General features: G+C 43.5%; 57 protein-coding genes and 2 other annotated features (1 of these 59 running past the window's edge). All 57 genes read left to right on the top strand.

Annotation, left to right across the window (positions count from 1 at the left end):
* Window positions 1–495 precede the first annotated feature (495 nt).
* Window positions 496–957 carry a CtsR family transcriptional regulator gene (locus QUF73_17190; protein ID MDM5227888.1) on the top strand — a complete coding sequence of 154 codons (462 nt, stop codon included), beginning with the start codon at window positions 496–498 and terminating at the stop codon, window positions 955–957.
* Between the two features lie 27 nt (window positions 958–984).
* Window positions 985–1,533: a UvrB/UvrC motif-containing protein gene (locus tag QUF73_17185; protein ID MDM5227887.1), complete on the top strand. Its 549-nt coding sequence runs from the start codon at window positions 985–987 to the stop codon at window positions 1,531–1,533.
* Window positions 1,534–1,535: 2 nt separating this feature from the next.
* Entirely contained in the window at window positions 1,536–2,615 is a 1,080-nt protein-coding gene (locus QUF73_17180; GenBank protein ID MDM5227886.1) for a protein arginine kinase, read from the top strand.
* A 4-nt stretch (window positions 2,616–2,619) separates the two neighbouring features.
* Window positions 2,620–5,070, top strand: coding sequence for an ATP-dependent protease ATP-binding subunit ClpC (gene clpC, locus QUF73_17175; GenBank protein MDM5227885.1), 2,451 nt, complete (start codon window positions 2,620–2,622; stop codon window positions 5,068–5,070).
* Between the two features lie 396 nt (window positions 5,071–5,466).
* On the top strand, window positions 5,467–6,846 hold the full coding sequence (radA, locus tag QUF73_17170) for a DNA repair protein RadA (GenBank protein MDM5227884.1): 1,380 nt from the start codon (window positions 5,467–5,469) through the stop codon (window positions 6,844–6,846).
* Between the two features lie 2 nt (window positions 6,847–6,848).
* Entirely contained in the window at window positions 6,849–7,922 is a 1,074-nt protein-coding gene (disA, locus tag QUF73_17165) for a DNA integrity scanning diadenylate cyclase DisA (GenBank protein MDM5227883.1), read from the top strand.
* 228 nt (window positions 7,923–8,150) lie between these two features.
* Complete coding sequence (locus QUF73_17160) at window positions 8,151–9,239, top strand: PIN/TRAM domain-containing protein (GenBank protein MDM5227882.1); 1,089 nt, start codon at window positions 8,151–8,153, stop codon at window positions 9,237–9,239.
* Window positions 9,240–9,324: 85 nt separating this feature from the next.
* Entirely contained in the window at window positions 9,325–10,011 is a 687-nt protein-coding gene (ispD, locus tag QUF73_17155) for a 2-C-methyl-D-erythritol 4-phosphate cytidylyltransferase (GenBank protein MDM5227881.1), read from the top strand.
* Between the two features lie 13 nt (window positions 10,012–10,024).
* Complete coding sequence (gene ispF / locus QUF73_17150) at window positions 10,025–10,510, top strand: 2-C-methyl-D-erythritol 2,4-cyclodiphosphate synthase (protein MDM5227880.1); 486 nt, start codon at window positions 10,025–10,027, stop codon at window positions 10,508–10,510.
* Between the two features lie 103 nt (window positions 10,511–10,613).
* Window positions 10,614–12,071, top strand: a complete 1,458-nt coding sequence (gltX, locus tag QUF73_17145; GenBank protein ID MDM5227879.1) for a glutamate--tRNA ligase — start codon at window positions 10,614–10,616, stop codon at window positions 12,069–12,071.
* Window positions 12,072–12,117: 46 nt separating this feature from the next.
* Window positions 12,118–12,347, top strand: a binding site (T-box leader).
* A 126-nt stretch (window positions 12,348–12,473) separates the two neighbouring features.
* Window positions 12,474–13,142, top strand: coding sequence for a serine O-acetyltransferase (gene cysE, locus QUF73_17140; protein ID MDM5227878.1), 669 nt, complete (start codon window positions 12,474–12,476; stop codon window positions 13,140–13,142).
* Entirely contained in the window at window positions 13,123–14,526 is a 1,404-nt protein-coding gene (gene cysS, locus QUF73_17135) for a cysteine--tRNA ligase (GenBank protein ID MDM5227877.1), read from the top strand. The genes cysE and cysS overlap by 20 nt, the downstream gene beginning before the upstream one ends.
* Before the next feature lie 3 nt (window positions 14,527–14,529).
* Window positions 14,530–14,955, top strand: coding sequence for a Mini-ribonuclease 3 (locus QUF73_17130; protein ID MDM5227876.1), 426 nt, complete (start codon window positions 14,530–14,532; stop codon window positions 14,953–14,955).
* Entirely contained in the window at window positions 14,952–15,695 is a 744-nt protein-coding gene (rlmB, locus tag QUF73_17125; protein ID MDM5227875.1) for a 23S rRNA (guanosine(2251)-2'-O)-methyltransferase RlmB, read from the top strand. The genes QUF73_17130 and rlmB overlap by 4 nt, the downstream gene beginning before the upstream one ends.
* A 2-nt stretch (window positions 15,696–15,697) precedes the next feature.
* Window positions 15,698–16,207 (top strand): NYN domain-containing protein, encoded by a 510-nt coding sequence (locus QUF73_17120; GenBank protein ID MDM5227874.1) that lies wholly within the window; start codon window positions 15,698–15,700, stop codon window positions 16,205–16,207.
* Window positions 16,208–16,211: 4 nt separating this feature from the next.
* Window positions 16,212–16,934 carry an RNA polymerase sporulation sigma factor SigH gene (gene sigH / locus QUF73_17115; protein ID MDM5227873.1) on the top strand — a complete coding sequence of 241 codons (723 nt, stop codon included), beginning with the start codon at window positions 16,212–16,214 and terminating at the stop codon, window positions 16,932–16,934.
* 99 nt (window positions 16,935–17,033) lie between these two features.
* Complete coding sequence (gene rpmG / locus QUF73_17110; GenBank protein ID MDM5227872.1) at window positions 17,034–17,177, top strand: 50S ribosomal protein L33; 144 nt, start codon at window positions 17,034–17,036, stop codon at window positions 17,175–17,177.
* 136 nt (window positions 17,178–17,313) lie between these two features.
* Window positions 17,314–17,496, top strand: coding sequence for a preprotein translocase subunit SecE (gene secE, locus QUF73_17105; protein MDM5227871.1), 183 nt, complete (start codon window positions 17,314–17,316; stop codon window positions 17,494–17,496).
* A gap of 132 nt (window positions 17,497–17,628) precedes the next feature.
* Window positions 17,629–18,162 (top strand): transcription termination/antitermination protein NusG, encoded by a 534-nt coding sequence (nusG, locus tag QUF73_17100; protein MDM5227870.1) that lies wholly within the window; start codon window positions 17,629–17,631, stop codon window positions 18,160–18,162.
* Window positions 18,163–18,373: 211 nt separating this feature from the next.
* Window positions 18,374–18,799, top strand: coding sequence for a 50S ribosomal protein L11 (rplK, locus tag QUF73_17095; GenBank protein ID MDM5227869.1), 426 nt, complete (start codon window positions 18,374–18,376; stop codon window positions 18,797–18,799).
* Window positions 18,800–18,997: 198 nt separating this feature from the next.
* On the top strand, window positions 18,998–19,696 hold the full coding sequence (rplA, locus tag QUF73_17090; protein ID MDM5227868.1) for a 50S ribosomal protein L1: 699 nt from the start codon (window positions 18,998–19,000) through the stop codon (window positions 19,694–19,696).
* A gap of 51 nt (window positions 19,697–19,747) precedes the next feature.
* Window positions 19,748–19,888: a sequence feature (ribosomal protein L10 leader region), on the top strand.
* 33 nt (window positions 19,889–19,921) lie between these two features.
* Window positions 19,922–20,422, top strand: coding sequence for a 50S ribosomal protein L10 (gene rplJ / locus QUF73_17085; GenBank protein ID MDM5227867.1), 501 nt, complete (start codon window positions 19,922–19,924; stop codon window positions 20,420–20,422).
* Between the two features lie 57 nt (window positions 20,423–20,479).
* On the top strand, window positions 20,480–20,845 hold the full coding sequence (gene rplL / locus QUF73_17080) for a 50S ribosomal protein L7/L12 (GenBank protein ID MDM5227866.1): 366 nt from the start codon (window positions 20,480–20,482) through the stop codon (window positions 20,843–20,845).
* 171 nt (window positions 20,846–21,016) lie between these two features.
* Window positions 21,017–21,619 (top strand): class I SAM-dependent methyltransferase, encoded by a 603-nt coding sequence (locus QUF73_17075; GenBank protein MDM5227865.1) that lies wholly within the window; start codon window positions 21,017–21,019, stop codon window positions 21,617–21,619.
* Window positions 21,620–21,992: 373 nt separating this feature from the next.
* Window positions 21,993–25,547, top strand: coding sequence for a DNA-directed RNA polymerase subunit beta (gene rpoB, locus QUF73_17070; GenBank protein ID MDM5227864.1), 3,555 nt, complete (start codon window positions 21,993–21,995; stop codon window positions 25,545–25,547).
* 126 nt (window positions 25,548–25,673) lie between these two features.
* A complete protein-coding gene (rpoC, locus tag QUF73_17065) occupies window positions 25,674–29,273 on the top strand; it encodes a DNA-directed RNA polymerase subunit beta' (protein MDM5227863.1) in 3,600 nt (1,199 codons plus the stop codon).
* A gap of 156 nt (window positions 29,274–29,429) precedes the next feature.
* Window positions 29,430–29,678, top strand: coding sequence for a 50S ribosomal protein L7ae-like protein (locus QUF73_17060; GenBank protein ID MDM5227862.1), 249 nt, complete (start codon window positions 29,430–29,432; stop codon window positions 29,676–29,678).
* Window positions 29,679–29,781: 103 nt separating this feature from the next.
* On the top strand, window positions 29,782–30,204 hold the full coding sequence (gene rpsL / locus QUF73_17055; protein ID MDM5227861.1) for a 30S ribosomal protein S12: 423 nt from the start codon (window positions 29,782–29,784) through the stop codon (window positions 30,202–30,204).
* Window positions 30,205–30,246: 42 nt separating this feature from the next.
* Window positions 30,247–30,717, top strand: a complete 471-nt coding sequence (rpsG, locus tag QUF73_17050) for a 30S ribosomal protein S7 (GenBank protein ID MDM5227860.1) — start codon at window positions 30,247–30,249, stop codon at window positions 30,715–30,717.
* 51 nt (window positions 30,718–30,768) lie between these two features.
* The gene (gene fusA, locus QUF73_17045; protein MDM5227859.1) at window positions 30,769–32,847 is read left to right on the top strand and encodes an elongation factor G; all 2,079 of its coding nucleotides are present in this window, start codon (window positions 30,769–30,771) and stop codon (window positions 32,845–32,847) included.
* A 119-nt stretch (window positions 32,848–32,966) separates the two neighbouring features.
* The gene (gene tuf, locus QUF73_17040) at window positions 32,967–34,154 is read left to right on the top strand and encodes an elongation factor Tu (GenBank protein ID MDM5227858.1); all 1,188 of its coding nucleotides are present in this window, start codon (window positions 32,967–32,969) and stop codon (window positions 34,152–34,154) included.
* Window positions 34,155–34,706: 552 nt separating this feature from the next.
* Window positions 34,707–35,015, top strand: a complete 309-nt coding sequence (gene rpsJ, locus QUF73_17035; GenBank protein MDM5227857.1) for a 30S ribosomal protein S10 — start codon at window positions 34,707–34,709, stop codon at window positions 35,013–35,015.
* A gap of 40 nt (window positions 35,016–35,055) precedes the next feature.
* On the top strand, window positions 35,056–35,682 hold the full coding sequence (gene rplC / locus QUF73_17030; GenBank protein ID MDM5227856.1) for a 50S ribosomal protein L3: 627 nt from the start codon (window positions 35,056–35,058) through the stop codon (window positions 35,680–35,682).
* Between the two features lie 28 nt (window positions 35,683–35,710).
* The gene (gene rplD, locus QUF73_17025; GenBank protein ID MDM5227855.1) at window positions 35,711–36,334 is read left to right on the top strand and encodes a 50S ribosomal protein L4; all 624 of its coding nucleotides are present in this window, start codon (window positions 35,711–35,713) and stop codon (window positions 36,332–36,334) included.
* Window positions 36,334–36,618 (top strand): 50S ribosomal protein L23, encoded by a 285-nt coding sequence (gene rplW / locus QUF73_17020; GenBank protein ID MDM5227854.1) that lies wholly within the window; start codon window positions 36,334–36,336, stop codon window positions 36,616–36,618. Before rplD ends, rplW begins: the two co-directional genes overlap by 1 nt.
* Before the next feature lie 32 nt (window positions 36,619–36,650).
* Window positions 36,651–37,481 carry a 50S ribosomal protein L2 gene (gene rplB, locus QUF73_17015; protein MDM5227853.1) on the top strand — a complete coding sequence of 277 codons (831 nt, stop codon included), beginning with the start codon at window positions 36,651–36,653 and terminating at the stop codon, window positions 37,479–37,481.
* Window positions 37,482–37,541: 60 nt separating this feature from the next.
* Complete coding sequence (rpsS, locus tag QUF73_17010; protein ID MDM5227852.1) at window positions 37,542–37,820, top strand: 30S ribosomal protein S19; 279 nt, start codon at window positions 37,542–37,544, stop codon at window positions 37,818–37,820.
* Between the two features lie 18 nt (window positions 37,821–37,838).
* Entirely contained in the window at window positions 37,839–38,180 is a 342-nt protein-coding gene (rplV, locus tag QUF73_17005; protein ID MDM5227851.1) for a 50S ribosomal protein L22, read from the top strand.
* A gap of 3 nt (window positions 38,181–38,183) precedes the next feature.
* A complete protein-coding gene (rpsC, locus tag QUF73_17000; GenBank protein MDM5227850.1) occupies window positions 38,184–38,840 on the top strand; it encodes a 30S ribosomal protein S3 in 657 nt (218 codons plus the stop codon).
* A 1-nt stretch (window position 38,841) separates the two neighbouring features.
* On the top strand, window positions 38,842–39,276 hold the full coding sequence (rplP, locus tag QUF73_16995; protein MDM5227849.1) for a 50S ribosomal protein L16: 435 nt from the start codon (window positions 38,842–38,844) through the stop codon (window positions 39,274–39,276).
* The gene (gene rpmC, locus QUF73_16990) at window positions 39,266–39,466 is read left to right on the top strand and encodes a 50S ribosomal protein L29 (protein MDM5227848.1); all 201 of its coding nucleotides are present in this window, start codon (window positions 39,266–39,268) and stop codon (window positions 39,464–39,466) included. Before rplP ends, rpmC begins: the two co-directional genes overlap by 11 nt.
* Before the next feature lie 21 nt (window positions 39,467–39,487).
* On the top strand, window positions 39,488–39,751 hold the full coding sequence (gene rpsQ, locus QUF73_16985; GenBank protein ID MDM5227847.1) for a 30S ribosomal protein S17: 264 nt from the start codon (window positions 39,488–39,490) through the stop codon (window positions 39,749–39,751).
* A 41-nt stretch (window positions 39,752–39,792) separates the two neighbouring features.
* Window positions 39,793–40,161 carry a 50S ribosomal protein L14 gene (rplN, locus tag QUF73_16980; protein MDM5227846.1) on the top strand — a complete coding sequence of 123 codons (369 nt, stop codon included), beginning with the start codon at window positions 39,793–39,795 and terminating at the stop codon, window positions 40,159–40,161.
* A 37-nt stretch (window positions 40,162–40,198) separates the two neighbouring features.
* Window positions 40,199–40,510 carry a 50S ribosomal protein L24 gene (gene rplX / locus QUF73_16975; GenBank protein ID MDM5227845.1) on the top strand — a complete coding sequence of 104 codons (312 nt, stop codon included), beginning with the start codon at window positions 40,199–40,201 and terminating at the stop codon, window positions 40,508–40,510.
* Between the two features lie 26 nt (window positions 40,511–40,536).
* The gene (gene rplE, locus QUF73_16970; protein MDM5227844.1) at window positions 40,537–41,076 is read left to right on the top strand and encodes a 50S ribosomal protein L5; all 540 of its coding nucleotides are present in this window, start codon (window positions 40,537–40,539) and stop codon (window positions 41,074–41,076) included.
* Between the two features lie 25 nt (window positions 41,077–41,101).
* The gene (rpsN, locus tag QUF73_16965; protein MDM5227843.1) at window positions 41,102–41,287 is read left to right on the top strand and encodes a 30S ribosomal protein S14; all 186 of its coding nucleotides are present in this window, start codon (window positions 41,102–41,104) and stop codon (window positions 41,285–41,287) included.
* Between the two features lie 29 nt (window positions 41,288–41,316).
* Entirely contained in the window at window positions 41,317–41,715 is a 399-nt protein-coding gene (gene rpsH / locus QUF73_16960) for a 30S ribosomal protein S8 (GenBank protein ID MDM5227842.1), read from the top strand.
* Between the two features lie 31 nt (window positions 41,716–41,746).
* On the top strand, window positions 41,747–42,283 hold the full coding sequence (gene rplF / locus QUF73_16955; GenBank protein MDM5227841.1) for a 50S ribosomal protein L6: 537 nt from the start codon (window positions 41,747–41,749) through the stop codon (window positions 42,281–42,283).
* Window positions 42,284–42,315: 32 nt separating this feature from the next.
* Complete coding sequence (gene rplR / locus QUF73_16950) at window positions 42,316–42,678, top strand: 50S ribosomal protein L18 (protein MDM5227840.1); 363 nt, start codon at window positions 42,316–42,318, stop codon at window positions 42,676–42,678.
* A gap of 24 nt (window positions 42,679–42,702) precedes the next feature.
* Window positions 42,703–43,203 (top strand): 30S ribosomal protein S5, encoded by a 501-nt coding sequence (rpsE, locus tag QUF73_16945; protein MDM5227839.1) that lies wholly within the window; start codon window positions 42,703–42,705, stop codon window positions 43,201–43,203.
* 13 nt (window positions 43,204–43,216) lie between these two features.
* A complete protein-coding gene (gene rpmD / locus QUF73_16940; protein ID MDM5227838.1) occupies window positions 43,217–43,399 on the top strand; it encodes a 50S ribosomal protein L30 in 183 nt (60 codons plus the stop codon).
* A 32-nt stretch (window positions 43,400–43,431) separates the two neighbouring features.
* On the top strand, window positions 43,432–43,872 hold the full coding sequence (gene rplO / locus QUF73_16935) for a 50S ribosomal protein L15 (GenBank protein ID MDM5227837.1): 441 nt from the start codon (window positions 43,432–43,434) through the stop codon (window positions 43,870–43,872).
* Window positions 43,872–45,167: a preprotein translocase subunit SecY gene (gene secY / locus QUF73_16930; GenBank protein ID MDM5227836.1), complete on the top strand. Its 1,296-nt coding sequence runs from the start codon at window positions 43,872–43,874 to the stop codon at window positions 45,165–45,167. Before rplO ends, secY begins: the two co-directional genes overlap by 1 nt.
* Before the next feature lie 59 nt (window positions 45,168–45,226).
* Entirely contained in the window at window positions 45,227–45,877 is a 651-nt protein-coding gene (locus QUF73_16925) for an adenylate kinase (GenBank protein ID MDM5227835.1), read from the top strand.
* A complete protein-coding gene (gene map, locus QUF73_16920; protein ID MDM5227834.1) occupies window positions 45,874–46,620 on the top strand; it encodes a type I methionyl aminopeptidase in 747 nt (248 codons plus the stop codon). Before QUF73_16925 ends, map begins: the two co-directional genes overlap by 4 nt.
* Before the next feature lie 16 nt (window positions 46,621–46,636).
* A complete protein-coding gene (locus tag QUF73_16915; protein MDM5227833.1) occupies window positions 46,637–46,972 on the top strand; it encodes a KOW domain-containing RNA-binding protein in 336 nt (111 codons plus the stop codon).
* Window positions 46,950–47,158, top strand: partial view of a translation initiation factor IF-1 gene (infA, locus tag QUF73_16910; GenBank protein ID MDM5227832.1) — the 5' portion only. It continues 10 nt past the right edge of the window; only the first 209 of its 219 coding nucleotides appear in the window; the start codon lies at window positions 46,950–46,952; the stop codon falls past the right edge of the window. The genes QUF73_16915 and infA overlap by 23 nt, the downstream gene beginning before the upstream one ends.

The raw sequence follows: 47,158 nt of genomic DNA, 5'->3' as shown, positions 1-47,158 counted from the left end.
GGAATATAATATATGCGCCACTCTTTATTCCGCCGTCTGTTTTAAAAGTCAAATCCATTCTCAGCAAAGAAGAATTGTGCCAAATGTGGGATATACTCCAAAACATGCGAGATAAAATGGGAAACATGTTAGATAAAATCAAAAATCTTTTTTATAAATCTCATTAATGCTAGATAAATCACCAAATATGCTGCATTCTCCAAGGATATCATCTCTCTACTCCGACCGAACATCAAGTCAGGAAAGCTAACCCATATCATCTGTCCATCTGGTTATCAAGCACACACACACCATACCCACCTTCAAAAAACTTCCCCCATCCAAGCACAAACCCGCCCAATCAAAAATATATTGTTATCGACATTAACTTCCATTTTCAGGTTTGGGAAGTCAAAAAATGGGGGAAAATTATTAATACCCGCCAATTGCAAGAAATTACATAAATCATGTATAATTAATGTCAAATATAGTCAAAGTCAGATAGGGGGAGGCCTGGTGAGGAATATATCCGACATAATTGAACATTATCTAAAACAGGTTTTAGAGAAGAGCGAAAGGGAAATCGTGGAAATTAAAAGAAGTGAGATTGCTGATAAGTTCCAGTGTGTTCCTTCTCAGATCAATTATGTGATCAACACCCGTTTCACGATTGAGAAAGGCTATGCAGTAGAAAGTAAGCGGGGAGGCGGGGGCTTCATTCGGATTATGAAAGTCCAGTCCTATGACCATGCTGATTTAATTGACCAGTTAATTTCATTGGTGCATAGCAGGATTGCCCAGAGCAGTGCAGAGAATGTCATTTACCGTCTGGTAGAAGAAGAGATTATAACACGCAGGGAAGCTAAAATAATGCTTAGTGTTATAGACCGTTCTGTCCTGTATATTGATCTTCCATTCAGGGATGAGCTGAGGGCAAGAATGCTTAAGGCAATGTTAACCACATTGAAATATAAATAAATAGTAGGGAGCTGGAGAGGTGAAGTCATGATTTGTCAGGAATGTAATCAAAGGCCGGCCACGCTGCACTTTACAAAAGTTGTAAATGGCGAGAAAGCAGAGTTTCATCTTTGCGAGAAATGTGCACAGGAAAAAGGTGAAATGTTTATGCTGGGCAGCGGGTCTGGTTTTTCAATCAATAACTTGCTTGCTGGCCTTCTGAATATTCAGCCTGCCTTTCAGGAATCTGGCCAGGATCCTTTTCAGCAGGAGAAAGTCCTGCAGTGTGAGCAATGTTCCTTAACCTTTCAGCAGTTTATTAAAGTAGGCCGCTTTGGATGCGCCAACTGCTATGAGACTTTTAAAGATCAATTGAACCCTGTTCTCAGAAGGCTTCACAGCGGGAATTCCTCACACAGCGGAAAAATTCCTGCACGGATCGGGGGAACCATTCACTTGCGAAGGAATATTGATGATTTAAAAAATAATTTAAAAGAAATGATTGTCAAAGAAGAGTTTGAAAGAGCGGCAGAATTGAGGGACGAAATTAGGGAACTGGAAAAGCAGCTCAATGCCGATCAAAAGGGAGGGGAGTAAGCTTGTCGCTGGAACGTTTCATGAATCAAGCTATTAGCTCCTGGATGAGTGCGGAAGGCCCTGATTCCGATATTGTATTAAGTTCACGAATCAGGCTCGCCCGCAATATAAAGCAATATAAATTCCCTACTGTATTTTCAAATGAAGAAGCAGAAGCGGTCATTGAAAAAATAAAGGCGAGGGTGGAGCATTCTTCTTTTTCAAAACTTGGGGAAATAGAGCTTTTATTAATGGATCGCCTTCAGCCTCTTCAAAAAAGAGTGCTGATGGAAAAGCATCTGATCAGTCCCCATCTTGCTGAGAATTCAACTCATGGTGCCTGCCTTCTTTCTGAAAATGAAGAAGTCAGCATCATGATTAATGAAGAAGACCATATAAGAATTCAATGCCTGTTTCCAGGGTTTCAGCTTTCTGAAGCCTTAAGTATGGCGAATGAAATTGATGATTGGCTGGAGGAAGAAGCCGATTATGCATTTGATGAAAATATTGGCTTTTTAACAAGCTGTCCCACAAATGTAGGAACAGGGCTCAGGGCATCCGTTATGATGCATTTGCCGGGCCTCGTTCTCACACAGCAAATGAACCGGATTATTCCGGCAATTAGCCAGCTTGGTTTAGTTGTTAGAGGAATTTACGGGGAAGGCAGCGAAGCTTTAGGTAACATCTTTCAAGTTTCAAACCAGATCACTCTCGGAAAATCAGAAGAGGATATCGCTGAGGATCTGAAAAGTGTTGTCAGTCAGCTGATTTCTCAGGAAAGATCGGCAAGGGAAGCATTAGCAAAGACTTCTAACATACAATTAGAAGACAGAGTCTTCCGCTCTTTTGGCATTTTATCAAATAGCCGGATCATTGAATCAAAGGAAGCAGCACAATGCTTGTCTGATGTTCGCCTGGGGATTGATATGCAGTACATCAAAAACATATCAAAAAATATTTTGAATGAGCTGATGATCCTGACACAGCCCGGATTCCTGCAGCAATATGCAGGCGGGCCGCTCAGGCCGCATGAACGCGATATCCGCAGGGCTTCATTAATTAGGGAAAGATTAAAAATGGAAGATCAAGAGTTGGGAGGATGAAAATATGATGTTCGGACGATTTACGGAAAGGGCTCAAAAAGTATTGGCTTTAGCACAGGAGGAAGCAATCCGTTTAGGACATAACAACATCGGAACAGAGCATATTCTGCTGGGACTTGTACGCGAAGGTGAAGGCATTGCAGCAAAAGCTCTCTATGCTTTAGGCCTCGGCTCTGATAAGATCCAAAAAGAGGTTGAGAATTTAATCGGCAGGGGGCAGGATGCTTCCCAGACCATTCATTATACACCACGTGCCAAGAAAGTCATTGAACTTTCCATGGACGAAGCAAGAAAGCTTGGCCATTCCTATGTGGGAACAGAGCATATCCTGCTTGGCCTGATCCGTGAGGGTGAAGGAGTTGCAGCGAGAGTCCTGAATAACCTTGGAGTCAGCCTCAATAAAGCTCGCCAGCAAGTGCTTCAGCTATTAGGCAGCAATGAGTCCGGCAGTCATCAGGGTGGCTCCGCAGCCAATGCGAACACACCGACACTGGATGGATTGGCGCGTGACTTGACTGCTATTGCCAGAGAAGGAAGCCTGGATCCGGTTATTGGACGAAGCAAAGAAATCCAGCGTGTAATCGAAGTATTAAGCCGCAGGACGAAAAACAACCCGGTTCTTATCGGTGAGCCTGGGGTAGGTAAAACAGCCATCGCAGAGGGCTTGGCACAGCAGATCATTAATAATGAAGTGCCGGAGACTCTTCGTGATAAAAGGGTTATGACGCTTGATATGGGTACAGTAGTTGCCGGAACAAAGTATCGCGGTGAATTTGAAGACCGCTTGAAGAAGGTAATGGATGAAATCAGGCAGGCCGGAAACATCATTTTATTTATTGACGAGCTTCATACATTAATAGGCGCAGGCGGAGCAGAAGGTGCGATCGATGCTTCCAACATCTTAAAGCCTTCTCTTGCTCGCGGTGAACTTCAGTGTATTGGTGCAACAACTCTTGATGAGTACAGAAAATACATTGAAAAGGATGCGGCACTTGAAAGAAGATTCCAGCCTATTACGGTTGATGAGCCGACTGCGGAAGAATCGGTACAGATTCTTGAAGGTCTTCGTGACCGTTATGAGGCACACCATCGCGTGACGATTACGGATGCAGCCATTCAAGCGGCTGTAAAACTGTCAGACCGCTACATCTCAGACCGCTTCCTGCCGGATAAAGCAATTGATTTAATTGACGAAGCTGGTTCAAAGGTAAGACTTCGTTCTTACACTACGCCTCCAAACCTGAAAGAACTGGAGGTTAAGCTGGAGGATGTAAGGAAAGAAAAAGACGCTGCCGTTCAAAGCCAGGAGTTTGAAAAAGCGGCTTCCTTAAGAGATACAGAGCAGCGCCTGCGCGAACAGCTCGAAGAAACGAAGAAAACATGGAAAGAAAAACAGGGCAAAGAGAACAGTGAAGTGACGGTTGAAGACATCGCCAATGTGGTGGCCAGCTGGACTGGAATCCCTGTATCGAAGCTGGCCCAAACAGAAACAGAAAAGCTTCTTAACCTGGAAGAAATTCTTCATTCCCGTGTAATCGGTCAGGAAGAAGCGGTTAAAGCCATTTCGAAGGCTGTCCGCCGTGCCCGTGCAGGTCTTAAAGATCCGAAGCGCCCGATTGGCTCATTTGTATTCCTTGGGCCGACTGGGGTAGGTAAAACTGAGCTAGCCCGTGCATTAGCAGAAGCGATGTTCGGTGACGAAGATGCGATGATCCGCATCGATATGTCAGAATACATGGAGAAGCACTCCACATCCCGTCTGGTTGGTTCACCTCCGGGTTATGTAGGATATGAAGAAGGCGGGCAGTTAACCGAAAAAGTCCGCAGAAAGCCATATTCTGTTGTGCTGCTGGATGAAATTGAAAAGGCACATCCTGATGTATTCAACATCCTTTTACAGGTATTGGAAGATGGAAGATTAACAGACTCTAAGGGCAGAACTGTTGATTTCCGCAATACCGTTCTGATTATGACCTCCAATGTAGGCGCTGAAGCACTTAAGCGGAACAAATATGTTGGCTTTAACATCCAGGATGGGGAACAGGATTACAAAGATATGAAAGGAAAAGTAATGGAAGAGATGAAGAAGTCCTTCCGTCCGGAATTCCTGAACCGTATCGATGAAATCATCGTTTTCCATGCATTGGAGAAAAAGCATCTTCAGGAAATCGTTACGCTTATGTCTGACACCCTAACGAAACGATTGAAGGAACAGGACATTACACTGGAATTGACAGATGCTGCCAAAGAAAAAATCTCGGTAGAAGGCTACGACCCAGAGTACGGAGCACGTCCGCTCCGCAGGGCGATTCAAAAGCATATTGAAGATCGCTTATCCGAGGAACTGTTAAAAGGAACGGTACTAACCGGGCAAAGCGTGGTAATCGATGTGAAAGATGGAGAGTTTGTAGTGAAAACGGCTGAACCAAGCAGGACGCCAAATCTTCAGAAATAAGATGACTTCAATCAGTGGGGACTTAATTCCCGCTGATTGTTTGATTAAGCCTGCAGGCCGTGAAGTTCAGACTTTGTTCTGCTCGATGGCTTTCCCAGCTAAAATAGCATCAAAAGATTTTACACAGCAAAAAGGTACACGTTCCTGTTATACGTGTACCTTTTTGCACTCTTTCAGTCATATCATGTTGGCGGCCTTTAAAGAGGTTTATTCTGCCGATTTATGTTAATTTTAAGAAAGAAAAAGATAACAGGACAAAAACATTTTAAGACCCGTTAAAAAAGGGAATAGGAAGTTAACCGTACTTCTGTCATCGCTGGTTCTTTCACGCAAGGCCGGTAATATTTAAGATTTCCCTTAAAGCGGCTGGATGAATGTACAGAGAGGGGAAGAAGTATGGCTAAAAGAAAAACGAAATTCATGTGCCAGGAATGCGGCTATGAATCACCTAAATGGATGGGAAAATGTCCGGGGTGCGGACAATGGAATACGATGGTGGAAGAGGTGGAGAAGCCTGCTTCAACGAGAAGAGGCGCTTTTGCTCATTCACAGGGCTCGGCCATAGCGGCGAAAGCCACACCGATTACATCCATTGAAACAGTCAGTGAACCTCGTATACATACCGATTTAATAGAATTAAACCGTGTCCTTGGGGGCGGAATTGTGAGAGGCTCCCTTGTTCTTATTGGAGGAGATCCGGGCATCGGGAAATCAACGCTTCTTCTTCAAGTGTCATCACAGCTGGCGAACAGGAAGCATTCTGTTCTCTATATATCAGGGGAAGAATCCATGCGTCAGACGAAGCTGCGGGCTGACCGTTTAGGTGTTTCTTCAGACAGTCTGCTCGTTTACTCGGAAACCAGCCTTGATGAAATCAGCAGAACGATTGATTCAGTGAATCCTGACTTTGTCATTATTGACTCCATTCAGACGATCTTTCATCCGGAAGTGACATCGGCGCCGGGCAGCGTTTCTCAGGTTCGGGAATGTACTGCTGAGCTAATGCGCATCGGCAAAACGAAGGGAATTGCCATTTTTATCGTAGGGCATGTTACAAAGGAAGGCTCCATTGCGGGTCCAAGACTGCTCGAGCATATGGTAGATACCGTTTTGTATTTTGAAGGTGAACGCCATCATACATACAGGATTTTGCGTGCGGTTAAAAACAGGTTCGGATCAACAAACGAAATGGGCATTTTTGAAATGAAGGAATTTGGGCTTGAGGAAGTGGCAAACCCGTCAGAAATATTCCTGGAAGAGAGGTCACAGGGAGCTGCAGGTTCAACCGTTGTTGCTTCCATGGAGGGAACAAGGCCGGTTCTGGTTGAAATTCAGGCGCTGATTTCCCCGACAAGCTTTGGAAATCCAAGACGAATGGCAACAGGAATTGATCATAACCGGGTTCCGCTCCTGATGGCGGTATTGGAAAAACGGGTCGGGATGCTCCTGCAAAATCAAGATGCCTACCTAAAAGTCGCTGGCGGAGTGAAGCTTGATGAACCGGCAATTGATTTGGCCATTGCAGTGAGCATTGCGTCAAGCTTTCGGGATAAGCCAACAAAGGCAACAGACTGCATCATCGGAGAAGTGGGACTCACAGGCGAGGTCAGAAGAGTATCAAGAATAGAACAAAGAGTGCAGGAGGCAGCCAAGCTGGGCTTTGAGCGGGTTATCCTGCCGGCTAACAATCTTGGCGGCTGGAGCGCACCAGGAGGAATTGAACTAATCGGAGTAAGCTCGGTCGGTGAAGCATTAAAGGCTGCGTTAGGGGGATAAAGATGGAGACTAAAAAAATGGGCGAAAAAACGATGAGTGAAATCCTTCGGTTCATGGCTCCGGGTACGCCTATCAGGGAAGGGATTGATAATGTTCTTCGCGCCAATACAGGCGGGCTGATTGTTTTAGGATCAAAAGACAAGCTTAGTAACCTTGTTGATGGAGGATTCCAAATTAATTGCCCATTCTCGCCTAGCTATTTGTATGAGCTGGCCAAGATGGATGGAGCCATTATTTTAAATGAAGAAGGTAACAAGATTCTAATAGCTAATGCCCAGCTGGCTCCTGATCCTGGTGTGCCTTCTACCGAAACGGGTATGCGGCACCGGACGGCAGAACGGGTTGCCCGGCAAACAGGCGCATTAGTGATTGCCATTTCCCAGAGGCGCAATGTCATTACACTGTATAAAGGGCATTCCCGCTATGCTCTTCGTGATATTGGCGTCATTTTAACCAAGGCGAATGTTGCCGTACAGACGCTTGAAAAATATAAGGTCGTTCTTGAACAGAGCATTGGCAACCTGAGCATCCTGGAATTTGAAGAGCTTGTTACATACAGTGATATTCTTCATGTTTTTCATAATATCGAAATGGTTCTGCGCATTAAAAATGAGCTCCTCACTTATTTAAGTGAACTGGGTACTGAAGGAAGGCTGATCCGGCTCCAGATGAATGAGCTGCTGATGGAACTTGAGCGGGAAGCGGAATGGATAATAAAAGACTATGCTCATTCAAGGGACATCGATTCCAGAGCTGCGCTTGTTAAGCTTCAGGAGCTTTCAAAAGGGGAAATGCTCGAAGACTCTGTCATTCTTAAGCTTCTTGGCTATATCGGGTATATTCATACCGAGGAATTCAAATGCCCCCGCGGCTACCGCATGCTGAATAAAGTTCCCCGCCTTCCGCCGATCATTATCGATAATCTGATTAATCGGTTTGAAGAATTTCCGAATATCATTACGGCGACAGTAGAGGATCTCGATGAGGTGGAAGGAATCGGAGAAGTAAGGGCCAGAAAAATTAAAGAAGGACTTAAGCTCATAAAAGAGCAGGTTTTTGCGGACCGTCAGCTATAAAGAGACCATTGAACTATGTAATTGGTTATGCTAAAATGATAAGTTAATTATTTGACAGTTTATTGCCAATGGTGCTACCCTTAAAGTGTGTAAAAGTAAAAATTAAGCAGGTATAAAGGCGTTACTTTACTATCGTGAAATAATTATTAGGGATAAAATTGAAAATCCCCCGGATTCAGGGTTTCAATTTTGTGAATTTGTTTATAATGATTAAAAGGAGGTGAAGGAATGTTAAAACGTATTGTACAGGCATGCTTCCTTATTATCGGGGTAACGCTGGGTATATTTTTGATTCCTGACTTATTAAAATTAATCAGTTTAGATGACATTCCTCTTTTAAATAATCCATATGTGTCCGCCATTTTAGGTGCTATTATTTTTTATCTTTTAACTTTTTGGGCGGTTGATCATGTCGTCAATTTCGTGAGATGGGCAGAAGAATCACTGGTAAAAGTACCTATAACAGATATTATTTTTGGAAGTGTCGGCCTGGTTTTTGGATTAGTCATTGCCTTTTTAATCGGATATGCACTAAATGCGATTGAGGTCCCGATTCTGAATACCGTAGCTCCGATGGTGCTGACGCTGCTGTTCGGCTATCTTGGATTTCAGGTTGGTTTTAAAAAGCGGGATGAACTTTTAAGTTTATTTTCAAGCAAGAAAAAGAAGAGCAGTGAAGAAGAGCTTGAGCCTGAAGCTGCACCTAAAAAATCACTCAAGATCCTTGATACAAGCGTTATTATTGATGGACGCATTGCTGATATTTGCCAGACGGGCTTTTTGGAAGGCACGATTGTCATTCCGCAGTTTGTACTGGAAGAACTGCAGCATATTGCTGATTCATCAGATGTATTAAAGCGCAACCGCGGCAGAAGAGGACTGGATATATTAAATCGGATTCAAAAAGAGCTCTCGATTAATGTAGAAATCTATGAAGGCGATTTTGAAGAAATCCAAGAGGTGGACAGCAAGCTGGTGAAGCTGGCTAAATTAACGAATGGCGTCGTTGTAACCAATGACTTTAACTTAAACAAGGTTTGTGAACTGCAAAAAGTGGCAGTCCTTAATATTAATGACCTGGCCAATGCCGTTAAACCGGTTGTGCTTCCAGGTGAAGAAATGAAGGTACAGGTTATTAAGGACGGAAAGGAACAGAATCAGGGGATTGCTTATCTGGATGACGGCACGATGATCGTGGTGGAAGAAGGCAGAAATTATATTGGCAAACATATTGATGTTCTTGTCACAAGTGTTCTGCAGACCTCAGCCGGAAGAATGATTTTTGCAAAACCTAAGCTTCTGGAAAAAGCTTTATAATGTATGATAGAAAGTAGGACAGAATGTGCAGGGAGATTGTTTTCCCTGCCTTTTTCCTGCTTTTTTGGAAGGTAGGAGCCATAACATGAATTATCAAGTGATTCTCCCGGCGGCCGGGCAGGGGAAAAGAATGGGAGCGGGAAAGAATAAGCTTCTCCTGGAAATCGGGAATGTCCCTGTGTTTATACATACCTTAAGAGTTTTTGAAAGTGACCCGGAGTGCACGGGCATTTTTCTGGCGATTAATCCTCAGGATGAGGAGGAAATACGTGTTTTGTTAAAAAAATATCATATTACGAAAGTGGCTGCTATGGCAGAAGGCGGGAAGGAAAGGCAGCATAGCGTCTATAATGCGGCCAAAGCATCTTCAGGTGAGGATGTGGTGCTGGTTCATGACGCTGCCCGCCCTTTTATTACCCGGGAGTTACTGCAGCCGCTAGTGAAAGCAGCCCAGGAAAAAGGAGCGGCTGTTCTGGCAGTGCCGCTGAAGGATACCGTAAAAAAAGCTGACGGAAATTTGATTACAGAAACACTTGAACGTTCCTGCCTCTGGGCTGTTCAAACTCCACAGGCCTTTCGTATTTCTTCCCTGCTTGACGCACACCGCAAGGCCGAGGAAGACGGTTTTTTAGGAACAGATGATGCCAGCCTCGTTGAGCGGTTAGGCAAAGAAGTGGTGATTGTTGAGGGAAGTTACGATAATATTAAGCTGACTACGCCAGAAGATATTTATTTTGCGGAAGCAATTATAAAGAAAAGAAGTAATATGTAAAGGAGATTATACAATGTTTCGGATTGGACAGGGTTTTGATGTTCATCAGTTTGCTGAAGGACGCCCGTTAATTATTGGAGGAATTGAAATACCATATGAGAAAGGGCTGCTGGGGCATTCAGATGCAGATGTCCTGCTGCATACGGTGGCTGATGCCTGCCTTGGGGCAATTGGAGAAGGAGACATTGGACGGCATTTTCCTGATACCGATCCTGAATTCAAGGATGCCGATTCGGCGAAGCTGCTTGCGCATGTGTGGGGAATCGTAAAAGAAAAAGGGTATGAGCTGGTCAATGCAGACTGTACCATCATTGCCCAAAAGCCGAAGATGGCTCCTCATATCGGAAAAATGCAGGAGCGGATTGCAGAGCTTCTGGAAACCGAAAAAGAAAATATTAATGTGAAAGCAACCACTACAGAAAAGCTTGGCTTTACAGGACGGGGAGAGGGAATCGCCTCCCAGGCCGCTGTTTTGCTGAAAAAGAAAGAGAACCGTTAAAATTACCTTTCAGAAGAAAAACCTGAGTGTTAAAATATAGCTTATGCAGTCTGCTGGTGAGACGAAAAACTCAATAGATTTAGATTTTAAGGAGGCAGTTAGTATGTCAAATGAAATCCGCGTGCGCTACGCTCCGAGTCCGACTGGGCATTTGCATATCGGAAATGCGAGAACGGCGCTTTTTAACTATTTGTTTGCAAGAAGCAAAGGCGGCAAATTCATCATCCGCATTGAGGATACAGATAAGAAACGGAATATTGAAGGCGGCGAAGAAAGCCAGCTTCACTATTTAAAGTGGCTTGGCATGGATTGGGACGAAAGCATCGACCAGGAAGGCGAATTTGGCCCATACCGCCAATCTGAAAGAAATCATATCTATGAAACATACTACAAGGAATTGCTCGACAAAGGGCATGCCTATAAATGCTATTGTACGGAAGAGGAGCTGGAAGCAGAGCGTGAAGCTCAATCTGCAAAAGGCGATACTCCTGCTTACTCAGGAAAATGCCGTCATCTGACAGAGGATGAAAGAGCTGCACTGGAAGCAGAAGGCAGAAAGCCGAGCATCCGCTTCTTAGTGCCAAAAGGCAGGGAATTGACATTCAATGACATGGTAAAAGGCGAAGTGTCTTTCGAATCTGATGGCTTTGGCGATTTTGTCATTGTCAAAAAGGATGGCACTCCTACTTATAACTTTGCGGTAGCAGTGGATGACCACCTTATGAAAATTTCTCATGTCCTGCGCGGGGATGACCATATCTCCAATACGCCTAAGCAGCAGATGATATACGAAGCTTTAGGCTGGGACATTCCGACGTTTGGCCATATGACGCTGATTGTCAATGAAAGCCGCAAAAAACTGAGCAAGCGTGACGAGACGATTATCCAGTTCATTGAACAGTATGAAGAGCTCGGCTACTTGCCGGAAGCGCTCTTTAACTTTATTGCTTTGCTTGGCTGGTCTCCTGCAGGCGAGGAAGAAATCTTCTCCAAAGAAGAATTCATTGATATTTTTGATGAAAGCAGATTATCAAAATCTCCTGCCCTTTTCGATAAGCAGAAGCTTGAATGGATGAATAACCAGTACATGAAAAAGCTTGATCAGGATCGGTTAGTGTCCATTTCTGCCCCTCACCTGGTGAAGGCAGGAAAGATCGGTGAAAGCTGGCAGCAGGAAAATGAAGAGTGGGTTAGAAGCCTGATCACTCTTTATCAGGAAAAAATGAGCTTTGGCGCTCAAATTGCAGAGCTTTCAGAACTGTTCTTTACAGAAGAAATGACAGTTGATGAAGAAGCGAAGGAAGTTCTGGCTGAAGAGCAGGTTCCTGAAGTGCTGTCTGCTTTCCTGCAGGAAATTGACAATATGGCAGAGTTCAAAGCGGATGAAATTAAAGCGGCCATGAAGGCTGTGCAAAAATCAACAGGCCACAAGGGCAAGAAACTGTTCATGCCAATCCGTTCAGCTACTACTGGCCAAACCCATGGGCCGGATCTGCCGCAGGCCATCGAGCTTTTAGGAAAAGAAAAAGTAAAAACTCGATTAATGAGCATTATTGGTTAACATCTTGGAGAAAATGTAATATAGTATTAAGTAAATTATTCTATATCGAAAAGTGTTGAAGAGGAAAAGTAAGAAAAAAGATGCTTTTTAGAGAGAACCATCACCGGCTGAAAGTGGTTTAAGCCTCTCCTTTTTCTGAAGTGCGCCTCAGAGCCTCAATTTGAACGGATGCCCCCTGCTTCCTAGTAGATTTGAGCGGAACTTATCCGTTACCAAGTTAAAGTTGAGGCTTCTGAAGCCTAAACAGAGTGGAACCGCGCATAAAGCGTCTCTGTCCGATTGTGGCAGAGGCGCTTTTTTATATTTAAAAATCTGTTTCTATGAACAGAGAAATATTATTGGGGAAAAGCTTAGAAAAATAAAAATAGAGATCGTGACCTATGTCAGGAGGGGAAATGAACAATGTTTGCAAGAATGAAGGAAGATATCGAAGTGGTATTTGAACAGGATCCGGCAGCAAGAAGTTATTTTGAAGTAGTATTAACGTACTCTGGATTGCATGCTGTCTGGTCGCACCGCATGGCCCACGCACTTTTTAAGCGGAAGTTTTATTTTCTTGCAAGAGTTGTTTCCCAGGTCAGCCGCTTTTTCACAGGAATTGAAATTCACCCGGGAGCAAAGATCGGCAGACGCTTTTTTATCGACCATGGCATGGGGGTTGTCATCGGGGAAACTTGTGAAATCGGCGATAACGTAACTGTTTTCCAGGGTGTGACACTTGGGGGAACCGGGAAGGAAAAAGGCAAGCGGCATCCTACTATTAAGGACAACGCGCTGATCGCGACAGGTGCGAAGGTTTTGGGATCCATTACAATTGGGGAGAATTCTAAGATAGGTGCAGGCTCTGTTGTTCTTCATGAGGTTCCGCCGAACTCAACAGTAGTCGGGATTCCTGGAAGAGTGAAAGTCCGGGATGGTGTAAAAATTAACAAGGATTTAAATCATTGTGATCTTCCCGATCCAATTGCAGACCGGTTTAAGGAACTGGAGAAGGAGCTGCAGGAATTAAAAGGCGAAGTCGAAACGCTGAGGAAAGAAAGGAGCCAGATTCATGGCCATTCAAATCTATAATACACTTACTCGTCAAAAAGAAGATTTTATTCCCATAGAAGAGGGAAAAGTGAAAATGTATGTGTGCGGGCCGACCGTTTATAATTATATCCATATAGGGAATGCGCGCCCGCCGATTGTATTTGATACAGTGCGCAGATATCTTGAATTCCGCGGCTATGATGTTCAGTATGTCTCCAATTTTACTGATGTGGATGATAAACTGATCCGCGTAGCCAATGAACTGGGAACGGATGTTCCAAGCGTCGCGGAACGATTCATTAATGCCTACTTCGAAGACGTTTCTGCACTGGGCTGCAGAAAGGCTGATGTCCACCCGAGAGTGACAGAGAGCATTGATATCATTATTGAGTTTATCCAGGTATTGATTGATAAAGGCTTCGCGTATGAATCAGAAGGGGATGTTTATTACCATACCCGTAAGTTCGATGAGTACGGAAAACTGTCCCATCAGTCCATTGATGAGCTGCGGGTCGGTGCCCGCATTGCCGTCGGCGAAAAGAAACAGGATTCTCTCGACTTTGTTCTTTGGAAAGCAGCGAAGGAAGGGGAAATCGCGTGGGTGAGCCCTTGGGGGCAAGGAAGGCCGGGGTGGCATATTGAATGCTCGGCTATGGCAAAGAAATTCCTCGGAGACACAATTGATATTCATGCCGGCGGACAGGATCTGGCTTTCCCGCATCATGAAAATGAGATCGCCCAGTCGGAAGCATTGACAGGCGAAACCTTTGCCCGCTATTGGATGCACAATGGCTATATTAATATCGATAACGAAAAAATGTCTAAATCACTGGGGAATTTCGTACTGGTTCATGACATTATTCAAAAGCATGATCCGCAGGTTCTAAGATTTTTCATGCTGTCCGTACATTACAGACATCCGATCAACTACAGTGATGAGCTTCTGGAAAATACCCGTACAGGGCTTGAGCGCATTAAAACGTCTTATCACAATTTGCAGCACCGCAAAGAAGCAAGTGTGAACCTGACTGATAATAATCAGGAATGGCTGGATAAAATAACAGCTCTTCATGAACAGTTCATTCATGATATGGATGATGATTTCAATACAGCCAATGCCGTATCTATTTTGTTCGAACTGTCTAAGCTTGCAAATTATTATCTGATGGAGAAAAACACAGCTGTTGAAGTGATCGATGCTTTCACAAAAGAATTCGAAACGCTGCTTGATGTATTGGGCCTTTCTCTTGAAGAAGCAGAGGCTGACCTTCTGGACGAGGAAATCGAACAGCTGATTGAACAGAGACAGCAGGCCAGAAAAGAGCGCAATTTCGAACTGGCAGACAAAATTCGAGATCAGCTGAAAGAACAGAATATTATCCTTGAAGATACAGCGCAGGGAATCAGATGGAAAAGAGGCTAAGCAATGCTTCACTATGAAAACAAAATAGATGAAAAACAATTGAATAGTCTTGCCCTGGCGTATATGGGGGATGCGGTATTTGAAACCTATATACGCCACCATCTCCTTCAAAATGGACGGGTTCGGCCCCATTTTCTCCATAAGGAGGCAACCCGGTATGTTTCTGCAAAAGCCCAGTCCATAATCATTCATGAATTAATTGACTCTGAACGGCTGACGGAGGAAGAATTAGCAGTAGTCCGCAGGGGGCGAAATGCAAAGTCCGGTTCGGTTCCGAAAAATACAGATGTCCAAACATACAGATACAGCACAGCTTTTGAATCTCTGATCGGCTATCTGTTTTTGTCGAAGAGACAGGAGCGGATGGAAGAACTGATTCTGGAATCCATACATTTAGTTGAGAAAAGGAAAGGAGGAGCGGCAAAATGAGCCAGGATTTTATCATCGGGAAGAATCCCGTTATTGAAGCATTAAAGTCAGAGAGGGATATTAATAAGATTTTTATTGCAGAAGGTTCGCAAAGCGGGCAGATGCAGCAGGTAATCGGTTTGGCGAAGTCAGCCGGGGTACTGGTCCAGTTCGTTCCCAAGAAGAAAATAGATGGGATGGCAGAGGGGAATCATCAGGGTGTCATCGCGCAGGTTGCTGCCTATCAATACGCAGAAATCGATGATTTGTTTGCTGCCGCAGAAAAGAAAAATGAAGCCGCATTTTTCTTGCTTCTGGATGAAATTGAAGATCCGCATAATCTGGGGTCCATCATGAGAACGGCTGATGCAGTCGGGGCACACGGGATTATTATTCCGAAAAGGAGAGCTGTCGGGCTGACGGCAACAGTAGCTAAAGCATCAACAGGAGCAATCGAGTATATCCCGGTTGTCCGTGTTACCAATATGGCCAGAACGATTGATGAATTAAAAGAAAGAGGCGTCTGGATCGCCGGTACAGATGCAAAGGGGAAACAAGACTACCGCCAGATGGATGGAACGATGCCTATAGGTCTTGTAATTGGAAGTGAAGGTAAAGGGATGGGCCGCCTGATTCGCGATAAATGTGATTTCCTCATTAACCTGCCGATGGCTGGACACGTTACTTCCCTTAACGCATCAGTGGCTGCTTCGCTGCTTATGTATGAGGTTTATCGGAAACGGCACCCGCTTGAGGGATAGAAATGGACATCCTTCTTGTTGACGGATACAACATAATTGGTGCTTGGCCAGAACTCAGGGAGCTCAAAAACAAGGATTTATCGTCAGCCAGAGACCGCCTGATTGAAAAAATGGCCGAGTACCAGGGATATTCCGGGTACAGAGTGATTGTCGTGTTTGATGCCCATTATGTAAAGGGCACGGAAAAAAAGTTTAAGGATTCAAAGATCGAAGTTATTTTTACAAGAAATAATGAAACGGCCGATGAACGCATTGAAAAATTGGCTATCGATCTCAGCAATATTAAAACCCAAATTCATGTGGCAACCTCCGATTTTACAGAGCAATGGGTCATATTTGGCCAGGGAGCCCTAAGAAAATCAGCCAGGGAGCTGCTTAATGAAATGAATTTGATTGAAAGCAGCATCGAAAAAAAAGTAAAAAAAATTCAGCAGAAAAAGCCTGTATCCAAGATACCTCTAAGTGATGAAGTGGCAGAAATTTTTGAAAAATGGCGCAGAGGAGGCCAATGAGCGGTTGACGCTTGAAAAAACCGTGCTGTATAATGTTTCTAACCATGCTTGTACGGTCGGGGGGATCCTAGTGAGTGCTGACTTCAAGACAATCGACGAAAATCTTATAGACTTTATCCAGCTTGAGGACGAAGAAATAGTTGAGCTCGTGCATAAGGGCGAGAGTGAGGCGCTGGACTATTTGATTCATAAGTACCGCAATTTTGTCCGGGCAAAAGCAAGATCCTATTTTTTGATTGGCGCAGATAAAGAAGATATTGTACAAGAGGGAATGATCGGCTTGTACAAGGCGATCCGCGATTTTAAAGAGGACAAGCTGTCCTCATTTAAAGCGTTTGCCGAGCTGTGCATCACAAGGCAAATCATAACCGCCATCAAGACAGCGACCCGCCAAAAGCATATTCCGCTGAACTCTTATGTGTCTTTGGACAAGCCCATTTATGATGAGGAATCGGACAGGACGCTTATGGACGTAATCTCTGGGGCGAAGGTTATGGACCCTGAAGAGCTGATTATCAACCAGGAAGAATTTGATCACATTGAAGTGAAAATGTCCGAGCTTCTGAGTGACCTTGAACGAAAAGTGCTTGCCCTTTATTTGGATGGGCAGTCCTATCAGGAAATTTCCGAAGAACTGAACCGCCATGTTAAATCGATTGACAATGCCTTGCAGCGGGTGAAAAGAAAGCTGGAAAGATATTTGGAAGTGCGTGAATTTTCCCTGTAGACAGAATTTCCCAACACCTTGCTTTTTTTGCAGTTATTGACATGTTTTGGGGTGCGTGTTAAAGTTTTAAGGGCGTAATGTGACTTAGTAGGTGGAAATATGACTAAAAAGGTAATTTTGGCTTGCTCTGTATGTGGTTCCAGAAATTATTCCACTGCAGGCAAAAATGATTCTGCAAGGCTGGAACTGAAGAAGTTCTGCAGCACATGCAGTGCTCATACGATCCATAAAGAAACAAAGTGATTATATAGATAAGAAGTTTGCTCTTTTAATAGTCCGGAGCCTGAGCGCTTTATGCAGACAGGAAGATTAGTCTGATTTTGAAGCCGCTTTCGCTTCTTGTTAAAGGATATATCTCTTGAAAGTTGGGGGTTACGAAATGCAGCGCATCGTGAATTTTTTCCGTGAAGTTGGCCGGGAAATGAAAAAGGTCAGCTGGCCTAAACGCAAAGAGCTGACAAACTATACTGTTACCGTTCTTGCTACAGTTACGTTCTTCGCTCTGTTTTTTGCAGTGATTGACCTGGGAATTTCTGAATTGATTCGTTTAATTCTTGAATAACCCCTGAGTTTCCATGGTATAATGGAGAATAACACAGGAAACATTTGCAAAGCCCGGAAACGGGTTTTTTAATTTGGTCAAAAATAATAAATTGTTGAATACAGGGAGGGAAGGACGAACAAGTCCTCATAAATGGAAAAGAATTGGTATGTTGTTCATACGTACTCCGGCTATGAAAATAAAGTCAAAGCCAATCTGGAGAAACGTGTTGAATCGATGGGAATGCAAGATAAGATCTTCCGCGTGGTAGTTCCGGAAGAAGAAGAAACAGAATTGAAAAACGGCAAGAAAAAAGTAGTGAAGCGAAAAGTCTTCCCTGGTTATGTACTAGTAGAAATCGTGATGACGGATGATTCCTGGTATGTAGTAAGAAATACTCCGGGTGTAACTGGATTCGTAGGTTCAGCAGGTTCTGGCTCAAAGCCGACTCCGCTATTGCCGGAAGAAGTTACGAACATCCTTAAGCACATGGGTGTTGAAGAAGCCCGCTTTGATATCGACTTTGAGATCGGTGAAACAGTTCAGGTGAAAGAAGGTCCGTTTGCGAACTTCACAGGCACCATTGAAGATATTGATAAAGATAAGGCGAAGATTAAAGTGCTGGTTAACATGTTTGGCCGTGACACTCCGGTTGAACTTGATTTTTCACAGATTGAAAAACTGTAAGAAGCAGTCTGCTGTGAAAGTACTTTTATATATCTTTGTAAAAAAACTTGAAATTGACTTTGAAAAGTGATAATATTTCAAAGGTCAGTATGTCTCGGTCAAAGAGACTGGACAATAGTTAAAAGTTCTTTATCTTAATATAAAGACTATAAGTTGAGTGGGAGGGAATTTTCCCTATTACCACATCACGGACTTTAAGGAGGTGTGTCTCGTGGCTAAAAAAGTAATCAAACTTGTAAAGCTGCAAATCCCTGCAGGTAAAGCAAACCCTGCACCGCCAGTAGGACCGGCACTAGGTCAAGCAGGTGTTAACATCATGGGATTCTGTAAGGAATTTAATGCTCGCACAGCTGAACAAGCTGGCTTAATCATTCCTGTTGAAATCACGGTTTTTGAAGACCGTTCATTTACATTTATTACGAAAACTCCTCCTGCTGCAGTTCTTCTTAAGAAAGCGGCTGGAATCGAGTCTGGTTCTGGTGAACCAAACCGTAATAAAGTAGCAACAGTCAAGCGTGACAAGGTACGCGAGATTGCTGAAACAAAGATGCCTGATCTAAACGCTGCAAGCGTAGAAGCTGCAATGCGTATGGTTGAAGGTACTGCACGCAGCATGGGTATCGTTATCGAAGACTAATCCATGCATGAAGCAGATTTAGGGATGAGGTTGCGACGCTGAATTTTGTTTCACTCGCAACCTTTGTTCTGTCTAGCGCAGGCGCCTTATGGCGCCTCCGCTTTTCGGTATCTAGCTGCGGCACCTTTGACCGAGGTGCCTCCGCTTTTACTCGTGGGAGGTTATTCCGCTAAAACCACAATCAAGGAGGAAATAAAAATGGCTAAAAAAGGTAAGAAGTACGCAGAAGCTGCGAAGCTTGTTGATTCTTCAAAAGCTTACCCGATTGCTGAGGCAATTGAACTTGCGAAGAAAACTAATTTTGCAAAATTTGATGCAACTGTTGAGGTAGCATTCCGTCTTGGAGTTGACCCTAAGAAAGCTGACCAGCAAATCCGTGGAGCAGTTGTTCTTCCAAACGGAACTGGTAAAACTCAGCGCGTTCTTGTTTTCGCTAAGGGTGAAAAAGCGAAAGAAGCAGAAGCTGCTGGAGCAGATTTCGTAGGTGATTCTGAATATATCAACAAAATCAGCCAAGGCTGGTTCGACTTTGATGTAATCGTTGCTACACCTGACATGATGGGTGAAGTTGGTAAACTTGGCCGCGTATTAGGACCTAAAGGCTTAATGCCAAACCCTAAGACTGGCACAGTTACTTTTGACGTTCAAAAAGCAGTTAACGAAATCAAAGCAGGTAAAGTTGAATACCGTGTTGACAAAGCTGGTAACATCCACGTGCCAATCGGTAAAGTATCTTTCGAAGACGAAAAGCTTGTTGAAAACTTCAACACTATTTTCGATACAATGATGAAAGTGAAGCCTGCTGCTGCTAAAGGAACTTACATGAAGAACGTTTCTGTTACTTCTACTATGGGACCTGGCGTAAAAGTAGATCCTTCATCTGTTGCAGTAAAATAATAACAATTGACATTCTAAAATACATGCTGTAATATGTATTTTGTTGTTAAAAATATAATAACATTTGTGCCGTAGACAGCAGGTGCTTGATTGCTTAATTTCCTGCCGAGGTATTACGATAGAATTTGCTTTTTCTTGCTATTGTATACTTCCTCCATGTCTGCAAAGGTGTGGAGGTTTTTTATTGGACGGTATGAATGTAGAAATTCTACAGGAGGTGTAAGGATGAGCAGCATTATCGAACAAAAGAAACAAATCGTAGAAGAAATTGCTGATAAGCTTAAATCAAGTTTATCAACAGTTGTTGTTGACTACCGTGGTCTTACTGTTGCTGAAGTTACTGAACTTCGTAAACAGCTTCGTGAAGCTGGCGTAGAATTCAAAGTATACAAGAATTCAATGACTCGCCGTGCTGCTGAAGCTGCTGAACTTTCCGGTTTAAACGAAGCTTTAACTGGACCTAACGCAATCGCGTTCAGCACAGAAGATGTAGTTGCTCCAGCGAAAATCCTAAATGATTTCGCGAAAAAGCATGAAGCACTTGAAATTAAAGCAGGTGTAATTGAAGGAAACGTCGCTTCAGTAGAAGATATTAAAGCTCTTGCTGAACTACCATCACGCGAAGGCTTGCTATCTATGCTACTCAGCGTACTTCAAGCACCTATCCGCAATCTTGCTCTTGCTGCAAAAGCTGTTGCAGATCAAAAAGAAGAACAAGGCGCGTAAGTTAATTCTAGCGTTAAACTAATAGATTCAAACCACAAATAAGGAGGAAACATTATCATGACTAAAGAACAAATCATTGAAGCAGTTAAATCTATGACTGTTTTAGAACTAAACGACTTAGTAAAAGCAATTGAAGAAGAATTTGGTGTAACTGCTGCTGCTCCTGTAGCAATGGCTGGTGGAGCTGCTGCTGGCGGCGCTGTTGAAGAACAAACTGAATTTGACGTTGTTCTTGCTTCTGCAGGCGACCAAAAAATCAAAGTTATCAAAGTGGTACGTGAAATCACAGGTCTTGGACTTAAAGAAGCAAAAGAACTTGTTGACAACACTCCTAAAGCTCTTAAAGAAGGCGTTTCTAAAGAAGAAGCTGAAGAAGTTAAAGCTAAGCTTGAAGAAGTTGGAGCTGGCGTTGAAGTTAAGTAATATCATTTATGAAAAGCCCGCTGCTTAAGCGGGCTTTTTATTTTGAGATCAAATATACATCAGCACTTTAACCTTTTGCTTTTTAGTGGGCAATCCTATATAATTCCTTCGAAACCACTTAATTGTGATTCTCCTATTTTCTTCTTATATATTCTCCCTGGAGGTGATTTCATGTCTGAACACTACTATTCCCAAACGCAAAAAGTTGAAAGCAGTCCTAAAACCTGGAGTTATACTCTAAAGGAGTATCCATTCCGCTTTAAAACAGATAATGGTGTTTTTTCAAAGGGTGAAGTGGATTTCGGTTCAAGATTATTAATTGAGACTTTTGAACAGCCGGAAGCTGAAGGAAACATTCTTGATGTCGGCTGCGGATACGGGCCAATTGGGCTGACTGCAGCAAAGCTAATGCCTGAACGGACTGTTCATATGATTGATGTGAATGAGAGGGCGCTCGGTCTTGCGAAGGAAAATGCTGAATTGAACGGGATTAAAAATGTGCAAATCTATGAAAGTGACCGCCTTGAAAATACAAAAGGCAATAAGTATGCGGCCATTCTGACAAACCCGCCAATCCGTGCCGGGAAAAAGGTTGTTCATGATATTTTCGAACAAAGTTTTAATTCGCTAATTTCTGGAGGAGAGCTATGGGTTGTCATCCAGAAAAAGCAGGGTGCACCATCTGCCATCGACAAACTCACAGAGTTATTCGGCGAAGTGGAGACGGCAGAAAAGAAAAAAGGCTATTTTATTTTAAGAGCAAAAAAAGATTGACTTGACTTTTTTGCTATGATAGTATTGTAAAATGCCAACATATTATATTTCTATTTATAACTAAATTTATCTAATAGTTGTATAAATTTGGTTTTAGTGGGAATGCTAACAAAATAATAGTCGTATTGTGAAAATGTGGTTTTTGAAGTGAAAACCCTTTTTCTTTTTGTCTTATAAGAATGGAGGTTTGGCTTATGTCCCTGTACTTCTTCGGGAAAAGCCCAGCTTCTAAGCCAGTTCGCTGGCTGCTCTTTGCGCCATCGGTTTCGGGTCTAAAGCTTGTCGCCGATAGGCAGGCGCTCTTTAGCTTTTCTTATAAGATGATATAAATTGCTATTAGCAACAATAACGCTTGATTTGAGGGGTGAATCAGTTGACAGGTCAACTAGTTCAGTATGGACGACACCGCCAACGTAGAAGTTACGCACGAATCAGTGAAGTTTTAGAATTACCAAATCTAATCGAAATCCAAACCTCTTCTTATCAATGGTTTCTTGATGAGGGTTTACGAGAAATGTTCCATGATATTTCTCCGATTGAAGACTTTACTGGTAATTTGTCGCTTGAATTTATTGATTACAGCCTTGGCGAACCAAAATATTCCGTTGAGGAATCGAAAGAACGAGATGTTACATATTCTGCACCTTTACGTGTGAAAGTGCGTCTTGTAAACAAAGAAACAGGCGAAGTTAAAGACCAGGATGTCTTTATGGGTGACTTCCCGCTTATGACAGAGACAGGTACGTTCGTTATTAACGGAGCGGAACGTGTCATTGTATCCCAGTTAGTACGTTCACCGAGCGTATATTTCAGTGGAAAGCTTGATAAAAACGGGAAAAAAGGCTTTACAGCAACCGTAATCCCGAACCGCGGCGCATGGCTTGAGTATGAAACAGATGCCAAAGACGTCGTATACGTCAGAATAGATCGTACTCGGAAACTGCCCGTTACGGTTCTTTTGCGTGCACTTGGGTTCGGCTCTGATCAAGAGATCATCGATTTGATTGGAGACAACGAGTACATTCGCAACACTCTTGAAAAAGATAATACTGAAAGTACAGAGAAAGCGCTACTTGAAATTTATGAGCGCCTTCGTCCGGGCGAACCGCCAACGGTCGAAAATGCGAAAAGCTTGCTTGTCTCAAGATTTTTCGATCCAAAGCGCTATGACCTGGCGAATGTTGGACGCTATAAGATCAATAAGAAGCTTCATATCAAAAATCGCCTGTTCGGTCAAAAACTGGCTGAAACGCTTGTGGATCCAGAAACTGGCGAAATTATTGCGGAAAAAGGCGTTACGCTTGACCGCCGCACATTAGACCGGATCCTTCCTAACCTGGAGAAGGATATCGGCTTTAAAACCGTAAGCCTTTTGGGCGGAGTAGTAGATGATGAAGTATTGCTTCAGTCTATTAAGATTTACGCGCCTAATGAAGATGGCGAAAAAGTCATCAATGTAATCGGCAATGCCTACGTTGAAGAAGCAGTGAAAAACATTTCACCTTCCGACATCATTGCATCAATCAGTTATTTCTTTAACCTTTTGCATTCTGTAGGAGATACAGATGATATCGACCATCTTGGAAACAGACGTCTTCGTTCAGTCGGAGAACTGTTGCAGAATCAGTTCCGTATCGGTCTTTCCCGTATGGAGCGTGTGGTCCGCGAGAGAATGTCCATCCAAGATACAAATACCATTACACCTCAGCAGCTGATTAATATCCGTCCTGTAATTGCGTCAATTAAAGAGTTCTTTGGAAGCTCGCAGTTGTCCCAGTTCATGGACCAGACAAATCCGCTTGCTGAACTGACACATAAACGCCGTCTTTCTGCGTTAGGACCTGGTGGTCTGACACGTGAACGTGCCGGCTTCGAAGTACGTGACGTTCACTACTCTCACTATGGGCGTATGTGTCCGATTGAAACGCCGGAGGGACCAAACATCGGTTTGATTAACTCCTTATCTTCATTTGCGAAGGTAAACCGTTTCGGATTTATTGAAACACCATATCGCCGAATTGACCCTGAAACAGGGAAAGTTACATCCCGCATCGACTATCTGACAGCTGATGAAGAGGATAACTATGTAGTGGCCCAGGCGAATGCACTTCTTGGTGACGATGGTTCATTCCTTGACGAAGAAGTAGTAGCCCGTTTCAAAGGGGAAAACACAGTTGTGAAACGCGACCGTGTTGACTACATGGATGTATCGCCTAAACAGGTAGTTTCTGCTGCGACGGCATGTATTCCATTCTTGGAAAACGATGACTCCAACCGTGCCCTAATGGGAGCGAACATGCAGCGTCAGGCTGTGCCTTTGATGCAGCCGGAAGCGCCAAGAGTTGGTACTGGTATGGAATATGTATCTGGTAAAGACTCAGGTGCTGCAGTTATCTGTAAGCATGAGGGAATTGTTGAGCATGTAGAAGCGCGCGAAGTTTGGGTTCGCCGCATTCAAAACGTGGATGGCCAGGAAGTTAAAGGTGATCTTGATAAATACAGAATGCTTAAATTCATCCGTTCCAACCAGGGAACTTGCTACAACCAGCGCCCAATCGTTGCTGTAGGCAACCGTGTAACAAAAGGAGAAATCCTTGCTGACGGACCTTCCATGGAACTTGGTGAACTAGCGCTTGGACGCAACGTTCTTGTCGCATTCATGACATGGGATGGATATAACTACGAGGATGCGATCATTATGAGTGAGCGCCTTGTAAAAGATGATGTTTATACATCTATCCATATTGAAGAATATGAATCAGAATCACGCGATACAAAGCTTGGACCTGAAGAGATTACAAGAGATATCCCTAACGTTGGGGAAGATGCACTGCGCAATCTGGACGAACGCGGAATTATCCGCACAGGTGCGGAAGTAAAAGATGGCGACCTTCTTGTTGGTAAAGTAACTCCTAAAGGGGTAACGGAACTGACAGCTGAAGAAAGGCTATTGCACGCAATCTTTGGTGAAAAAGCACGTGAAGTCCGCGATACTTCCCTTCGTGTGCCACACGGCGGCGGCGGTATCGTACTGGATGTTAAAGTGTTTAACAGGGAAGATGGAGATGAGCTTCCTCCAGGTGTAAACCAGCTTGTACGTGTATATATCGTTCAGAAGCGTAAAATCTCTGAAGGGGACAAGATGGCCGGACGCCACGGTAACAAAGGTGTTATCTCCCGTATTTTACCGGAAGAAGACATGCCTTACCTGCCGGATGGCACTCCAGTAGACATCATGTTAAACCCTCTTGGGGTTCCATCGCGTATGAACATCGGACAGGTGCTTGAGCTTCACCTTGGTATGGCTGCCAGAGCACTGGGCATTCACGTAGCATCTCCTGTATTCGATGGTGCCCGCGAGGAAGATGTGTGGGCAACGATTGAAGAAGCAGGCATGGCGCGTGATGCAAAAACTGTCCTTTATGATGGACGTTCAGGCGAGCCGTTTGACAACCGTGTATCAGTTGGTGTCATGTATATGATCAAACTGGCGCACATGGTTGACGATAAGCTCCATGCCCGTTCAACAGGACCTTACTCTCTTGTTACGCAGCAGCCATTGGGCGGTAAAGCTCAGTTTGGCGGACAGCGTTTCGGTGAGATGGAGGTTTGGGCACTTGAAGCATATGGTGCTGCCTATACACTTCAGGAGATCTTAACGGTTAAGTCCGATGACGTCGTTGGACGTGTTAAGACTTATGAATCAATCGTCAAAGGCGAGAATGTTCCTGAACCAGGCGTACCGGAGTCATTCAAGGTACTAATCAAAGAACTTCAAAGTTTAGGTATGGATGTTAAGATCCTTTCTGGCGATGAAGAAGAAATTGAAATGCGCGACCTGGAAGATGAAGATGATGTTCAGCAGGCTGAATCATTGACAATCGCTCCGGAAACGCAAAACGAAGAGCAAGCAGTTACGAAAGAATAATTTAATATAAATTCCTTAATCCCTGGGCGCTCCGTCAAATGGCGGAGGCTGCTGGGGATATTATTGGCACTTTTGCTGTTTGAGCAATAAGGGTAAAACCCGGAGATCAAAAGGGAGGTAGGCCCCTTGCTAGATGTAAACAATTTCGAGTATATGAAAATAGGTCTTGCTTCACCGGATAAGATACGCTCTTGGTCACATGGTGAGGTAAAGAAGCCTGAAACGATCAACTATCGTACATTAAAACCAGAAAAGGACGGTCTATTCTGCGAACGCATTTTCGGACCGACGAAAGACTGGGAATGTCACTGTGGAAAGTATAAGCGTGTTCGATACAAAGGCGTTGTCTGTGATCGATGCGGCGTTGAAGTAACACGTGCAAAAGTGCGCCGTGAAAGAATGGGCCACATTGAACTTGCAGCCCCTGTATCCCACATTTGGTATTTCAAAGGCATCCCAAGCCGTATGGGCCTTGTGCTGGACATGTCTCCGCGTGCACTTGAGGAAGTTATTTACTTCGCTTCTTATGTTGTAACAGATCCAGGCGATACGGCTCTTGAAAAGAAGCAGCTGCTTTCTGAAAAAGAATACCGTGCATACCGCGAAAAGTACGGAAACAAGTTCCAGGCATCCATGGGTGCTGAATCTATTAAGAAACTTCTTTCTGACATAGACCTCAACAAAGAAGTAGATTCCCTTAAAGAGGAACTGAAAACTGCCCAGGGCCAGCGACGCACTCGTGCAATCAAACGCCTGGAAGTTCTTGAAGCTTTCCGTGGCTCTGGAAATGAACCATCTTGGATGATTCTGGATGTTCTTCCGGTTATTCCTCCGGAGCTTCGTCCGATGGTACAGCTGGATGGCGGACGTTTTGCCACTTCCGACTTAAATGATCTGTACCGCCGTGTAATCAACCGCAACAACCGCTTAAAGCGTTTATTGGACCTTGGTGCTCCAAGCATTATCGTTCAAAACGAAAAGCGCATGCTTCAGGAAGCTGTAGATGCGCTAATCGATAACGGACGCCGCGGAAGACCGGTAACAGGACCAGGAAACCGTCCATTAAAATCCCTGTCTCATATGCTTAAAGGGAAACAGGGCCGTTTCCGCCAAAACTTGCTTGGTAAGCGTGTTGACTATTCCGGACGTTCGGTTATCGTCGTAGGACCAAACTTAAAAATGTACCAGTGCGGACTTCCAAAAGAAATGGCATTGGAATTATTCAAGCCATTCGTTATGAAGGAATTGGTGGAAAAGGGCTTAGCTCACAACATCAAGTCTGCAAAACGCAAGATCGAAAGAGTGCAGCCGGAAGTTTGGGATGTTCTTGAAAGTGTTATTAAAGAGCACCCTGTATTGCTAAACCGTGCCCCAACTCTACACAGACTCGGTATTCAGGCATTCGAACCGACATTGGTGGAAGGACGTGCTATTCGTCTTCATCCACTCGTATGTACTGCTTACAATGCAGACTTTGACGGTGACCAAATGGCTGTTCACGTACCTCTTTCAGCAGAAGCACAGGCAGAAGCCCGCTTGCTGATGCTGGCAGCACAGAACATCCTGAACCCGAAAGACGGTAAGCCAGTTGTTACTCCTTCACAGGATATGGTATTAGGTAACTACTACCTGACACTTGAAAGAGCGGGCGCTGTTGGCGAAGGCATGATTTTTAAAGATACAAGCGAAGCACTGCTTGCCTATCAGAACGGCTATGTGCACTTGCATACAAGAGTAGCTGTCCATGCTGGATCCTTAAATAATCAGACATTTACTGAAGAACAAAATAAAAAGCTTTTATTAACTACGGTTGGTAAGCTTATTTTCAACGAAATTCTGCCTGAGACATTCCCGTTTATTAACGAGCCTACAAAAGAAAACCTTGAGATTGAAACTCCTGCGAAATATTTTGTAGAGCCTGCTACTGATGTAGCTGCTGTTATCAAGGAAATGCCTCTAGTAGATCCGTTTAAGAAAAAAATCCTTGGAAACATCATTGCGGAAGTCTTTAAACGCTTCAAAATCACTGAAACGTCCAAAATGCTTGACCGCATGAAAAACCTTGGATTCAGGCACTCCACAAAAGCCGGTATCACAGTCGGTGTTGCTGATATCGTAGTATTAAGGGAGAAGCAGGAAATTATCCAGGAAGCACAGGGCAAGGTTGATAATGTCATGAAACAGTTCAGACGCGGTCTTATTACCGAAGACGAGCGTTATGATCGTGTTATTTCAATCTGGAGTGCAGCGAAAGATAATATCCAGGCAAAATTGATGAAGTCATTGGATAAATCCAACCCAATCTTCATGATGAGTGACTCCGGTGCCCGTGGTAACGCGTCCAACTTCACTCAGTTAGCTGGTATGCGCGGACTCATGGCCAACCCGGCTGGACGCATCATTGAATTGCCGATTAAATCAAGTTTCCGTGAAGGCTTAACAGTACTCGAGTACTTTATTTCTACACACGGTGCCCGTAAAGGTCTTGCTGATACAGCTCTTAAAACAGCTGACTCAGGTTACCTGACTCGCCGCCTTGTTGACGTTGCGCAGGATGTCATTGTTCGTGATGATGATTGCGGAACTGACCGCGGATTGCTGATCGCATCCCTTAAGGATGGTACTGAAGTCATTGAAGCGCTGGAAGAGCGTCTGATTGGCCGTTATGCAAGAAGAAATATCAAACACCCTGAAACAAAAGAAGTGATTGTCCCTGAAAATGGCCTGATCACTGAAGATATCGCCACTGAGATTGTCTCATCCGGCATTGAAGAAGTGTGGATCCGTTCTGCATTCACTTGTAACACACGTCATGGTGTATGTAAGAAATGCTACGGCCGTAACTTAGCTACTGGTCAAGAGGTTGAAGTTGGTGAAGCAGTAGGTATCATCGCTGCCCAGTCCATCGGTGAACCAGGTACACAGTTAACGATGCGTACGTTCCATACCGGTGGGGTAGCAGGAGATGATATCACTCAAGGTTTACCGCGTATCCAGGAAATTTTCGAAGCGCGTAACCCTAAAGGCCAGGCGGTTATTTCTGAAATTGACGGTGTGGTAGTTGGCATCAATGAAGGCCGCGACCGTCAGCATGAAATTGTTGTTCAGGGTGAAGTGGAGTCCAAGACTTATACAGCACCTTATACAGCCCGCTTAAAAGTAGCTGTAAACGACGAAGTAGTGCGTGGACAGGAACTAACTGAAGGTTCTATTGACCCTAAAGAGTTAATTAAAGTGAAAGATGTAACAGCTGTTCAAGAATACTTGCTGCGTGAAGTTCAGAAGGTATACCGCATGCAGGGTGTTGAAATTGGCGATAAGCACATCGAGGTAATGGTCCGCCAGATGCTTCGCAAAGTGCGTGTAATTGATGCGGCAGAAACAGATGTACTTCCAGGTACTCTGCTTGATATCCATCAATTTACGGATGCCAATGAAAAAGCCCTTCTTGCTGGAAAAATGCCTGCAACAGGACGTCCGGTTCTGCTTGGTATCACAAAAGCATCTCTTGAAACAGATTCATTCTTATCAGCAGCATCCTTCCAGGAGACGACAAGAGTTCTTACCGATGCAGCGATTAAAGGCAAGCGCGATGAGCTTCTTGGCCTGAAAGAGAATGTAATTATTGGTAAACTTGTCCCAGCCGGAACAGGTATGCAGCGATACAGAAGAGCAGAGCCTTATACAAATGAGGAAACTGCTGAAGATGCTGTTACTGTAGAATAATGTAATCATTGCGGTGCTTGCTTATTTACCAGCAAGTACCGCATTTTAAAGTGAATAAATGAAATAAAAATCATTTTGCTTGTTGACATCGAAAAATGAAGATGGTACTATAGCAAAGGTGCTCCTATTCACCGGATACTTTGGAGGATGTCGTAAATGTCTTATGATAAAGTATTGCAGGCAAAAAGTTTTATTGTAGGAACAAAGCAAACAGTCAAAGCTCTTAAACTGGGAACCATCGATGAAGTCGTAGTCGCCAGTGATGCTGATCCTAGGGTTACAGCTAAAGTGGTTAGTACAGCGAATGAGATGAACGTTCCGATTGTGTATGTGGATTCGATGAAAAAGCTCGGTAAAGCATGCGGAATCGAAGTTGGGGCAGCAGCTGTTGCCATATCTTTTTAAAAACTGTTTTTGTAGATTGCTATCTGCAAGAACTTTGTTTTTGCATCAAAATGAACCACCTGGATGTGTGGGCTTAAACAAATTCGAAGGGAGGAAAAATCAAATGCCTACTATTAACCAATTAGTGCGCAAGCCTCGTCAAACTAAGTCAGAGAAGTCAAATTCACCAGCTCTTAACAAAGGCTACAACAGCTTCAAGAAAGCTCAAACAAACGTAGCTTCACCTCAAAAGCGTGGTGTTTGTACTCGTGTTGGTACAATGACTCCAAAGAAACCGAACTCTGCATTACGTAAATATGCTCGTGTTCGTTTAACAAATGGTATCGAGGTTAATGCTTACATCCCTGGTATCGGACACAACCTTCAAGAGCACAGTGTTGTTCTTATCCGTGGAGGACGTGTAAAAGACTTACCGGGTGTGCGTTACCACATCGTGCGCGGCGCTTTAGATACTGCTGGTGTTAACAACCGTATGCAAGGCCGTTCTAAATACGGTGCTAAGCGTCCAAAAGCAGCTAAAAAATAATTCTAATTAATAGACAACCATCTTTGAAAGGAGGAACAATCCATGCCACGTAAAGGTCCTGTAGCAAAAAGAGACGTATTGCCGGATCCGATTTACAACTCAAAGCTAGTTAGCCGTCTGATCAACAAAATGATGATCGATGGTAAGAGAGGTAAATCTCAAGCTATTCTTTACTCTGCGTTCGATATCATCAGCGAGCGCACTGGCAAAGAGCCAATGGAAGTTTTCGATCAGGCGCTTAAAAACATCATGCCTGTACTTGAAGTAAGAGCACGCCGTGTAGGTGGAGCTAACTACCAAGTACCAGTTGAGGTGCGTCCTGACCGCCGTACTACTCTTGGTCTTCGCTGGTTAGTAAACTATGCGCGTCTTCGCGGAGAAAAGACTATGGAAGAGCGTTTAGCTAACGAAATCCTTGATGCAGCTAACAACACTGGTGCATCTGTTAAGAAGCGTGAAGATACACACAAAATGGCAGAAGCGAACAAAGCGTTTGCTCACTACCGCTGGTAAGATATACAGCTTAACTAAAATAACACTCATACTAGGAAGGAGAAAGACCCAATGGCTAGAGAGTTCTCCTTAGAAAATACTCGCAATATCGGTATCATGGCTCACATTGATGCCGGTAAAACAACAACAACTGAGCGTGTACTTTACTACACTGGCCGTATCCACAAAATCGGTGAAACACACGAAGGTGCTTCACAGATGGACTGGATGGAGCAGGAGCAAGAGCGTGGAATCACAATCACTTCTGCTGCGACAACTGCACAGTGGAAAGGCCACCGCGTAAACATCATTGACACTCCTGGACACGTAGACTTCACAGTGGAAGTTGAGCGTTCACTTCGTGTTCTTGATGGTGCGGTTGCTGTACTTGATGCACAATCAGGCGTTGAGCCTCAAACTGAAACAGTTTGGCGCCAGGCTACTACTTACGGAGTACCACGTGTGGTATTCGTAAACAAAATGGATAAGCTAGGTGCAGACTTCTTGTATTCATTGAAGACACTTCATGATCGTTTACAGGCAAATGCAGCTGCTATCCAACTGCCGATTGGTGCTGAAGATCAGTTCGAAGGCATCATCGACTTAATTGAAATGAAAGCCACTTTCTACGGTAACGACTTAGGTACGGATATCGAAGATCGTGAAATTCCAGAAGAATACAAGGAACAAGCTGAAGAATACCGTGAAAAGCTAATTGAAGCGGTAGCTGAGCTTGATGAAGAGTTAATGGAGAAATACCTTGGCGGTGAAGAAATCACTAACGAAGAGCTTAAAGCAGCTATTCGTAAAGGTACAGTAAACGTTGAATTCTACCCTGTAATCTGTGGATCTGCTTTCAAAAACAAAGGCGTTCAAAAGATGCTTGACGCTGTAATTGACTACCTTCCATCTCCGCTTGATGTACCATCTATCAAAGGTACACTTCCGGACACAGATGAGGAAGTTACTCGTCCTTCAAGCGACGAAGCGCCATTCTCTGCATTAGCATTTAAGGTAATGACTGATCCATATGTTGGTAAGTTAACATTCTTCCGAGTTTACTCAGGTACACTGAACTCCGGTTCTTATGTACAAAACTCTACTAAAGGAAAACGCGAACGTGTAGGTCGTATCCTGCAAATGCATGCTAATTCCCGTGAAGAGATTTCTGTAGTACACGCTGGAGATATCGCTGCTGCGGTAGGTCTTAAAGACACTACAACAGGTGATACACTTTGTGATGAGAAGAATCTTGTAATTCTTGAATCTATGGAATTCCCAGAGCCTGTTATTCAATTATCTATCGAGCCTAAGTCAAAGGCTGACCAAGATAAGATGACTACTGCTCTGCAAAAACTTCAAGAAGAAGATCCAACATTCCGTGCGCACACTGACCAGGAAACTGGACAGGTTATCATTGCAGGTATGGGTGAGCTTCACCTTGATATCCTTGTTGACCGTATGAAACGTGAATTTAAAGTGGAAGCTAACGTAGGTGCACCACAGGTTGCATACCGTGAAACTTTCCGCGCTTCAGCTCAGGTTGAAGGTAAATTCGCACGCCAATCAGGCGGACGCGGACAATTTGGACATGTTTGGATTGAATTCTCTCCTAACGAAGAAGGTAAGGGCTTTGAGTTTGAAAACGGCATTGTCGGCGGTGTAGTTCCACGTGAATACATCCCTGCGGTTCAAGCTGGTCTTGAAGATTCACTTGAGCGTGGAGTACTTGCTGGATTCCCGTTAGTGGATATTAAAGCAAGATTGTTTGATGGATCTTACCATGATGTTGACTCATCTGAAATGGCATTCAAAATCGCAGCGTCAATGGCTCTTAAAAACGCTGCATCAAAATGTAGCCCGGTTATCCTTGAACCAGTTATGAGAATAGAAGTAATTATTCCTGAAGAATACCTGGGGGATATCATGGGTAATGTCACTTCACGTCGTGGCCGGGTAGAGGGTATGGATGCACGTGGTAACGCTCAAGTTGTTCGTGCAATGGTACCACTATCTGAAATGTTTGGTTATGCAACGTCCCTGCGTTCAAGCACACAGGGTCGCGGAGTATTCTCCATGCACTTCGACCACTATGAAGAAGTACCAAAATCAATTTCTGAAGAAATCATTAAAAAAAATAAAGGTGAATAATTGATTTTACCTTTTTAATAAAGTATAACTACTATTGTAGGCAAAAAACGCTGTGGGAAGGGTACCCTCTCCACAGCATAAAATACTTAACTTTTATAATTTAAAGGAGGATTTTTCAAATGGCAAAAGCTAAATTTGACCGTTCAAAACCCCATGTTAACATCGGTACTATCGGACACGTTGACCATGGTAAAACTACTTTAACTGCAGCTATCACAACTGTTCTTTCTAAGAAAGGCGGCGGTGAAGCACGCGGATATGATCAAATCGATGCGGCTCCTGAAGAGCGCGAGCGTGGAATCACAATCTCAACTGCACACGTTGAGTATGAAACTGAAAACCGTCACTATGCACACGTTGACTGCCCAGGTCACGCTGACTATGTTAAGAACATGATCACTGGTGCTGCTCAAATGGACGGCGGAATCCTAGTTGTTTCTGCTGCTGACGGCCCAATGCCACAAACTCGTGAGCACATCCTGCTTTCTCGTCAGGTTGGTGTTCCATTCCTTGTTGTATTCATGAACAAGTGTGACATGGTTGATGACGAAGAGCTTCTTGAACTAGTTGAAATGGAAGTTCGCGATCTTCTTTCTGAGTATGAATTCCCTGGCGATGATATCCCAGTTGTTAAAGGTTCTGCTCTTAAAGCTCTTGAAGGTGAGCCTGAGTGGGAAGCTAAAATCGAAGAGCTTATGGCTGCTGTTGATGAGTACATCCCAACTCCAACTCGTGACACTGACAAGCCATTCATGATGCCTGTTGAGGATGTATTCTCAATTACTGGACGTGGAACAGTTGCTACAGGTCGTGTAGAGCGCGGAGTAGTTAAAGTCGGCGATGTAATTGAAATCACTGGTTTCACTGAAGAGCCAAAGTCAACTACAGTAACTGGTGTTGAAATGTTCCGTAAATTACTTGACTATGCTGAAGCAGGAGATAACATCGGAGCATTGCTTCGTGGTGTAGCTCGTGAAGACATCCAGCGTGGACAAGTACTTTCTAAACCGAATTCAATTAAGCCGCACACTAAGTTCAAAGCTGAAGTATACGTTCTTTCAAAAGAAGAAGGTGGACGTCATACTCCATTCTTCACTAACTACCGTCCTCAGTTCTACTTCCGTACAACTGATGTAACTGGTATCTGTAATCTTCCTGAAGGCGTAGAAATGGTTATGCCTGGAGATAACATCGAAATGACTGTAGAACTAATCGCTCCAATCGCTATCGAAGAAGGTACTAAGTTCTCTATCCGTGAGGGTGGACGTACTGTAGGCGCTGGCGTAGTTGCTACAATCACAGAGTAATTGCAATAGATAAAAACAGATGGGTGACGACCCATCTGTTTTTTTTGTCTTCTTTGAATATCGATTTGTGTATGTGTGTTGGCCATCGTTATAAAAGTACTGCTTCTTTGATCCATAATGAGATTTGCACTATTACTGAAACAGAGAACATTTTAAAATGCCGTTTCAGGCTTAACCCATCAATTATCTGCAGAAAACCTACGAAGGTTCCACAATAATATTTTGTAGACTACTTCCTTCTATAATATATTCACCTTTTCTATCAATCCCCCCTGAGAAAATTCCAAGCCCTAAAGCAAATATTTAGACTTCTTCCTATTCTATTGAAAACTTCATAATCAGCAGTTATAATAGTAAAAGTGTGCGAAACATAAAGAAATAGCATATACATGTTGCATTTCAATTATTGTTTCTGTATAATAGACAATGTTGGTCTTTGACTGCGATGAAGTGAAAGGTTGCTGACACACCCGGCCGCTTTGCCATGGCGAGTGTGTGGGAAATTTTCACGGAGAATGTCTATATTAAAATAGGCGAAAAGGAGGGAAAATAATGGCAAAACAAAAAATTCGTATTCGTTTAAAAGCGTATGATCACAGAATTCTTGATCAATCAGCAGAAAAGATTGTTGAGACTGCAAAACGTTCTGGTGCGGCTGTTTCAGGTCCGATTCCATTACCAACTGAAAAGTCTATTTACACAATCCTTCGTGCGGTTCATAAGTACAAAGACTCTCGTGAACAGTTCGAAATGCGTACGCATAAACGTCTAATCGACATCGTTAACCCAACACCACAAACGGTTGATTCTCTAATGCGTTTAGATTTACCGTCTGGTGTAGATATCGAAATCAAACTTTAATCAATAAATAATTATAAGAAACTTAGGAGGTGTGACTGAAATGACCAAAGGAATCTTAGGAAGAAAGATTGGTATGACTCAAGTATTTGCTGAAAACGGTGATCTTATCCCGGTAACAGTTGTTGAGGCAGCAGCTAACGTTGTTCTTCAAAAGAAGTCAGTTGAAACTGATGGATATGAAGCAATCCAGCTTGGATTTGAAGATAAGCGCGACAAGCTATCCAACAAACCTGAAAAAGGGCATGTTGCTAAAGCAAACACTGCTCCTAAGCGCTTCGTACGCGAATTCCGCGGAGCTGATTTAGGACAATATGAAGTTGGTCAAGAAGTCAAAGTTGATATATTCGCAGAAGGCGAAACTGTTGATGTAACAGGAATCTCAAAGGGTAAAGGTTTCCAGGGTGCCATCAAGCGCCACGGACAATCTCGCGGGCCGATGGCTCATGGTTCTCGTTACCACCGTCGCCCTGGTTCAATGGGTCCTGTAGCTCCAAACCGTGTATTCAAAGGTAAATTATTACCTGGACGTATGGGTGGAGAGCAAATCACTGTGCAAAACCTTGAAATCGTGAAAGTTGATGCTGAGCGCAACTTGCTATTGATCAAAGGTAACGTACCTGGTGCTAGAAAAGCATTAGTAAAAATCAAAAGTGCGGTAAAAGCATAATAATTAAACCGGAAAGGAGGAAAACAGAATGCCGAAAGTAGCATTGTTTAACCAAAGCGGATCTAAAGTTGGTGATATCGAACTTAATGATGCGATCTTTGGTATCGAGCCTAACCAGCACGTATTATTCGAAGCCATTGTTATGCAAAGAGCTTCATTACGTCAAGGGACTCATAAAACTAAAATTCGTTCTGAAGTAGCGGGCGGAGGACGCAAGCCATGGCGCCAAAAAGGCACAGGCCGTGCACGTCAAGGTTCAATCCGTTCACCACAATGGCGCGGAGGCGGTACTGTATTTGGTCCTGTACCACGCAGCTACAGCTACAAACTACCTAAAAAGGTTCGCCGTCTGGCAATCAAATCTGCGTTATCTTCTAAAGTGTTAGAAGAAAACATCCTAGTATTAGAAGGCCTTGCTTTCGAAACTCCTAAAACAAAAGACTTCAAAGGTGTATTAACTGGTCTTTCTGTTGATTCAAAAGCACTTTTCGTAACTGCTGACCTAGATGAGAACGTAGCATTATCTGCTCGTAACATCCCTGGTGTAACAGTTGTGTCTGCTTCTGGAATCACTGTTTTAGATGTTTTAAATCATGATAAGCTTATCATGACGAAAGCAGCGGTTGAAAAAGTAGAGGAGGTGCTTGCATAATGGATGCACGCGAAATCATTAAGCGCCCCGTAATCACTGAACGTTCTACTGATATTATGGCTGATAAAAAATATACGTTCGAAGTTGACGTACGAGCTAACAAAACTCAAGTTAAAGACGCTGTAGAGCAAATCTTTGGCGTTAAAGTTGAGAAAGTTAACATCATGAACTACAAAGGTAAGTTCAAACGTATGGGCAAATTTGGCGGTTACACTAACAAACGCCGTAAAGCGATCGTTAAATTAACAGCTGAAAGCCAAGAAATCGAGCTATTTGAAGCTTAAAAATACTATAACTAGAAGAGGAGGGAAACGAAATGGCGATTAAAAAGTATAAACCTACCTCTAATGGTCGTCGCGGCATGACGGTATCTGATTTCGCAGAAATCACGACTAACCAACCAGAAAAGTCTTTACTTGCTCCTATTAAGAGAAAAGGCGGCCGTAACAACCAAGGTAAGTTGACAGTTCGTCATCAAGGCGGCGGTCATAAACGTCAATATCGTATCATTGATTTCAAACGTAACAAAGATGGCATTCCAGGACGCGTTGCCACAATCGAGTATGATCCAAACCGCTCTGCAAATATTGCACTAATTAACTATGTGGATGGAGAAAAGCGTTACATCCTTGCACCTAAGAATTTACAAGTGGGCATGGAAGTAATGTCTGGTCCAGAAGCAGACATCAAAGTGGGTAATGCACTTCCACTAGCTAATATTCCAGTGGGTACTGTAATCCACAACATCGAATTAAAACCTGGAAAAGGCGGACAATTAGTACGTTCTGCTGGTACTTCTGCACAAGTTCTTGGTAAAGAAGGCAAGTACGTATTAGTTCGTTTAAACTCTGGTGAAGTTCGCATGATTCTTGCTGAGTGCCGTGCAACTGTAGGTCAGGTTGGCAATGAGCAGCACGAGCTTATTAACATTGGTAAAGCAGGTCGTTCACGCTGGTTAGGCAAGCGCCCAACTGTACGTGGATCTGTAATGAACCCTAACGATCACCCACACGGTGGTGGTGAAGGACGTGCGCCAATCGGACGTAAGTCTCCAATGACTCCTTGGGGCAAACCAACACTTGGTTACAAGACACGCAAGAAAAACAACAAATCAGACAAATTTATCGTACGTCGTCGTAAAAAATAACGGGATTGCACTACGGTTCCAAATAAGAACCGTAGAACAATCACGAAGGGAGGTTCAATCATGGGTCGCAGCTTAAAAAAAGGACCTTTTGTTGATGAACATTTAATGACAAAGATCGAAAAGCTTAACGAAACAGAAAGCAAGCAAGTTACTAAAACTTGGTCTCGCCGTTCTACGATCTTCCCACAATTCATCGGACACACAATCGCAGTTTATGATGGTCGTAAACATGTGCCTGTATACATCACTGAAGACATGGTAGGCCACAAGCTTGGAGAATTTGCTCCAACTCGTGCGTACAAAGGCCATGGCAATGATGATAAGAAAACAAGACGTTAATGAGAGGAGGGCATTCTAATGCAAGCTAAAGCTGTTGCAAGAACAGTTCGTATTGCTCCTCGTAAAGCTCGTTTAGTCGTAGATTTAATTCGAGGAAAGCAAGTAGGCGAAGCAGTAGCGATTTTAAACCTTACACCTAAAGCTGCTTCTCCAATCGTAGAGAAAGTTTTAAAATCTGCACTAGCTAACGCTGAGCACAACTACGAAATGGACGTTAACAATCTGGTAGTTGCTCAAGCATTCGTAGACGAAGGACCAACTTTAAAACGTTTCCGTCCTCGCGCTATGGGCCGTGCAAGCCAAATCAACAAGCGTACTAGCCATATTACTATCGTTTTATCAGAAAAGAAGGAGGGATAATCAGTGGGTCAAAAAGTAAATCCAGTCGGTTTGCGTATCGGTGTCATCCGTGATTGGGAGTCAAAATGGTACGCAGGCAAAGACTATGCTGATCTTTTACACGAAGACCTTAAGGTTCGTGAGTACATCACAAAGCGCTTAAGCGATGCTTCTGTTTCTAAAGTAGAAATCGAACGTGCTGCTAATCGCCTGAACATCACTATCCACACTGCGAAACCAGGAATGGTTATCGGTAAAGGTGGTACTGAGGTTGAAGCACTTCGCAAGTCACTTAACTCATTAACTGGCAAGCGTGTTCATATCAACATTCTTGAAATTAAAAGAGCAGATATTGATGCGAAATTGGTTGCGGAAAACATTGCTCGTCAATTAGAAAACCGCGTATCTTTCCGTCGTGCTCAAAAACAAACTATTCAACGTGCAATGCGCGCTGGCGCTAAGGGTATCAAAACAATGGTATCTGGTCGTTTAGGCGGTGCTGATATCGCTCGTTCAGAATCATACAGCGAAGGAACAGTTCCACTTCATACTCTTCGTGCTGATATCGATTATGCTACAGCTGAAGCTGATACAACTTACGGTAAATTGGGCGTAAAAGTATGGATCTATCGTGGAGAGGTCCTTCCTACTAAGAAGAAAACTGGGGAAGGAGGCAAATAATATGTTATTGCCAAAGCGCGTTAAATATCGTCGTGTACACCGCGGAAAAATGCGTGGTCAATCAAAAGGCGGAACTGAAGTAAACTTCGGTGAATATGGCCTTCAGGCTCTAGAAGCTTCTTGGATCACTAACCGTCAAATTGAATCTGCACGTATTGCAATGACTCGTTACATGAAACGTGGCGGTAAAGTTTGGATTCAAATTTTCCCTCACAAGCCTTACACTGCAAAGCCTCTAGAAGTCCGCATGGGTTCCGGTAAAGGTGCTCCTGAAGGATGGGTAGCAGTTGTTAAGCCTGGTAAAGTAATGTTCGAAATCGCTGGTGTATCTGAAGAGATCGCTCGTGAAGCATTACGTCTTGCATCACACAAACTTCCAGTTAAGTGCAAGTTTGTAAAACGAGAAGAAATTGGTGGTGAATCAAATGAAAGCTAATGAAATTCGTGACCTTACCACTGCCGAAATTGAACAAAAAGTAAAATCATTAAAAGAAGAGCTTTTCAACCTTCGCTTTCAATTGGCGACTGGACAACTTGAAAACACAGCTCGCATTCGTGAAGTACGCAAAGCGATTGCCCGCATGAAAACTGTTATTCGTGAAAGAGAAATTGGCTTTAGCAAGTGATATTGAGAGGAGGTTCGCACAATGAGTGAACGCAACCAACGCAAAGTTTACACTGGACGCGTCGTTTCTGACAAAATGGATAAGACAGTAACGGTTCTTGTCGAAACTTACAAAAAGCATCCACTTTACGGTAAACGCGTTAAGTACTCTAAAAAGTTCAAGGCTCATGATGAGCAAAACCAAGCAAAAACTGGCGATATCGTTCGTATTATGGAAACTCGTCCACTATCTGCGACTAAACGCTTCCGTCTTGTAGAAGTAGTTGAAAAAGCAGTTATTATCTAATTGTTCGGTTGGGAGATTTATCCCGAAGGGAGGTTACACACATGATTCAACAAGAATCACGTTTAAAAGTTGCTGACAACTCTGGTGCTCGTGAAGTACTTACAATTAAAGTTCTTGGTGGCTCTGGCCGAAAGACTGCTAACATCGGTGATGTTATCGTTTGTACAGTGAAACAAGCAACACCAGGTGGCGTTGTTAAAAAAGGTGATGTTGTTAAAGCGGTAGTTGTACGTACTAAGAGCGGTGTACGCCGTAATGACGGTACTTACATTCGTTTCGATGAAAACGCATGTGTAATTATTCGTGATGACAAAGGACCACGCGGAACTCGTATCTTCGGACCGGTTGCCCGTGAACTACGTGAAAACAACTTCATGAAAATTGTATCTTTAGCTCCAGAAGTATTATAAATAACAAATCAAATTGCCTTTAAGGAGGTGCGCACAGATGCATGTGAAAAAAGGTGACAAAGTTATGGTCATCTCTGGTAAGGATAAAGGCAAAACGGGCGTTATTCTTGCAGCGTTCCCTAAACAAAGCCGAGTGCTTGTTGAAGGAGTTAACATTGTAAAGAAACACTCTAAGCCTTCTCAGATGAACCCGCAGGGCGGAATCATCAGCCAAGAGGCACCTGTTCATGTATCAAACGTTATGCCTGTAGATCCTAAATCTGGTGAACCAACTCGTGTAGGCTACAAAACGGTTGATGGCAAAAAAGTACGTGTTGCAACAAAATCCGGTGAAGTTCTAGATAAATAGTTCAAAGAAGAAGGGAGGTACAATGGATGAACCGCCTAAAAGAAAAGCATTCAAAAGAAATTACTCCTGCTCTAATGAGCAAGTTTAACTATAAATCAGTTATGCAAGCACCTAAGCTTGAAAAAATCGTTATTAACATGGGTGTTGGTGACGCTGTTCAAAACGCTAAAGCACTAGATAAAGCTGTTGAGGAATTAACATTGATCACTGGTCAAAAGCCGGTTATCACTCGCGCTAAGAAATCTATCGCTGGCTTCCGTCTTCGTGAAGGTATGCCAATCGGCGCGAAAGTTACTCTTCGTGGAGAGCGCATGTATGAGTTCTTTGATAAGTTAGTATCTGTATCTCTTCCACGTGTACGTGACTTCCGCGGTATCTCTAAGAAGTCATTTGACGGCCGTGGTAACTATACTCTAGGTGTCAAAGAACAGTTGATCTTCCCTGAGATTGATTACGATAAAGTAAGCAAAGTTCGTGGTATGGATATCGTTATCGTAACTACAGCTAACACTGATGAAGAAGCTCGTGAACTTTTAACTCAATTTGGAATGCCATTCCAAAAGTAATCGCTAAATAGAGGGAGGCGAAAACGTGGCTAAAAAGTCAATGATTGCGAAGCAAAAACGCACGCCTAAACACAAGGTACAGGAGTACACTCGCTGCGAACGCTGCGGACGTCCACATTCTGTATACCGTAAATTTAAGCTTTGTCGTATTTGTTTCCGTGAATTAGCATATAAAGGACAAATTCCTGGCGTGAAAAAAGCTAGCTGGTAAACCCCAAGTATGGGAAGGAGGTAAAAACAATGGTCATGACAGATCCAATTGCAGACTTGCTAACTCGCATCCGTAATGCGAACATGGTTCGTCACGAAAAATTAGAAGTTCCTGCTTCTAACATCAAAAAGGAAATTGCTGAGATCTTAAAGCGTGAAGGTTTTGTACGTGATGTTGAGCTTATCGAGGATAACAAGCAAGGCATCATCCGCATTTTCTTAAAATACGGTTCAAACAACGAACGCGTTATCACTGGTCTTAAGCGTATCAGTAAGCCTGGTCTTCGTGTATACGCAAAGGCTGATGAAGTACCTCGCGTACTTAACGGTCTTGGAATCGCACTAGTTTCTACTTCTCAAGGAGTTCTTACAGACAAAGAAGCTCGCGCTAAACAAGTCGGCGGAGAAGTATTAGGATACGTTTGGTAATAGAGTTTTTCATGAATGGAGGTGCAATTAAATGTCTCGTATAGGTAAAAAACCAATCGAAATTCCATCTGGTGTTACTGTTACTATCGACAATAACACTGTTACTGTGAAGGGTCCTAAAGGTGAACTTTCCCGTTCATTCAACCAGGATATCGAAATCAAGGTGGAGGAGAACGTAATCAACGTGTCCCGTCCATCTGAAGCGAAAGAACACCGCGCATTGCACGGAACGACTCGCGCACTTCTAGCTAACATGGTTGAAGGTGTGTCAAAAGGGTTCGAAAGAGGACTAGAGCTTATCGGTGTCGGTTACCGTGCTCAAAAACAAGGCAAAAAGCTTGTTTTAAACGTTGGTTACTCTCATCCTGTTGAAATCGAGCCTGAAGAAGGTATTGAAGTTGAAGTGCCATCTAACACAAAGATCATTGTTAAAGGTACTAGCAAAGAGCGTGTTGGCGCATTGGCTGCCAACATCCGTGATGTTCGTCCTCCAGAGCCTTACAAAGGTAAAGGTATCCGCTATGAAGGCGAATATGTTCGTCGTAAAGAAGGTAAAACTGGTAAGTAATGCCGCTTAGGTAAACGAAAGGAGTGACCGAAATGATTACGAAGGCTGATAAAAATGCAGTTCGTAAGAAAAGACATGCTCGTGTGCGTGCGAAACTTTCTGGAACTGCGGCTCGTCCTCGTTTAAATGTGTATCGTTCAAACAAGCACATTTATGCTCAACTTATTGATGATGTAAACGGAGTTACTGTAGCAAGTGCTTCTACACAAGATAAAGAAGTAAACCTTGATGCAACTGGCAACGTTGATGCAGCAGTTAAGGTCGGAGAATTAGTTGCAAAGCGCGCAGTCGAAAAAGGCGTTAAAGCTGTCGTTTTCGATCGTGGTGGCTATCTATATCATGGACGTGTTCAAGCATTAGCTGATGCAGCACGTGAAAATGGTTTAGAATTTTAATAGACAAAGGAGGGACACAAAAAGATGCGTCGTATTGATCCAAACAAACTTGAACTTGAAGAGCGCGTAGTTACGGTTAATCGTGTAGCAAAGGTTGTTAAAGGTGGACGTCGTTTTCGTTTCTCTGCTCTTGTAGTAGTAGGTGACAAAAACGGTCACGTTGGCTTTGGTACAGGTAAAGCACAGGAAGTTCCTGAAGCAATCCGCAAAGCTATTGAAGATGCTAAGAAAAACTTAGTCGAAGTACCTATGGTTGGAACTACAATTCCTCACCAGGTAATCGGTCACTTCGGTGCTGGAGAAATCCTTCTTAAGCCTGCTTCTGAAGGTACTGGAGTAATCGCCGGAGGTCCTGTTCGTGCGGTTCTGGAATTAGCTGGTGTTGGTGATATCTTATCTAAATCTTTAGGTACTAACACACCAATCAACATGGTTCGCGCCACTTTGAACGGTTTAACTCAATTAAAACGTGCTGAGGACGTAGCGAAATTACGTGGTAAATCAGTAGAAGAACTGTTAGGATAAGGAGGGATATCAAATGGCGAATAAACTAGAAGTAACCCTCACTCGCAGCGTGATTGGTCGCCCGCAAGACCAACGCGAAACAGTTAAGGCTCTTGGCTTACGCAAAATGCACCAAACAGTTGAGCATCAAGATAATCCTGCTATCCGCGGAATGATCAACAAAGTAGCTCACCTTGTTGTGGTAAAAGAAAAATAAATCTATTCTTCTACAAATAAGGAGGTGCCAACATGAAACTTCATGAATTAAAGCCTGCAGAAGGTTCTCGTCAAGAACGCAAACGCAAAGGCCGTGGTATCGGTTCCGGTAATGGTAAAACTGCTGGTAAGGGTCATAAAGGTCAAAACGCTCGTTCCGGCGGCGGTGTCCGTCCTGGATTCGAGGGTGGTCAAACACCTTTATTCCAACGCTTGCCTAAGCGCGGTTTCACTAACATCAACCGTAAAGAATACGCGGTTGTGAACCTTGATGCTCTAAACCGTTTCGAAGATGGAACTGAAGTAACTCCTGAGCTTCTTATCGAAACTGGTGTAGTAAGCAACGAAAAAGCAGGAATCAAGATTCTTGCAAAAGGCAAAGTTGAGAAAAAGCTTACAGTTAAAGCTCATAAATTCTCCTCTGCTGCAAAGGAAGCTATCGAAGCTGCCGGCGGTCAAACTGAGGTGATTTAATGTTTCAGACAATCTCCAATTTTATGCGTGTGGGTGATATAAGACGAAAGATTATTTTCACCCTTTTAATGCTGATCGTATTTCGCATCGGTACATTTATCCCTGTACCGGGCGTAAATGCAGATCTGTTAAAAGCCCAGGATGAACTTAATGTATTCGGTGTTCTGAATACATTCGGCGGCGGGGCGCTCCTAAACTTCTCGATCCTTGCGATGGGCATCATGCCGTATATTACCGCATCCATCATTGTACAGCTTCTGCAGATGGATGTTGTTCCTAAGTTTACGGAATGGTCAAAGCAGGGTGAAGTTGGACGCCGTAAGTTAGCTCAGTTTACCCGTTACTTTACTATCGTGCTTGGTTTTATCCAGGCTCTCGGTATGTCTTATGGGTTTAATAACCTAGCAGGCGGTATGCTGATTGAAAATCCGGGAATTACCTCTTATCTATTGATTGCTGTAGTGTTGACTGCCGGAACTGCATTTCTAATGTGGCTTGGTGAGCAGATTACATCAAAAGGTGTAGGGAATGGTATTTCCATCATTATCTTTGCTGGTATCGCAGCTGGTATTCCTTCAACGGTTAACCAGATCTATGCTCAGCAGTTTGAAAATGCTGGAGAGCAGCTATTCCTTCGCATTGTGACAGTCGTGCTTATCCTGATTGCAGTCGTTGCTATTGTTGTGGGAACGATCTTTATCCAACAGGCTTTAAGAAAGATTCCTATTCAATACGCTAAGCGTGTAACAGCAGGAAAAAATTCTGCTGGCGGACAATCAACTCATCTTCCGTTAAAAGTTAATGCAGCTGGTGTAATTCCAGTAATCTTTGCGATTTCATTCATCATCACGCCAAGAACCATTGCAGGTTTCTTTGAGCAGAATGATGTGACGCTATGGATTCAAAGAATATTTGACTACACGTCTCCAATCGGAATGGTCATCTATAGTGCATTAATCATTGCTTTTACTTATTTCTATGCTTTCATTCAGGTAAATCCGGAACAAGTTGCGGAAAACCTGAAGAAGCAGGGCGGTTATATCCCGGGCATTCGTCCAGGAAATAACACGCAGGAATATTTGACTCGCGTCTTATACCGTTTAACATTGGTCGGTGCGCTCTTCCTGACAGTCATTTCAATCCTGCCGGTATTCTTCATCAATATTGCTGGATTGCCTGAGTCTGCGCAAATTGGAGGCACAAGCCTGCTGATCGTTGTCGGTGTTGCACTTGAAACGATGAAGCAGCTTGAAGCACAGCTGGTTAAGCGTCATTATAAAGGTTTCATTAAATAATCTGGTTGAAGGGGGCGTTTCGTTCCCTTATACCATTTAGAGACTAGGGGGAAATTGACGTGAATTTAGTTTTAATGGGGCTCCCTGGTGCCGGAAAAGGTACACAAGCCGATAAGATCGTCCAAAAATACGGCATCCCTCATATCTCTACTGGAGATATGTTCCGTGCGGCTATTAAAGACGAAACGGACCTAGGCCTTAAAGCAAAATCATTCATGGATAAAGGCGAGCTTGTTCCTGATGAAGTAACAATCGGCATTGTCCGTGAACGCTTAAGCAAGGATGATTGCGAAAAAGGCTTTTTGCTGGATGGCTTCCCAAGAACGGTTGCCCAAGCAGATGCCCTTGAAAACATCCTTTCTGATTTGAATAAGAAAATTGATTATGTCATTAATATTGATGTTGATCAGAGCATTCTAATGGAACGTCTTACCGGACGCCGCATCTGCAAAGACTGCGGAGCCACTTATCACTTAGTATTCAATCCGCCAGCGAAAGACGGAGTGTGCGATCGCTGCAGTGGTGAGCTGTATCAGCGTGCTGATGATAATGAAGCTACTGTTCAGAATAGACTTGACGTTAATATTAAACAGACAAAGCCGTTGCTTGATTTCTACGAAACGAAAGGATATCTGCGCAATATTGATGGTCAGCAAGATATTAATAAAGTATTTTCTGATCTTGATGCTTTGCTCGGGGGCTTACAATGATCATTTGCAAAACCCCGCGTGAACTTGATATAATGCGTGAGGCCGGCAGGATCGTAGCACTTACACACCAGGAACTGAAGAAACATATTTTACCCGGAATCACAACCCGCGAACTGGATGATATTGCTGATCAGTTTATCCGTAAACACGATGCAATCCCATCTTTTAAAGGATATAATGGTTTCCGCGGCAGCATTTGTGCTTCAGTTAATGATGAACTTGTTCATGGGATACCTGGTGATCGAGTTTTAAATAACGGTGATATAATCAGCATTGATATCGGTGCTAAATATAACGGTTATCATGGTGACTCAGCCTGGACTTATGCTATTGGCCAAATTGATGAGGAATCTGAGCGTCTTATGGATGTGACAGAGGAATCATTATTTAAGGGTCTTGAAGAAGCAAAACCGGGTGAGCGCTTGTCGAACATCTCCCATGCTATCCAAACGTATGCGGAATCTAATGGCTTTTCCATTGTACGCGAGTATGTCGGCCATGGTGTAGGGCAAGACTTACATGAGGATCCTCAAATTCCTCATTATGGACCGCCTAACAGAGGGCCGCGCTTAAAGCCGGGTATGGTACTTGCTATTGAGCCTATGGTGAATGCAGGAAGTCGTTATGTTAAAACCTTAACCGATAACTGGACAGTTGTGACGGTTGACGGGAAAAGGTGTGCCCATTTTGAGCATACAATAGCGATCACTGATTCCGGTTATGAAATATTAACAAAAGCCTAAGGTGCAGGTGATTCCATTGGTTGGTTCTGATGCGACTCCGCAGCCTGGTCAAATTGTTTTGATCAAAAACGGGCGCGACGCTGGTCAATATGCTATAATTATAAGGTTGGTGGATGAAAGGCTTGTTTTGCTTGCTGACGGCGGCAGGAAGAAATTCGATCGCCCGAAGAAAAAGAACATTCAGCATCTGCAATTGCTTAATTATATCTCTCCAGAAGTTCAGACCAGTCTCGAGGAGACCGGCCGTGTAACAAACGGAAAGTTGCGCTTTGCGCTTGCAAAGTATGCAAATGAATTCGTATATGACATGAAGAAGGGAGAATCGTTCAATGGCGAAAGACGATGTAATTGAAATAGAAGGCACAGTTGTTGATACTTTGCCAAATGCAATGTTTAAGGTAGAATTAGAAAATGGTCATACAGTGCTAGCACATGTATCCGGTAAGATCCGTATGCACTTCATCCGCATTTTACCTGGAGATAAAGTAACAGTTGAGCTATCTCCATATGATTTAACACGCGGTAGAATCACATATCG

It is taken from the genome of Cytobacillus sp. NJ13, from assembly GCA_030348385.1.
Taxonomy (GTDB): domain Bacteria; phylum Bacillota; class Bacilli; order Bacillales; family Cytobacillaceae; genus Cytobacillus.
This window is presented reverse-complemented; position numbering and strand designations above follow the sequence as displayed.

Coding starts and splice junctions, on each gene's coding strand:
- QUF73_17185 (MDM5227887.1), top strand. CDS start 985: ATGATTTGTCAGGAATGTAATCAAAGGCCGGCCACGCTGCACTTTACA.
- clpC (MDM5227885.1), top strand. CDS start 2,620: ATGATGTTCGGACGATTTACGGAAAGGGCTCAAAAAGTATTGGCTTTA.
- radA (MDM5227884.1), top strand. CDS start 5,467: ATGGCTAAAAGAAAAACGAAATTCATGTGCCAGGAATGCGGCTATGAA.
- disA (MDM5227883.1), top strand. CDS start 6,849: ATGGAGACTAAAAAAATGGGCGAAAAAACGATGAGTGAAATCCTTCGG.
- QUF73_17160 (MDM5227882.1), top strand. CDS start 8,151: ATGTTAAAACGTATTGTACAGGCATGCTTCCTTATTATCGGGGTAACG.
- ispD (MDM5227881.1), top strand. CDS start 9,325: ATGAATTATCAAGTGATTCTCCCGGCGGCCGGGCAGGGGAAAAGAATG.
- ispF (MDM5227880.1), top strand. CDS start 10,025: ATGTTTCGGATTGGACAGGGTTTTGATGTTCATCAGTTTGCTGAAGGA.
- gltX (MDM5227879.1), top strand. CDS start 10,614: ATGTCAAATGAAATCCGCGTGCGCTACGCTCCGAGTCCGACTGGGCAT.
- cysE (MDM5227878.1), top strand. CDS start 12,474: ATGTTTGCAAGAATGAAGGAAGATATCGAAGTGGTATTTGAACAGGAT.
- cysS (MDM5227877.1), top strand. CDS start 13,123: ATGGCCATTCAAATCTATAATACACTTACTCGTCAAAAAGAAGATTTT.
- QUF73_17130 (MDM5227876.1), top strand. CDS start 14,530: ATGCTTCACTATGAAAACAAAATAGATGAAAAACAATTGAATAGTCTT.
- rlmB (MDM5227875.1), top strand. CDS start 14,952: ATGAGCCAGGATTTTATCATCGGGAAGAATCCCGTTATTGAAGCATTA.
- QUF73_17120 (MDM5227874.1), top strand. CDS start 15,698: ATGGACATCCTTCTTGTTGACGGATACAACATAATTGGTGCTTGGCCA.
- rpmG (MDM5227872.1), top strand. CDS start 17,034: ATGACTAAAAAGGTAATTTTGGCTTGCTCTGTATGTGGTTCCAGAAAT.
- secE (MDM5227871.1), top strand. CDS start 17,314: ATGCAGCGCATCGTGAATTTTTTCCGTGAAGTTGGCCGGGAAATGAAA.
- nusG (MDM5227870.1), top strand. CDS start 17,629: ATGGAAAAGAATTGGTATGTTGTTCATACGTACTCCGGCTATGAAAAT.
- rplA (MDM5227868.1), top strand. CDS start 18,998: ATGGCTAAAAAAGGTAAGAAGTACGCAGAAGCTGCGAAGCTTGTTGAT.
- rplJ (MDM5227867.1), top strand. CDS start 19,922: ATGAGCAGCATTATCGAACAAAAGAAACAAATCGTAGAAGAAATTGCT.
- rplL (MDM5227866.1), top strand. CDS start 20,480: ATGACTAAAGAACAAATCATTGAAGCAGTTAAATCTATGACTGTTTTA.
- QUF73_17075 (MDM5227865.1), top strand. CDS start 21,017: ATGTCTGAACACTACTATTCCCAAACGCAAAAAGTTGAAAGCAGTCCT.
- QUF73_17060 (MDM5227862.1), top strand. CDS start 29,430: ATGTCTTATGATAAAGTATTGCAGGCAAAAAGTTTTATTGTAGGAACA.
- rpsL (MDM5227861.1), top strand. CDS start 29,782: ATGCCTACTATTAACCAATTAGTGCGCAAGCCTCGTCAAACTAAGTCA.
- rpsG (MDM5227860.1), top strand. CDS start 30,247: ATGCCACGTAAAGGTCCTGTAGCAAAAAGAGACGTATTGCCGGATCCG.
- fusA (MDM5227859.1), top strand. CDS start 30,769: ATGGCTAGAGAGTTCTCCTTAGAAAATACTCGCAATATCGGTATCATG.
- tuf (MDM5227858.1), top strand. CDS start 32,967: ATGGCAAAAGCTAAATTTGACCGTTCAAAACCCCATGTTAACATCGGT.
- rpsJ (MDM5227857.1), top strand. CDS start 34,707: ATGGCAAAACAAAAAATTCGTATTCGTTTAAAAGCGTATGATCACAGA.
- rplC (MDM5227856.1), top strand. CDS start 35,056: ATGACCAAAGGAATCTTAGGAAGAAAGATTGGTATGACTCAAGTATTT.
- rplD (MDM5227855.1), top strand. CDS start 35,711: ATGCCGAAAGTAGCATTGTTTAACCAAAGCGGATCTAAAGTTGGTGAT.
- rplW (MDM5227854.1), top strand. CDS start 36,334: ATGGATGCACGCGAAATCATTAAGCGCCCCGTAATCACTGAACGTTCT.
- rplB (MDM5227853.1), top strand. CDS start 36,651: ATGGCGATTAAAAAGTATAAACCTACCTCTAATGGTCGTCGCGGCATG.
- rpsS (MDM5227852.1), top strand. CDS start 37,542: ATGGGTCGCAGCTTAAAAAAAGGACCTTTTGTTGATGAACATTTAATG.
- rplV (MDM5227851.1), top strand. CDS start 37,839: ATGCAAGCTAAAGCTGTTGCAAGAACAGTTCGTATTGCTCCTCGTAAA.
- rplP (MDM5227849.1), top strand. CDS start 38,842: ATGTTATTGCCAAAGCGCGTTAAATATCGTCGTGTACACCGCGGAAAA.
- rpmC (MDM5227848.1), top strand. CDS start 39,266: ATGAAAGCTAATGAAATTCGTGACCTTACCACTGCCGAAATTGAACAA.
- rpsQ (MDM5227847.1), top strand. CDS start 39,488: ATGAGTGAACGCAACCAACGCAAAGTTTACACTGGACGCGTCGTTTCT.
- rplN (MDM5227846.1), top strand. CDS start 39,793: ATGATTCAACAAGAATCACGTTTAAAAGTTGCTGACAACTCTGGTGCT.
- rplX (MDM5227845.1), top strand. CDS start 40,199: ATGCATGTGAAAAAAGGTGACAAAGTTATGGTCATCTCTGGTAAGGAT.
- rplE (MDM5227844.1), top strand. CDS start 40,537: ATGAACCGCCTAAAAGAAAAGCATTCAAAAGAAATTACTCCTGCTCTA.
- rpsH (MDM5227842.1), top strand. CDS start 41,317: ATGGTCATGACAGATCCAATTGCAGACTTGCTAACTCGCATCCGTAAT.
- rplF (MDM5227841.1), top strand. CDS start 41,747: ATGTCTCGTATAGGTAAAAAACCAATCGAAATTCCATCTGGTGTTACT.
- rplR (MDM5227840.1), top strand. CDS start 42,316: ATGATTACGAAGGCTGATAAAAATGCAGTTCGTAAGAAAAGACATGCT.
- rpsE (MDM5227839.1), top strand. CDS start 42,703: ATGCGTCGTATTGATCCAAACAAACTTGAACTTGAAGAGCGCGTAGTT.
- rpmD (MDM5227838.1), top strand. CDS start 43,217: ATGGCGAATAAACTAGAAGTAACCCTCACTCGCAGCGTGATTGGTCGC.
- rplO (MDM5227837.1), top strand. CDS start 43,432: ATGAAACTTCATGAATTAAAGCCTGCAGAAGGTTCTCGTCAAGAACGC.
- secY (MDM5227836.1), top strand. CDS start 43,872: ATGTTTCAGACAATCTCCAATTTTATGCGTGTGGGTGATATAAGACGA.
- map (MDM5227834.1), top strand. CDS start 45,874: ATGATCATTTGCAAAACCCCGCGTGAACTTGATATAATGCGTGAGGCC.